We start from the raw sequence: 54370 nt of genomic DNA, 5'->3' as shown, positions 1-54370 counted from the left end.
AGGCTTCCTCGCGGGATGCCTCGTCCCGGGCGAAGGCAAGGGTCGCCTCCACCATGCGCTGCATTTCGTCCAGCGTCTCGATCATCTTCTCCCGGTTCTCGTCGTCATCGATGAACTCGGCCCGGATGCGCAGCGAGGTGATCGGCGTCCGCAGGTCGTGACTGATCGCGCCGAGCATTCGGGTCCTGTCCCTTACGAAACGGGTCAGCCTGTCCTGCATCTCGTTGAACGCGCGGATCGTTCCGGTGAGCTCGGACGGGCCGCGCTCGGGCAGCGGGTCTATGCTTTCGCCGCGACCCAGCCGCTCCGCTGCGGCGGAAAGCTCGCGTAACGGACGCGTTAGTCCGCGCACGCTCAGGGCGATGATGAGGATGATCGCGACGGCCATGATGCCGAGAGCGACGAAGACAGGAGTGAGCGTGTTGCGGGGCACGCGGAACCGGCTGGTGCCATTCAGCCAACGTCCGTCCGCAAGCTGTACCGAGGCCGTCAGGAACGTCGGCGCGTCACGCCAGTGGTGAGAGTGCTTGCGCTTGTCCTTCTTCTCGTCCTTGTCCGGGTCGTCGTCATCCTCATCCCGATCGTTCAGCTTGCGCTTGAACCGGTCGCGCACGGAATCGGGCAAGGGGCTGCGCAGGATGTCGATGCGCACCTCGCGGTTGTCGCCGATCTCCTCCTTAAGCATTTCGGCAAGCCGCTGGTCCGTTTCCCGCTCTCCGCCCCTGGCGAGGGCGGCCTCCGGCGTGATCCAGAACCGCAGGAACGGACTGGATACGGCGCCGATGATGTCGGCGTGCTGATCGCGCGGGGCGGCATCGACCCATCGCACCAGCGAACTCGTGCGCGACAGGATGACGTTGCGCGCGAGTTCCGTGAGCGCAACCTTGCGCTCGCCGGCGAAGAGCCAGAGTGTCAGGCCCTGGGAGACGATGAGCGCCAGCAGAAGCAGGGCGACGAGCTGACCTCCGAGGGAGCGTGGCCACAGGCGGAAATGCGTCATTCGATGCCTCCCTCGACGTCCGAGGTGAAGGTGTAGCCGCCGCCCCAGACGGTCTTGATGAGCTCCGGGTTTTTCGGGTCCGCCTCGATCTTGCGCCGCAGCCGGCTGACCTGGTTGTCGATCGAGCGGTCGAAGACACCCGGGCTGCGGCCCGACGTGAGATCCAGAAGCTGGTCGCGCGAAAGCACCATGCGCGGGCGCTTGAGAAAGGCGACGAGGAGCTGGTACTCGCCGGTGGACAGCGGAACGGCGACGCCATCGCTGCCGGTCAGCAGGCGCCGGGGCACGTCGAGGGTCCAGCCCGCGAAGGACAGGCAGTCGGTCTCGACGGGGTCCCGTTCCTTGGGGACCTGCGATGAGCGTCTCAGAACCGCGCGCACGCGAGCGAGAAGCTCGCGCGGGTTGAAGGGCTTGGTCACATAGTCGTCGGCGCCGATCTCGAGTCCGATGATGCGGTCGGTCTCCTCAGCCATGGCGGTGAGCAGGATGACGGGAATGGACTCGCTCTCCATCAGATGGCGGCACAGCGAAAGCCCGTCTTCGCCCGGCATCATGATGTCGAGCACGACAAGGTCGACGGCCGCGGCTTTGAGGAATTTGCGCGCCTGCGCGGCATTCTCCGCGACCGAGGCTCGCAGGCCGTTCTTGCGCAGGTAGCGTGCGAGCGACTCCCGGATGTCGCGGTGATCGTCGACCACAAGGATATGATGCCCGGTGTCATTCATGTCTCGGCTCGGTCCTTCTCCGGTTCGGCGCTGACCGTCTTCTGTGTATCCCCGCCAGGCGTGCGCGCGAAATCGGGTTTGTATCCATATGTATCAGGCCCCGATCCGGCGACAGCTTGCGACACAACAGGTGGTTCGCAGGCATAGTTTTGCGACAAGCCGTCCGTATCTCTTGGTCATCGCTTCAACAGCCGATGAGGAGTATCGCAATGAAGGGTTTCCGGAAAATCGCGCTCGTGGCCATGTCCGCAGCGCTGCTTGGCACGCTGGCCGGTCCGGCTTTCGCCGATCGTGACGGCAAGGGTCGCGGAGACGGTCACGGCTGGCGCCACGAGCAGATGCAGGGCAAGGGAAAGTGGTCCGGCAAGCGTCATCATGGCCGCCACGGCCATCATGGCGGGCGCATGGCGATGGTCTTCATGGAGATCTTCGACACCAACGGTGACGGCAAGCTCACCCAGGACGAGATCGACACCCGCCGCGACGAACTGTTCGTCGCCGCCGACACCGATGGCGACGGCCGCGTCACCCTCGAGGAGTTCAAGGTCGCCTATGCCGCGACTGTCGTGACGCCGAAGGTTCGCGCCTTCCAGCGCCTCGATCGCGACGGCGACGGCAAGGTCACCGAGGATGAGTACAACCGCCGTGCCGAACGCATGCTGTCGCGCATGGAGCGTCGCGACCGGGATGACGACGATGATCGCGGTCCCCGCCGTGGCGGGATGCGACCCGGCATGGAAGACTTCGATGCGGACGGCAACGGACGTCTGAGTGCCGACGAGATCCGTGCCGCGCGTGCCGACCGGTTCGCCAAGGCGGATGCGGATCGCGACAAGGCGCTGACGCTCGAGGAGTTCTCGACGATCTGGACCGCCCGCATGGACCGCCACATGGTGCGCATGTTCCAGCGTCTCGACCGGGACGGCGATCTGGGGATCACCGCGGAGGAGGTCGCGCGTCCGACCGCCAATCTGGTGACCCGCATGGACCGCAACGGTGACGGCGCCCTGTCCTTCGAGGACCGCAAGGGCCGTGGCAAGGGCAAGTGGGGCCACGGATGGCACGGCAAGTCCGGTGATCGTGGCGAGCGCGGCGGTCGCGACAAGGACTGATCCGTACACGAGGAACAGCCCGGGCTTTCTGCCCGGGTTCCGACCGGCCTGGTCCGGTCCCGCGAATGCCCTCTCGACGACACGGTTTTTGCCGTGTTCCGAGGGGGCGTTTGCGTTCCGGAACGCCTTGCGGCCCCTACGTCCGCCAATGCGATCCGGCTTGCGGGAAAAAATCGGCGTTCATGCGGATTTTCCCTTGATTGTGACGGCCTGTTGCCGCATATCTCCCCTTGCCCAAATTCGCACGTGCCCGTGGTCATCCAACCGCAAGGTGGCAGTCGCTCGCTAGGGCCCGGATCACTCCGGAAAGAGCGGCAAAACGGATGGCTTAAAGCAACGACGTAAGAGGGCTTTTTTGGTCTCTGCCGGGTTTCCAAGTCCCGGGGTCACTGAAGAGGCACTTGTTACATCCTTGCCGGCTGTGCGGTTCGGTACGTCCGATCCAATCCAAGGCATTACCAAATCGCGGAACGGCAGGTCCCGCGCCATTCAGGCGCCGTCCCGGCCCGACCGCTCGCAGATGAAGCCATGCTCGTTCCGTCTCCAAAGCGGACTGGGAGCGTTGCCGCATCCGCGACCCTGTGACCGCCGTTCGGAACGGGTGACTGCCATGACGGATCGTATCCGCAACTTCCTTCGCCAGCGACGAGACGACGAGCCCTGCGTGGTCGTCGATCTCGACATCGTGCGTGACAACTACACTGCCTTCGAGCGTGCCCTGCCGGACACGCGTGTGTTCTACGCGGTCAAGGCCAACCCGGCCCCGGAGATCCTTGAGCTGCTCGCGCGGCTCGGATCCTCCTTCGACTGCGCCTCCGTCGCCGAGATCGAGATGGCGCTCGCCGCCGGTGCCGGTCCCGAGCGCATTTCCTTCGGCAACACCATCAAGAAGGAGCGCGACGTCGCCGCCGCCTTCGAGCTGGGCGTTCGCCTCTTTGCCGTGGATTGCGAGGCCGAGGTCGACAAGGTCGCCCGTGCCGCTCCCGGCTCCCAGGTGTTCTGCCGCATCCTGTGCGACGGCGCCGGTGCCGACTGGCCGCTTTCGCGCAAGTTCGGTTGCGCGCCGGAGATGGCGCCGAACGTTCTCGAGCATGCCCATCGCTCGGGCCTGATCGCGCATGGCGTGTCCTTTCACGTCGGGTCGCAGCAGGCCAACGTCGAGGCGTGGGACACCGCGCTTGCCTCGGCCGCCGGTATTTTCCGCGAGATGGCGGAGCGCGGCATCACGCTGTCGATGGTCAACCTGGGTGGCGGCTTCCCTGCACGCTACCTCAAGGACATGCCGGGCGTTCCGCGCTACGGCGAGGCGATCCTGCGCGGCCTTTCGAACCATTTCGGCAACCGCATTCCGCAGACGATCATCGAGCCGGGCCGTGGCATGGTCGGCGATGCCGGCATGATCGAGGCCGAGGTGGTCCTGATTTCCAGGAAGTCCGAGGCCGAGGACGAGATGCGCTGGGTCTACCTGGACATCGGCAAGTTCAACGGCCTGGCCGAGACCATGGACGAGGCGATCCGGTATCCGATCCGCACGGACAAGGACCATGACCGCAAGACCCCTTGCGTGCTCGCCGGCCCGACCTGCGACAGCGTGGACGTGCTCTACGAGAAGGAGCCGTATGAGCTTCCGGTGAGCCTGTCCATCGGCGACAAGGTGCTGATCGAGGCGTGCGGTGCCTATACGACCACCTATTCCTCCATCGCGTTCAACGGCTTCAAGCCGCTGCGGTCCTACGTCATCTGAACGCGCTTCCCCGGTGACACAATCGGCGCCGACCGGTCGCATCCGCGACCGGTCGGCGTTACGCTACCCATGACTGCCCGCCAGCCGCGCGGGCCGGTCCGCATGACATGACGAGAGGATGCCCGAAATGAGCGAACAGACGACCAGGGCCGCGACGAAGAAAACCACCCGGCGCGCGCCGGCCGGCAAGGCCGCCAGGGCGAGCGCTCCGGCCAGTTCCGCTGCGCCGGTCGCGGAGGCGGGAAGCCATCCGGTTCACGGGACGATTTCGGGCCCGATCGTCATGATCGGTTTCGGCTCCATCGGCCGTGGCACGCTGCCGCTCATCGAGCGTCACTTCAACTTCGACGCCAAGCGGCTCACGGTCATCGACCCGGTCGACACCGATCGCGGCATGGTCGACGAGCGTGGCTATCGCTTCGAGCAGGTGGCGCTCACCCCGGACAACTATCGTGAGGTTCTTACGCCGCTTCTGACCGAGGGCGAGGGGCAGGGCTTCTGTGTCAACCTGTCCGTCGACACGTCCTCGCTCGACCTGATGAAGCTGTGCCGTGAACTTGGCGTGCTCTACATCGACACCGTCGTCGAGCCGTGGCTCGGGTTCTACTTCGACGAGAATGCCGACAACGCGTCGCGCACCAACTACGCCCTGCGCGAGACCGTGCGCCGGGAGAAGAAGAAGAACCCGGGCGGCACCACCGCCGTGTCGTGCTGTGGGGCCAACCCGGGCATGGTCTCCTGGTTCGTGAAGCAGGCGCTTGTCGATATCGCCCGCGATACTGGCACCAGGTTCGAGGAGCCGACCACCCGCAAGGGCTGGGCGAAGCTGATGAAGAAGGTGGGCGTGAAGGGCGTGCATATCGCCGAGCGCGACACCCAGCGGGCCAGGAAGCCCAAGCCGATGGGGGCCTTCTGGAACACCTGGTCGGTCGAGGGGTTCCTCTCGGAGGGCTTCCAGCCGTCTGAACTCGGCTGGGGCACGCACGAAAAGTGGATGCCGAAGAACGCCCGCAAGCAAAAGAAGGGCTGCAAGGCGGCGATCTATCTGGAGCAGCCGGGGGCCAACACCCGTGTGCGGACCTGGTGCCCGACGCCGGGCGCCCAGTACGGCTTCCTGGTGACCCACAACGAGTCGATTTCCATCGCCGACTATTTCACGGTGAAGGAGGACGGCAAGGTCAAGTATCGCCCGACCTGCCACTATGCCTATCATCCGGCCAATGACGCGGTGCTCTCGCTGCATGAGCTGTTCGGAGCGGCGGGCAAGACGCAGGAAGTGCTGCACGTGCTGACCGAGGACGAGATCATCGACGGCATCGATGAACTCGGCGTGCTCCTCTATGGCCACGAGAAGAATGCCTACTGGTACGGCTCCCAGCTTTCCATCGAGGAGACGCGGGAGATCGCTCCCTATCAGAACGCGACAGGCCTTCAGGTCACCTCTGCGGTTCTCGCCGGCATGGTGTGGGCGCTGGAAAACCCGACCGAGGGCATCGTGGAGGCGGACGAGATGGACTACCGCCGCTGCCTTGAGGTGCAGCGTCCCTATCTGGGACCGGTCAAGGGCTACTACACCGACTGGACGCCGCTCGAGGGCCGTCCGGGCCTCTTCCCCGAGGATATCGACGAGAGCGATCCCTGGCAGTTCCGCAACATCCTGGTGCGCTGAGACTGCTTTTCCCGTCTGACCGGCCGGCTCCGAAGCCATGTTGGCTCCGGAGCCGGGAGGTCGGTGCTGACGCGGATTCGAGGGGTCGAAGCCGCGCATGATCGGGAGCCGACCCTGGGCCGCCGGCGAGCCTGGGGGAGTGGCTCTGGAAATGTCTGCCCGCGACCGTTGTTGCACGGTATTCCGGCGCGTCGTGTCGTTGTGTGACCCCTGTCACGTGTCCGGGTTTTCCCCTGAATCGTCCTCGGGCTTTGTACGGATGTCGTAGCCCGAAGCATTTCCCCATCCTCGACAAGCGCCCGCGCACGTGTCTACAAAGCGCGGCAGTGCCAGTCCCGAATGGGCCCGACAGGCGAGGATCCGAGCCAGCATGAAGCCGACCAACCCCGTATTCACCGGTCTCCAGACAACGATCTTCGAGACCATGTCCCGTCTTGCGATCGCCCACGGGGCGATCAACCTCGGGCAAGGGTTCCCCGACGTGGACGGTCCCGAGGACGTACGGCGTGTGGCTGCGGAGGCCCTGATGAGCGGGCCGAACCAGTATCCGCCCATGCTCGGCCTGCCCGAATTGCGTCAGGCCGTGGCCGAGAGCAACCGGCGCTTCTACGGGCTCGATGTCGACTGGCAGAGCGAGGTCATGGTCACCTCCGGCGCGACCGAGGCGATTGCGGACGTGTTGCTCGCCCTGCTCGAACCGGGCGACGAGGTGATTCTCATCGAGCCGCTCTACGATTGCTACCTGCCGCTGGTGAAGCGGGCGGGCGGCATCCCGGTGCGCCTGCGTGTCACGCCGCCCCAGTGGCGGCTCGACCTCGATGCGCTTGCCGGGGCGTTCACCGAGAACACCAAGGCGATCCTGCTCAACAACCCCATGAACCCCGCCGGCAAGGTCTTCTCCGAGCAGGAGCTCGCCGCGATCGCGCGTCTTTGCAACGAGCACGGCGTCTATGCGATCTGCGACGAGGTCTACGAGCACCTTCTGTTCGACGGGCGGCAGCATCGTCCGCTGATGGCCTTCGAGGGAATGCGCGAGCGCGCGGTGCGCATCGGTTCCGCCGGCAAGACCTTTTCGCTCACCGGCTGGAAGGTCGGCTATGTGACCGCCGCGCCGAACCTGCTCGAGCCCATCGCCAAGGCGCACCAGTTCGTGACCTTCACCACGCCGCCGAACCTGCAGCGTGCCGTTGCCTACGGGCTTGGCAAGCAGGATGACTATTTCGAGGACCTGAGCCGGTCCATGCAGGCGAAGCGGGATCGCATGCTTGGCGGTTTGCGTGATCTCGGATTCGGTGTCCTGCCTTGCGAGGGAACCTATTTCGCCACCTGCGACGTGACGACGCTGGGCCTTGAGGGCGGAGACGTCGAGATCTGCAAGCGCATGGTGGAAGAGGCCGGCGTCGCCGCCGTTCCCGTATCCGCTTTCTACGTGGCCGACGCGCCGACGAACTTCGTCCGTTTCTGCTTCTGCAAGAAGGACGAGGTCATCGACGGTGCGCTCGAGCGGCTGGATGGCTGGGTCCGCAAGCAGACTGGCGCGGGCGCATCGGCGCCGCTTGGCGTTGCTTCCGTCGGTGGGGACTGATCATGGAAAACCCGGTTCTGGTCGAGGTCTTTCGCGGCGATGCCGTCGAGAGCCGTCATCGGGGCACCGTCGCGGTGTTCGATTCCGCCGGCACGAAGATCGCGGCGCTCGGAGATGTGTCGCGCCCGGTGTTTCCCCGCTCGGCGGTGAAGGCGCTACAGGCCCTGCCGCTGGTTGAGTCGGGGGCTGCGGATGCGCTCGATCTCGAGCCCGCGGAGCTCGCGCTTGCCTGTTCCTCGCATAATGGCGAGAGCGTTCACGTCAATTCGGCCCGCATCATGCTGATGAAGGCGGGGCTGGACGAAGAGGCGCTCGAGTGCGGCAGCCACTGGCCCAAGCGCATGCAGGATGTCGCGGAACTCCATCGCGCCGATGCCTGTCCCTGCGCGCTTCACAACAATTGCTCGGGCAAGCACGCGGGGTTCCTGGGTCTTGCGCGGACCCTTGGCGTGCCGACCAGTGGCTATGTCGAGCCAGACCATCCGGTGCAGCGCGAGGTGAAGGCCGCGATGGAGTCCATGCTCGGCATCTCGCTCGATGACATGGCCCGTGGCACGGACGGCTGTTCCATTCCCACCTATGCCATGCCGCTCGACCGGGTCGCGCGCGGCTTCGCCTGCTTCGGAACCGGCGAGGGGCTGGAACCCTTGCGCGCCGATGCGACGGCGCGTCTCTACGACGCCTGCGTCCAGAACCCGCTCATGGTGGCGGGCACCGGGCGTTTCTGCACCGATGTCATGAGCGCGCTCGACGGGCGCGTTTTCGTCAAGACCGGTGCGGAGGGCGTGTTCATTGCCTCCATTCCGGAAAAGGGCGTGGGCGTGGCGCTCAAGTGCGAGGATGGGGCGACGCGGGCCGCGGAAGCGATGATGGCGGCGGTGATCGAGGCCCTGATTTCGCTGAACGACACTGAACGCGAGGCACTTGAGCCCTGGCTTTCCAACGAGTTGGTCAATTGGAACGGTCGCCATGTCGGTGCCGTGCGGCCGGTCGCGGATGCCTTTCGCAGCCTGCGTGGCGCTGCCGGCTGACCACCGGCGCGGCAACGCACTAGCCTGCCAGGTTTCCCGAAAACGTCAGATGGGCGGGGAGGTTGGCACCCGCGCGGATCAGGTCGCCGGTCGCCGGATCCTTCCAGCGGTAGCCGACGATGGCTCCGTCGCTGGCACCGGAGATCATGTTGTTGGCGAGGAGCGCGGGGCCTGCGTCTTCCACGACGGTGACGGCCACGCCGGTCGGGCAATCGCGGATGATATTGCCCGTTGCACTGACATCGCGCAGATACCGGCCCCAGCCCATGTGGAGCCCTATACGGGCCGCGCCCTCGATCACGTTGCCGGTCACGGCCGTGTCCGCTTCGACGGCGATGCCTATGCCGAAGCCCTGGACCTCGGCCGGGTAGGGCCCCTCATTGGCAATGTTTCGGATGATGTTTCCCGAACACGTCGCCAGACGTCCGCCATCTAGGAAATTGGCGATCGAGATTCCGATTGCGCCACCGTCCACGAGATTGTCGGCAATCACCGCGCCCTGGAAGGCGAATTCCGAGTAGATCGCCGTTTCGCCCGAGCGCAGGCACGAGTTGCCGGACACCAGAAGTCCGGAGCCGGAGTTGGAGCGGATGGCGGAGAAGGCGCAGTCGGTGATCCGGTTGCCGCGCACGATCACCCCGGATGCGCGGAACACGTTGATGCCGTTTCCGTTCTGCCCGGTGCCTCCGTCTATTGCGCGGATCCGCTCGATCCGGTTGCCGGAAACGATCGTGCCGTCTTCGCCCGCGTTCCAGCGGTAGACGAGAATGCCGGCGTTGCCGCAGTCCAGCACCGTGTTGTCGAGAATTGCCAGGCCGCGCGCCTCGATGGAGCGGAGCCCGGCCTGGCGCGCGCCACTCAGTGTGTTGCCCGTGACGCGGCCCTGGCAGCGGTCGAGCGCCAGGCCGGATTTGCTGCTGCCCTGAACGGTGCACCCCGTGATGTCCAGATCGCTTACATCGGCGAAATGCAGCAGGCCCGGCGTGTACTCGCCGAGCGCGCGGTTGCCGCCGTCGAAGCGGATGCCTTCCATGCCGACGGAACTGGCGTTTTCGGCGAAGAGGAGATGCCCGCCGCCCTGGTAGTCGAAGCGGGTCTGGCCGGCGAGGCCGACGAGGCGTGAGCCCGGCCGCAGGCGCAGATTGGAGACGGCATAGCGTCCGCCGGGCAGGAAGAGGGCGCGCCCGCGTTCCGCAGCCGCGTCGATCGCCGCCTGCATCTGGGCGCTCTGGTCGTCGGGGGCGCCGGGGCGAACGCCAAGCTGGTCGGCATCGATGGAACCGCGCAGGTCGGCGACGCGTTGTGCCAGCGCGGGACGCGCGCAAAGCAGGAACGCGGAGACGCCACCAAGAAACGCGCGTCGATCAAATCGCGCGGGCGCGGGAGCTTTTCTGGTCTTCGATCCGGTTCGGGTCATGCGCGTGTCCTTTGGGAAAGGACGCGCAACCGTCATGCCAGCCTGAATGTTCCGTTTTGAAACGGGGGTCGCTCAGGGCGCGGTCCAGATGATGCGCTGAAGCGCGGCCTTGCGCAGTTCGGCCGCCGGCGGCAACCGGTCGAACGGGCCGGCATACTGCGAGATGGCGTAGACCAGTGTCACGTTGTCGGTGCCGCGCGCGGAGCAGATCGCCATGCCGCGCCACAGGTTGCGGCCGTCGCGGCAGTCGCTGCGCGGCGTGCCGATCTCGGCGAAGGTCATGCCGATACGCTCTCCGTTCGGACCCTTGAGGTGATGGGTGACCCCGTGCACCTCGCGGATCTTTCCGTCGTTGCGCTTGAAGATCTGAAGCACCTGGAAGCCGTCGGAATTGAAGGCGCCAATGGCCCATTCCGTCCGGTCCTCGGTCGCGGACTGAAAGCCCTCGGCGCGAAAGCCCGGCAGTGCCGCCTCGATCGCCTTCTGCGAGTAGCGGGTCTCCGCTGTCAGCCCGCCCGCACCTGCGTCCGTGATCTGGAGCAGGGTCACGTCGGACGTGCGGTCGACGAAAACCGGGCCGTCGGCGTCAACCGTCGGAGAACAGGCACCCGTCAGGAGCGCCGTCAGAAGGAAGGAGACGGAAAAGGCTTTGCCGAGCATGGAAGAAGAGGGCATGGCGGGACCTGGGTCTTGCACCGCGCGGCGCGGGCGCGCCGGACAGGCAGCAGCCTCGCAAGCCGGTCGGCGCCGGGCTGATGCGTATTCCGGGGTGGGATAGCATCCGCCAAAGCGGCATGAAACCCCCTCCCTGCGGGCTGGGGAAAGAAGAGCGGGAAAATTGTCGATATACAATCCATGGTACTCATTTGTTATACCTGCACCTCAGGAATCGGTTCGACGCGTGCTGCAAGAGTCGCGGTGTTCGCCGCAAGATCGGGGAGGGCGGGGCCGAACACGGAGGCGACGAGAAAAGCCTGCGGGAATTCGCGAGGCCGGTTCCGCTGGTAAAGGGTGGTGTTGATTGTTGTTTTTTGAGGTTTCCGCTACGTGCACCGGAGGGCGCGCGGTCCAGGATGGCGGAAAACGCTTTTGCAAGGGATGTAACATGTAGATTGTACGTATTTTACGTTGTATCTTCTACAGAGGGAATCCGCGCACATCTGACGTGGGCCTGGATGTTATTGTCGGTGTCGACCGGGGTGAATGCTCAACCGACGGCCATCCGGGCAGGCTGCGGAAACCTGAAGGGAAGTCGTCCGGTCGGGATCGGGATCCGCCGGGCGGGACGATGGCAGCACGAAGCGTTCGCGCGCGGGGGACCATGCGGAGGTCGCGTGACGCAAGCAAGGCACGACGCTGGCGATGGGGCCCGGCATGTCGTGCGGGGGTGGGCAGATCCGGGATTGCGGACTGCCAGGAACAAGAAGGCGGTAACGAATGGCCGAGCCGATGGAACTTCAGTCAAAGGCGCTCGCGATTGCGGAGGCCCAGTCGGGAAAACATGTGCTCGATATCGTCGAGGCGCAGCTTCGCCGCATGGGCGCGACGCACATTCTGGTGACGGGCTTGCCGATGCCGAATCGTCCGATTACCGGGCTGGTGCATCGCTTCCGCTGGGCGGATGACCGCGCGGGCGGTATCGAGCGTTCCGACCTTGATGCCGACGATGGCGCCCTCATGCTCGGTCTGATGCGCAATCGTCCGTTCATCTGGGACGTGACGACGGGGGAGACGGAACATTCGGACCTGCTGGCCTCGCTCGGGCCCGACACGCGCGTCGTGGTGGTTCCGGTGACCGAAGCGCATCCCTTCCAGGCCCTGGTGCTTGGTGGTGGCACCCATCTCGAGGGTGGCAAGATCGAACTCGCCAACCTGGAACTCATCTGCAATGCGGCGTTCCGCAGGCTGATCGAGCTCGGCACGATCAACACGCAGCGGCCGGGCGATCTTTCCGCGCGTGAGCGCCGTGTTCTGGAGCTCACGGCGCTCGGCAAGACGGCAAGCGATATCGCGGCCCTGCTCGATATCTCCCAGCGCACGGTGCACGCCCACCTGCAGAACGCGAGTGCCAAGCTCAACGCCTCCAACAAGACCCATACGGTCGTCGAGGCGCTGCGCTACGGCCAGATCGCGCTCTAGGTCGGGGAGCTCCTTATCAACGAGGGCCGGGCGCTTTCGTCCGGCCCTCGTGTTGTTTCGGGGAAGGCGACGGGCTGAAAGTCATCGCCCGGTTTTGAAGGTTTTCCGTTTCCTGCCGCACGCGCCTCGCATGTTTCCCGGTCGCTCGAACCGGGGGGAGGGCACCTGTTGTCGCGGCTTCCGACATTTCCTGACATAGCGCGCCGTTGACGTGGCCGGGATGACCGGGAGGCGTGCCGGAACCCGTTCCGTGAACCGTGCAGACCAGTCCTTCGCGAGATGCCGGAGGCGGGTCGGTTTCATTTCTCGACGCGCTCGTCTAGGCTTTGCCTCTCTCCATTGCCCTCGATCGTTCTTCACGATCTCTCCGGGAGCCTTCTCTGATATGACGTCCTCGTCGGTCCCGCCCATCCGCCTCGCCGCGGGCGGTCTCCTGTGTCTTGCTGCTGCAATGGGCATCGGCCGTTTCGTGCTGACACCCATTCTTCCCGACATGAGCGAACAGATCCCACTGTCGGCGTCGCTGGCGGGCCTTATCGCCTCGGCAAACTTCCTCGGTTATCTGGTTGGTGCGCTCGCTGCGACGGCGCTTCCGCGTGCGCTTGTTCCGCAAGGATTCGCGATTTCGCTGGTCGCGAGCGTGCTCACCAGCGGGGGAATGGCGATTTCCGACGACATTCTGTGGCTTGCCGGAATCCGCGCGCTCGGCGGGCTGGCAAGTGCGGGTGTGCTCGTCTTCTCCTCGTCCCTGGTTCTGGAACGCCTCGCCGCGCGTGGGCGGCCGGATCTGGCCGACCTGCATTTCGGTGGTGTCGGCCTTGGCATTGCCGGATCCGCCGCGCTCGTTGGTGTTCTCGTGGCACAGGGAGCCGACTGGCGTGTGTTGTGGGAGGGGGCGGGGGCCCTGTCGGCGCTCTTTTGCCTTGCTGCCTGGATTTGCCTTGCTCCGGTCGCCCGGCGCGGAGCGCCGGAGGAAGCGCCCGCGCCGCGCGTGTCGCGAGACGGCCCCGACCGGGTGGTGTCTTCCGCGCTCGTGCGTCTCGCCCTTGCCTACGGCCTGTTCGGGGTCGGTTATGTGGTGACCGCCACCTTCTTGACGAGCATCCTGCGGGCGTCGGAGACGCTCGCTCCCTATGAGGCACCCGCCTGGGCGGCGGTGGGCCTCTCCGCTGCCGTCTCGGTCTGGGTCTGGCGAAGGATCAGCCTGCATCTCGGGGGCGGGCGGGCGTTCGCGCTGGCCTGCCTGATAGAGGCGCTCGGGGTGGCTGCCAGCGTTCTGGTGCCAGGCGTTCCCGGACTTGTGCTCGCCGCCGTTCTGCTCGGCGGCACCTTCATGGGGATAACGTCTCTCGGCCTGCTCGAGGCGCGCCGGATTTCCTCCGGCGATCCCCGCAAGGTGCTTGGGGCCATGACGGCCTGCTTCAGTCTGGGGCAGATGATCGGCCCGAGCTTTGCCGGGGTGATTGCCGATGCCACGGGCAGCTTCTTCTGGCCGTCGATCGCGGCGGCGGCCGTTCTTCTTCTGGCCGCGGCCCTCGTTGGCCCGTTTGCCGATCCCGCCTGAGGGACGCATCAAATGAAAAGGCCGGCGCAGGAGGCCGGCCTTTCCGATTCCGATCTGACTTTCCAGCGCTCAGCCGTGCGAATAGTCCCAGTAGAGGTCCTTTGCACGAGCGGCGATCGGTCCGGGCTGCAGATCGCGATCCTCGATGCGGTTGACCGGGACGACCTTGAAGTAGTTGCCGGAGGAGAAGATCTCGTCCGCGTCGAGGAAGTCGCCGTAGCCAAGCGTGCGCTCGTGCACCTCGATGCCCGCGTCACGCATGAGCTTGATGACACGGCGGCGGGTGATGCCGTTCAGGAACGTGCCGTTCCATGCCGGCGTGTGGACGGCTCCGTCCTTGACCATGAACACGTTGGCCGTGGTCAGTTCCGCGACATTGCCCAGCATGTCCAGGACGATGGCGTTGTCGAAGCCGCGCGAGCGCGCCTCGACCAGCGCCCGGGCGTTGTTGGGGTACAGGCAGCCCGCCTTGGCGTTGACCGGCATCGTCTCGAGCGTCGGACGGCGGAAGGGCGACAGCGTCAGCGAGATCGCGGTGTCCTTGGGAGCCATGCCGGCCTCGAAGAGGCAGAGCGCGAAACGCGTGCCGTCCGGATCAGGCGCGATGGTGCCGATTCCCTCGATCTCGCCCCAGTACATCGGCTTGATGTAGACGGCGGCGTCGGAGGGAAACTTCTTGAGGCCTTCGGCGACGAGTTCCATCATCTGGCCCGGCTGCATGGTCGGCTTCAGCCCGAGCGCGAGGGCGGAATCATTCACGCGCTGGCAATGCAGGTCCAGGTCCGGCGTCACGCCCTCGAAGGCGCGCGCGCCGTCGAACACGGTCGAACTGAGCCAGGACGCATGGCTGCGCGTCCCCATGATCGGTGCATTGCCTTCCACCCAGGCGCCATCGATCCAGTTCCAGGTTAAAGACAATTCAGCCATGAGAAGCTCCCGATCACGTTCCAAATGTGGAGGGGATCGAACGCCCTTCGCCCGTTGAGGTCAAGCCTTTGGCGAGCGCGTGTCGAAAAACGACCGGATTGTTTTTCAACCCGACCGCAAACGTCGTTCGTCGCGCCGCATGCGGGCGGAAGCGGGAATATTTTCCCCGTTGAAACCGGTCGGGATTGGAAATGGTCCGCTTAGCTCTCGCTGCGGGGAAAGCGGTGCCCCGGCTCGAAGTTGTCGGGTGTTCCTGATGCGTTCATGTTTACGAGGCGCTGGTTTACGAGACGTTGGAACCGGTGCACGCGGGCAGAGGTGGGCGTGGCTTTCGCGAGGGCTGGCAGATGTTGCTTCCGACACTGACAGGCAGGGGAAAGGACCGTACACCTGACAAGAAGCCCGGCTTGCCCCATTGACACGCCAAACGCCGCGGGACCAATCTGAACGCTCTGTCAGGACAGATACTTGCCTCGAATTCCGTTCAAGGACGCGTGATGTCTACCCCCGCCCAACGCCCGATTTCCGCTTTTGTCTTCGATGCCTATGGGACGTTGTTCGACGTTCATGCGGCCGTGCGCCGTCATGCCGGCGACCTTGGTCCGGAAGCGCAGCGCCTGTCGGCGATATGGCGGGAGAAACAGCTCGAATATTCCTGGACGCGGGCTCTCATGGGTCGCTACCTGGACTTCTGGGTGCTGACCGAACAGGCCCTTGATACGGCCATGTCGATCGTCGGCGTCTCGGATGCGGCGCTGCGCGGGCGCCTGCTGGAAGCCTACTGGAAGCTCGACTGCTATCAGGAGGTTCCCTCGGTCCTGAAGAAGCTCAAGGACGGCGGTCACCGGTTGGCGATCCTGTCGAACGGTTCTCCGGCCATGCTGGAGGCGGCGGTCGCGGCGGCCGGCATCGGCGATCTTCTCGACGAGGTCTTCTCGGTCGACATGCTCAAGACCTACAAGACCAGCCAGGACGTCTACGAGATCGTCACCAATCACTTCCGCATCTATCCGGAAGCGGTGTCCTTCCAGTCGTCGAACCGCTGGGACATCGCCGGCGCGACTTCCTTCGGGTTCCGTTCGGTCTGGATCAACCGGACAGGGGCGGCGGACGAGTACGCGGACCTTCCACCGGTGGCGGTCCTGAATGACCTTCAGGGCTTGCTCAACCTGGCGTGATGGCCGCCGGCGCACGGCATTTCGCGATGCGCCGGCAACGGGTTCAGGTCTCGCCGCGCTCGATCCACTTCGGCGTCGCGGGCGGCAGGTAGCTCTCGAAGGCGGCCAGCATCTCTTCCGCCGTCTCGCGCACCAGCACCATGTCGCGCATTTCGGCACGAACGAAGCCCTCGTCGCGCTGCCGGTCGAGGAAGGTCAGCAGTCCGTCATAGAAGCCGGCCGCATTCAGGAAGCCGCAGGGCTTTTCGTGATAGCCGAGCTGTCCCCACGTCCAGACCTCGAACAGTTCCTCCAGCGTGCCGGCGCCGCCGGGAAGCGCGATGAAGCCGTCCGAAAGGTCCGCCATCATAGCCTTGCGCTCGTGCATGGAGCTCACGACGTGCAACGCGGTGAGCCCCGGATGGGCGAGCTCCTTCTCCTGCAGGGCGACCGGCAGCACGCCGATCACCTCGCCGCCTTCGGCAAGGGCGCCGTCGGCGACGGCCCCCATCAGCCCGACCCGCGCCCCGCCGTAGACGAGACGCAGGCCGGAACGGGCGATGGCCGCCCCCGTGGCGCGCGCGGCCGCCTCGTATTCCTTTCGGTTTCCGAAGCTGGATCCGCAAAAGACGCAGACAGATTTCATGGACTCAGTCCCTCGACAGTTCGTCGAGGATCCGCGCCCATGAGCGGATGCCCTTGTGATAGCTGGTCATCTCGTATTTTTCGTTGGGCGAGTGGACCTTGTCGTCATCCAGTCCGAAGCCGACCAGCATCGAGTCCATGCCCAGCATGGTCTTGAAGTCGCCGACGATCGGGATCGAGCCGCCACAGCCGATCAGTGCGGCCTCGCACTCCCACTCGTCCGAAAGCGCCTTGCGCCCCTTGGCGAGCTCGGGGCTGTCGAAGTCGAGCCGCAGGGCCGGACTTCCGCCATGCTTGGAGAAGCTCACCGAGCAGTCCGAGGGCAGGTGCTCGCGCACATAGGTGCGGAAGGCGAGGCGGACCTGGTCCGGGTCCTGATCGCCGACGAGACGGAAGGACACCTTGGCATGGGCCTGGGAGGGAATGACCGTCTTGAAGCCGGCGCCGTTGTAGCCGCCCCAGATGCCGTTGACCTCGCAGGTCGGACGCGTCCAGACCTGCTCGAGCGCGGTACGGTCGGTCTCGCCGGCGGGATCCTTGAGGCCGACGCCGCCAAGGAAGGTCTGATGGTCGAAGCCGAGCTTCTCCCACAGCGCGGTCACATCCGCCGGCATGTCGATCACGCCGTCATAGAAGTGGGGCAGCGTGACCCGGCCCTTGTCGTCATGCAGGCCGTCGAGGATCGTCGCAAGCACATGAATGGGATTGCGGGCCGCGCCACCGAACATGCCCGAATGCAGGTCGCGATTGGCCGCCGTGATGGTGATCTCCTCGCCGACGAGGCCACGCAGCATCGTCGTGATCGCCGGGGTGTTGCGGTCCCACATGCCCGTGTCGCAGACGAGCGCCAGATCGCAGGACAACTCGTCCTTGTTGGCCTCGAGGAAGGGATGAAGCGACGGGGAGCCGGATTCCTCCTCGCCCTCGAGCAGGATGGTGACCGGGACGGGCAGCCCTCCGGTTTCCCTGATCCAGGCGCGTGCCGCCTCGACGAAGGTCATGAGCTGGCCCTTGTCGTCGGCCGCACCGCGCGCGACGATGATCTTCGTCCCGTCCTCGCGGGTGACCACGGCCGGGTCGAAGGGATCGCGCTCCCACAGGTCGAGCGGGTCGACCGGCTGGACGTCGTAGTGGCCGTAGAAAAGCACGTGGGGGCCGCTCTTCGTGCCGTCCTTGTGGTGGCCGACGACCATGGGGTGCCCGGTGGTGTCACGTACCTCTGAAACGATTCCGAGCGCGGACAGCTCTGCCGCAAGCCAGTCGGCGGCGGCGCGGCAATCGCCCTTGAAAGCCGGATCGGTGGAGATGCTCTTGATCCTGAGAAGGTCGAAGAGGCGGTCGAGCGAGGCGTCGAAGTCGCTGTCGATTCGGGCGAGAACCCGGTCGAGATCGGACATGGAAAGGCTCCGGGGCTTGAAGGGGGCCTCGCGCACAGGCGGCGCGGGACGGAGAGGTTCCAACTTGGCCACAGATCCTCGGGCGAGGCAAGACGCACAAGGGGCCGCTTCCCTGTCCGGAAAGTGGCCCCCTGGCGTGAGCTCGGCCTGACGCCTCGTCAGAAGTTGCTGGCCTCCTGGCACTGGCTGGTCAGGTTCGCGCCGGTGATCACCGTTCCGTTGACGGCGAAGCTGTCTCCGGTGCCCTGGGTAAGGGTGGAGGCCATGTAGGGCGAGCGTCCGCAGGCGGGATCCGTGTTCGTGACCGTCACATTGCCGTTCATTCCGGAGAAGGTGCCCATCATCCAGAAGCCGGCGTTGGCGGCGCGGTCGATGGTGATATCGGCGAAGGTAAGGTTCTCCGAAGGCCTGAGCATCTGCATCAACTGGATGCCGATGACGTCCACGTTGGAGATCGAAATGTTGCGGAAGCTGGAGTCCCGCACCTCCTGGACCATCATGCCGCTGTTGCTGGCGCCGTCGATGACGAGGTTCTCGAAATCGTAGCCCTTGTTGGACTCCGCGCCCACCAGGATGGAGCCGTCGGAGCTGAAGCCGCTGATGTTGATGCCGCTGCGCATTCCGATGTTGGTAACGCCGCCGAGGTTGGTCAGGGATGAATTGCGGTAGGCGATGTCACCCGACGCGACGAATGCGAAGCCATCGGCACCGGTCATGTCGATGTTCACCCGGTCCAGCGACGACTCATGCACGTAGTGGAACACCGCGCCTTCCTTGGCGGTGTTCGAGATCGACATGTTGGTGACGGAAATGTTCTTCGACACATTGGCGAAGAGGCCGGTTCCGACCGTATTGATCGTGACGTCGTCGAGTGTCGCGCCGTCCACCCGGTTCATGCGGATGCCGACTCCCTTGACCAGCGCGGTCGGGTCGCCGTTGCTGAAGCCGTCGGCGCCGGAGAAGCTGATGTCCGACAGGCGAACCGTGGAAATCGAGTGGCCGCCGCCGTTCTCCAGGTTGATGCCGCCGGCCGCCTGGCCGGAGATCGCGAGGCTCGCGAGCGTGACGTTGTCGACGCCGTCCGCATTGATCGCGGTGCGTCCTCCGGTCAGCGTGAACCCGGTGACCGAGGTGTCGTTCGCCATCTCGAAGATATTGGCGCCGGCGTCGGTGCCGTTCAGGTGAGCGCCGCCCACGCGCACGCTGCGGCCCGTCAGCGGGTTGCGCGCGTCGAAGGCGCCGGCAACGCGCTGGTTGGCCGACAGGCTGATGGTGCCCGAGATGTCGACGGTGCCGTCGCCGCCATGCACGAAGATCTGCCGCGTGGCGCCTGCGTTCTCGATGTCGCTCTCCAGCGTCGCGCTTCCCGCATCGAGAATGGTGAGATCATCGAGCGACGCGCCGGTCGCCGCATCCACGGCAACGACCTCGCGGCCATAGGCGCCGCCTTGCGTGACGATGTCGACGTCGCGGACGACCGTCTCGGTCATGCGCTTCTCGAGCGGGGTGAGGTCCGGTGCCTCGTCCATGCCGAGCACGCGTTGCAGGGGGAGGCGCAGGCGGGCACCGAAGAAGCCCTGGTTGCCGCGCGGATCGTCATACTGGTATTCGGCATGGAGGCTGAGGCGGGTGCCTTCGACCAGAACGTCGTCGATGCGGTACTCCGCGCGCACGCGAGGTCCCCAGATGGTGTCGGCTTCGTCGTCGAAGAATGCGTAGCCACCCGCATGGACCCAGAACTGGTCCTTGCCGTCCGGCAGCAGGCTCAACCCCTTGAGCAGGGCACCGGCTTCGGCGTCGAAGCCCGTCATCGCGCGTTCCTGACCCTCGCGGACGGTGATCCGGTCGCTGCCGACGTTTGCCGCGTCGAAGGCGGACAGCGACTGGGTCGTCTTGCCGAAGGGAAGATAGGCATTGGCGCGCAGCGTCAGGGACTCCGTCATCAGCTCGCCGCCGATGGTCACCTGGGTGAAGTGGTTGTTGTACTCCGAGCGCCGGTAGTCGAAGAAACCGTATGCGCCGGCGATCCAGCGCCCGTCAATGATCTGGCGCACGCCAAGGCCGGCGTTGAGTTCCTGCGAGCCCTCGCGTCCGAACGTGCCGCGCAGGTCGGTATAGATGAGCCGGTCGAAGGTCTGGAAAAGCGGCACGAACAGGCTCGTCTCGCCCGTTGCGGTCTTGGTGCCCACCTTGCCGCCGATCTCGATATGCGGCGTCCATTTCGCCGGCTGTTCGGCGCGCGCCGGAGCGGTGGCCAGGGCCAGTGCGAGCGGAGAGCAAAGGGCGGTGGCCAGCAACAGTCGGCGTGAGCGCGGGCGAAGGGCCGAGGGCGTGGAGGCACGGCCGTTATCGAGGGAGGCGGTCGGCAGGGTCATGGTCACGTGTTTCTTGGTCCGCGTGCCGGACGGCCTGCGTCATGGTCGCAACAGACCATGCCGGCGCGCACGAGGCGGACGGGTGGGTAAGCTTGAGATGAGGTGGAAACCGGCCTGGCGCGAAAGGCTTGGAGGTCCCGGAGTGTGGTGCCGGCGATCCGTGCGCCCGGCGGGGGTCTGGATAATGTGGCAAAAAACAGGAGTCAATGACTCATATTTTTATTCAGGCGTTGAAATAAAAGAAAGAATTCTTTTCCGAAGGCATCCATGCGGTGAGCGGCTTGAAGCCGCTGCGTCAGGCGATACCTGTCATTTCGAACGGTTCATATCCGTTCATCAACCGTTTTTAACCTGATAAAAATTACGCGTCGGCGCGGGCGTCAGAATCCCCGCTTGAGAGAGCCGAGAATGCCGCGCACGAGCGCCCGGCCGAGCGCGGAGCCCACGGAGCGGGCAACGGACTTTGCCGCTGTCTCCACCACGCTGTCGGAGCGTGAACGGCGGGTGGTTCTCCGTCGGGGCGTGGGCGTGTCGTCCCGGCCGAAATCGGGCAGCGAGAAGCCGGAGCGCGTGCGTCGCGTGGTGCCGCGTCTGGCAACCTGCTGCTCCTCGCGCTGTTGCTGGCGTTCTTCCATGCGCGCGGCTTCCGCAGCGCGTTGCTGCAGAACCTCGAAGGCGGACACGCGATCGATCGTCTCGTCGTAGAGATGCGCCACCGGACTGTCGGCGATCACAGCCCGCCGCTCGTCATCGGTGATCGGGCCCAGGCGCGAGGAGGGCGGCCGGACCAGCGTGCGCTGGACGATCGAGGGAATGCCCTTCGCCTCCAGCGTGGAAACGAGCGCTTCGCCGACACCGAGTTCGGTGATCACCTGTGCCACGTCGAGGTCGGGATTGGGGCGGAAGGTCTCGGCCGCGGTCCTGACGGCCTTCTGTTCGCGCGGGGTGTAGGCGCGCAACGCGTGCTGGACGCGGTTTCCGAGCTGGGCGAGAACGCTGTCGGGCACGTCCATGGGGTTCTGCGTGACGAAATAGACGCCCACCCCCTTGGAGCGGATCAGGCGGACCACCTGTTCCACTTTCTCCAGCAGAGCCTTCGGCGCCTCGTCGAAGAGCAGATGCGCCTCGTCGAAGAAGAAGACGAGGCGGGGCTTTTCCGGATCGCCCACCTCGGGGAGTTCCTCGAAGAGTTCCGAAAGCATCCAAAGCAGGAAGGTGGCGTAGAGGCGCGGCGCGCCCATCAGCTTGTCGGCGGCGAGTACGGAGATCACGCCACGCCCGTCGCGCGACACGCGCATCATGTCGCGGATGTCGAGCGCGGGCTCGCCGAAGAAGGCTTCGCCGCCCTGTCGCTCGAGCACCAGGAGCTGGCGCTGGATCGCGCCGACCGAGGCCTTGGAGACATTGCCGTAGACGCGTGAAAGCTCCGAGGCGCGCTCGGCGACATGCGCCAGCAGCGACTGGAGGTCCTTCAGGTCGAGCAGCAGCAGGCCCTCGTCGTCCGCCAGTTCGAAGGCGACGTTGAGAACCCCTTCCTGGGTGGCGTTGAGATCCATGAGCCTGGCGAGAAGAAGCGGCCCCATCTCGGAAACGGTGGCGCGGATCGGATGACCCTTCTCGCCGAAGAGGTCCCAGAAGACGGTCGGAAAGGCCTCGTAGAGATAGTCCTCTTCGAAGCCGATCTGCCGGGCGCGCTTTTCCAGGAAGTCCTTTTCCTCGCCGGCTTCCGCGAGGCCGGCGAGGTCCCCCTTCACATCGGCGCAGAAGACGGGAACGCCGGCGTTGGAGAAGCCCTCGGCAAGGATCTGCAGCGATACGGTCTTGCCCGTTCCCGTGGCGCCGGTGATGAGCCCGTGCCGGTTGGCGAGCTTGAGCGAGAGATATTCCGCCTTGTCAGAGCCGCCGATGAAGATCCTGTCCGTGTCCAGCACCCGTATCCCTCCAGCCGGCACCGGGGCAGGGGCCCGGCGCATCCCGTTTCCCGCTTCGTTTAGCCTGACGCAGCGATCCTGTATAGCGGTTGAGCTTGATGCGGCTCTGGTGTGAGATGGGCTTCGCACAAGTCCTGATTCTGGAGGATCGCATGAACGAGATCATCAGCCGCATTGCCGCAGCGGCGGGCATCAGCGAGGAGACCGCGCTGGAAGCAGTGACGATCATCCTCAACTTCCTGAAGAAGGACGGTCCCCAGGAGGAGGTGGACAAGGTCATCGCGGCCATGCCGGGAGCGGAAAACCTGGTCAGCGCGGAGGAGCGCGGCGGTGGCATGCTCGGCAACATGCTCGGTGGCGCCATGGGGGCCATGGGCGCGCTCAACAAGCTGACCAGCGCCGGTCTCGACATGGGCGAAATCCAGACGGTGACGCGCGAACTCGTGAAGGTCGCGCGCGAACACGCCGGCGACGAGATCGTGGACAAGGTCATCGACGGCATTCCGGGGCTCGGCCAGATCGTCTGATCGGGCGGGCAGGCAGGGGCAGGGACCGGAGGTCGCGGGGCAAGAGCGGCGTTCCGGGCACGTTGTCTTGAGAAGGGGCCGGGTCGCTGGTGGCCGCGGCCGGGAGCACGGAGAGAAGCATGTCCTATTCCATTGACGAGATCGAAGGCATCGGGCCGACCTACGCCGGCAAGCTGAAGGCGGTCGGCATCGGCACGACCGAGGCCTATCTGGAGCGTGCGAAGGATCCCAAGGGCCGCAAGGCCCTGGCCGAGGAGACCGGCATCGACGACAAGCGCATTCTCAAGTGGGCCAACATGGCCGACCTGATGCGGATCAGCGGCGTGGGCGAGGAGTATTCCGAGCTTCTGGAGGCCGCCGGCGTCGACACGGTGAAGGAACTCAAGCACCGCAACGCGGCCAACCTTGCCGAGAAGATGAAGGAAGTGAACGAGGAGAAGAAGCTCGTTCGACAGGTGCCGGGCGAGAGCTCGGTCGAGAAATGGGTCGAGCAGGCCAAGACGCTTGCGCCGATGATGACCTACTGATCGTTTCCCGCCACGCACTCCGGTGCGTGGCGGGATGCCTGAACGTGGCCGGGCTCACGTCCGCGCGGGCCTTCAGAGGGGGCACGGCTGTCGGCGGTGTGGCCGGGGACTATGGGTTTTTCCGCAGGTCACTGGTTGCCGTTCACCCGGATGGCCCCTATTTTCCCTTTCGAGTCAGGCGCAGCCGGGGTGATTTCTCTCCGGTCGCCGCTCCGGACCGCCGGTGCCTTCGGCGCCGTGCGATCCGCATCGCATAACCCGCGCGGGCGACCGTCTTTGCGTGCCTCTCAGATTTGGTTCTCGTTTCGCGATCGCCCCGCAATCTGATCGCCCGATACACTCGGAGGACGTCACATGGCTTTTGAACTTCCGGATCTTCCCTACGCTTACGATGCGCTCGGGCCCTACATGTCCGCTGAAACGCTCGAGTACCATCACGACAAGCACCACCAGGCCTATGTGACCAACGGCAACAAGCTCCTTGAGGGCTCGGGTCTCGAGGGCAAGTCGCTCGAGGATGTCGTGCGCGAGAGCCACGGCAAGAACGCCGGCCTCTTCAACAATGCCGCCCAGCACTTCAACCACATCCACTTCTGGAAGTGGATGAAGCCGAACGGCGGCGGCACGTCGCTTCCCGGCGCACTCGCCTCGAAGATCGACAGCGATCTCGGCGGCTTCGCCAAGTTCCGCGAGGACTTCCTCGCCGCCGGCGCCGGCCAGTTCGGTTCCGGCTGGGCGTGGCTCGCCCTCAAGGACGGCAAGCTGGAGATCATGAAGACGCCGAACGGCGAGAACCCGCTGGTGCACGGCGCCGCGCCGCTGCTCGGCGTCGACGTGTGGGAGCATTCCTACTACATCGACTACCGCAACGCGCGCCCGAAGTACCTCGAGGCTTTCGTCGACAACCTGGTCAACTGGGAATACGTCGCCGAGCTGCTCGAGCAGGCGTCCTGAGCGGTTTCGCTCCGGCTTTGAAAACGCGAAAGGCGGGCCGTCTGGCCCGCCTTTTTCATGTCCGTGATCTCTCCTGCGCCGGTTTGGGCGCCTGCGGCGGGAGGGTTACCCGCCCTTTCGGCAGGAACTGGTGAAGACCTGCAGGAAGTACGTGCTCATGTAGTTCAGGAAGGCCTTGCACTCGGCCTCGGTCTGGAAACAGCCCTCGCGCGAGAACTGGCGCACCCGGCGAATGTCGACCTGCTTGCGACCGCCGATGAGCCCGTGCCAGACGTTCTGTGCCCCGTATTTCTGTTTCGCCGCCTTGCAGTCGTAACGGGTTCCATAGGTCTGCGGCACGTATTCGGGATCCTGCGTCGGGGCAAGGAGCAGGTCCTCGAGAAACCCTGCCTGGGCCGGCGCGCCCTGCGCCACGGCGAGGCTCGCCGCGAGTGTCAGGGTCGCGACGGTCTTGGAAAAACGGTTGCGCATGATGTCCTCTTTCGGGCTCGGGAGGGCGTTTCCTGAATTCTGAACGCCCCGCCACTCCGCAGTCTGTCCGTGACGGACTCTTGCCACAAATTGCGGCGGAAGGGTGAGACGGACACTCTCTCCGCCTTGCCTTGCGATTTCCTTATCCTTCGCACGAACAACCGCTTTGCGCATCGCATACGTGTCTTTGCGGCTTGTCTCTATGTTAATGGATTAGTACATACGGAAAAGCGAAATAAGTTGCAGGCCGCGATATCGTCGGGCCTGCGTGAGACGCCCTTCAAGGAGGCTGCCATGTCGATGATCACTCCCAATGTCGGCGGTTTCGACCGTGTCCTTCGCGTGGTCGTGGGGCTTGCCCTGATCGCCTTTGCGATCCTGGCGCCGGCCGGGATCACGTGGAGCTGGGTGGGCTGGATCGGCGTCGTGCCGCTTCTTACCGGGCTGCTGCGCTGGTGCCCTGCGTACACGCTGTTCGGGATCCGGACCTGCCGCGGCAACTGACGCGGCGGGCAGGCCCCGGAACGACCGCCGGACAAATGCACGCGCGCCCCACGCTGCATGGCCGGTGGACGCATGAGGCGGACGGGTTTCCCGTCCGCCTCTTCGTTTCCGCCTACTTGCGGAACGTGACCTCGACCTTGCCGACGACGATGCCGTATTTCATCACGTCCGCCGTGTTGCGCACCGTTCGGCTGTCGACCTTCCTCAGCGTGTCGAAGAAACGCAGCGCGACCGGGCCGTCCGCGGTCTCCACTGTTGCCGGGTAGTCGAAGCGCAGCACCGGGCCTCCCGACGTGATGTTGACCGGTGTCAGGACATCCGAGCGGGTTGCGATGTAGCGGTCGGCGGCGACCTTCTGGAAAAACCAGACCTTGGTGTCGCGCTCGCCATCGGCGAAGCGGAAGTCCTCGCGCAGGCGCAAGGTGAAGGTCTTCGGATTCCAGTGGCCGCGTGTCACGACCGTGAAGCGTCGCTCGATGCCCGCGATGTCACTCCTGAACACACCCTGGCCGGTCGTCGTGCCACCGAAGAACGTCTCCAGCACCAGGGGGCGTTCGGCCGAAAGGGCAGGTGTGGTCAGGAGAAGCGGTAGAAGCGCAAAGAGCGCGAACAGAAGGCGAAGTCGTCCGACATGGTCGCGTGCGGCCTCGCGGCAAAGGATGAGGGCGGGCATGGCGTTCTCTCCGTTGACCGTTCAGGGCGGTGCCGGATAAGGCCCGTTCCCCTTTCACGATCTACGGAGGCAACGCCCGGGCGGATCGCCTTCCCTGGCCCGGTGCCGGTCGTGGTCACGTTGCCAGCGTGCGCTCGAAGAATGCGACAAGCTTCTCGTGGTGCTCGTTCTCGGCTTCGCTGCGCGGAACGTGGTCCTCGTCTTCGTAAAAATGGACCTCGGGCGTCCGCTGGTGACGGTGCAGCCTTTCGGCAAGGCGGCGCGTCATGTCGACCGACCAAACGCGATCGCGCGTGCCGTGGCTGAGAAACAGCGGCCCCTCAGGAGGCGAGCTTTGCCGAAGCTGGTCAGCTTCGGCCCGTCACCTTCAGCGCGAAGGCATAGACGAGCGCGACTTCCTTGAGCCGGTCGAAGCGGCCCGACGCGCCGCCGTGGCCTGCTTCCATGTTGGTCTTGAGGTAGAGCGGCGCGTCGTTGGTGCGAAGCTCCCTGAGCCGTGCGACCCATTTCGCCGGCTCCCAGTAGGTGACACGCGGGTCCGTCAGGCCGCCGACCGCCAGAAGCGGCGGATAGGCCTGCGCGACAACGTTGTCATAGGGCGAATAGGCCGCGATCGTGTCGTAGTCGGTCTCGGAGGCGACGGGGTTGCCCCATTCCGGCCACTCGGGCGGCGTGAGCGGCAGCGTGTCGTCCAGCATTGTGTTGAGAACGTCGACGAAGGGAACCTCGGCGATGATGCCGCCGAAGGCCTCCGGGGCCATGTTCGCCACCGCGCCCATGAGCATCCCGCCGGCCGAACCGCCCTGGGCGACGATCCTGTCCGCCGAGGTGATGTTCTCCGAGGCCAGATGCCGGGCGGCGGCAATGAAGTCGGTGAAGGTGTTCACCTTCTTTTCCCGCCGGCCGTCCCGGTACCAGCGGAAGCCCTTGTCCTTGCCGCCGCGCACATGGGCGATGGCATAGACGAAGCCGCGATCCACCAGCGACAGGCAGGTGGTGGAAAAGCTCGCCGGAATGGTGATGCCGTAGGAGCCGTAGCCGTAGAGCAGGCAGGGCGCCGAGCCGTCGAGCGGCGTGTCCTTGCGATAGAGAAGCGTCACGGGAACGGTCTCGCCGTCCTCCGCGGGCGCGTGGATGCGCCGTGTCACATAGGCGTCCGTATCGTGGCCGGACGGCACCTCCTGTGTCTTGCGCAGGGTCCGCTCCCGCGTCTCCATGTCATAGTCGAACACCTGAGCCGGCGTCGTCATGGACGAGTAGGAAAAGCGGATCCGGTTGGTGTTGAACTCGTAGCCGTCCGACAGCCCAAGCGAATAGGCCTCTTCCGCGAAGGAGATCGGATGCTCGACGGCGTCGGCGATGCGGTGCACGACGATGCGGGGCAGGCCGTCCTCGCGCTCCAGCCGCACCATGTGCTTGGCATAGAGCGTATGCGAGAGGATCAGCCGGCCGGGCTTGTGCGGCACCAGGTCCCGCCAGGTCTCGCGGCCCGGACTGGCGAGCACCTCGTCGGCCTGCGCCGTCACGATGCGGAAATCCTCCGCGCCGCCCGCGTTCGTCAGGATGAAAAGCCGTCCCGCGCCGTCATCCTCGACCGAATATTCGACGCCGGTCTCGCGCGGTGCGACCAGGCGCGGTGCCGCCGTCGGATCGCCGGCCGGGATCAGCCAGGTCTCCGAGGTCTCATGGTCGTGGATGTCGATGGTGAGATAGGCGCCCGACTGGGTCTTGCCCACGCCCATGAAGAAGCCCGGATCGCTCTCCTCGTAGACGAGAACGTCGGACGTGGGGTCGCTGCCCACTTCGTGGCGGAACAGCTTCGACGGGCGGTGGTTGGCGTCGAGGCGCACATAGAACACATGCCGGCCGCAGGCCGACCAGACGCCGCCGCCGCCGGTGTCTGGAATGGTGTCGTCGAGGTCCTTGCCGGTGGCCAGGTCGCGGATGCGCAGCGTGTAGAACTCCGAGCCCGTGTCGTCGCAGGCCCAGGCGAGGCGGGAGTGGTCAGGCGCGTGCATCGCGCCGGCAAGCCGGAAATACGCCTTGCCCTCGGCCTCCCGGTCGCCGTCGATGAGAACCTCTTCCGCGCCGCCCTCGCGCGGCTCGCGAACGAGGCGCGGATGCTGGCCGCCGGTGACATAGGAGATGCCGTAGGCAAACGGTCCGTCCGGCGAGGGAACGGTGCTGTCGTCTTCCTTGATGCGCCCCTTCATCTCGGCGAAGAGCGCATCCTGCAACTCCGCCGTGTCGGCCATGGCGACCTCGAGATGGGCGTTCTCCGCCTCGAGGAATGCGCGGATTTCAGCGTCCAGCGTTTCCGGCTGGCGCATCACTTCCTGCCAGTTCGCGGCCCTCAGCCAGTCATAGGGATCGACACGGCGACGGCCATGGACCGTATGGGCGACCGGGTGCTTCGCGGCCTGCGGGACGCTGCGTTCCTCGGCGGTGGGGGAGGGGGCCTGTGCGGCGGCGGCGGATGGGGAGCGGGTGTCTTTCAGCATGGCCGGGAGGTAGGCTTTCGGGCCCGGCTTGGCAAGGGTCTCATGCGCGTGCGATGTCGGGATTGCGCGCGAGGATGCATGGGGCGCCGAATTGTGCTATGCACACGCCACGGCACGGGCCCGGAAGGGCCGGATCCCGCGATCCTGCCGCTCCGTTCCCGACGATCGCACCACGAGCGCGCCCGGTCCTTCCGCCGGGAGGCCCTGCCGCGACGCCGGGACGCGGACCCGGACATCTGGACGAGAACAGCAGCCAAAGGGCGACGAGGCGGTCATGAGCGAGCGCAACACGACGACGCTTTCCCCGGAAACCCGTACGAAGACAGAGCGGCCGCGCCTGCACAAGGTGCTGCTGCTCAACGACGACTTCACGCCGCGCGAGTTTGTCGTACAGGTGCTCGCCGTCGTCTTCCGCATGGGCGAGTCCGATGCGGTCCGCGTCATGATGACGGCACACCAGCAGGGTGTCTGCGTCGTTGCCGTCTTTCCCCGCGACGTCGCCGAGACCAAGGCGACGGAAGCCACCGAACTCGCCAAGGCCAACGGCTTCCCCCTGCGCTTCGAGACCGAACCGGAGGAGTGAGGGCCGCTTACTTTTCGATGGTGCGATCGGAGACGTAGCACTTGTCGGGAGTGCGAGCGACCTCGCGACACTTCTTGAGCGCGAGTTTGTCGGCAATGGCCTGGGATCTCTGTCCTACGCTCATGCCGCAACCCTTCATCCCGGTAATTGTAAATGCTCGACCTCTCGCGAAGGCGGAATATTTTACCTGCTGATGCTTCATGCGGAAGCGCTTGAGGTCGAACGTGCAGCTGTAATGGGCGCGCTGGGACGGGTCGATGCCCGGAAAGTCGGGGTCGTTCCAGGATTTGGCCAAGTCGTTCCAGGACTTGTTGCTGGATGCGGCCTGCGCGAGGCCTCCGTCGTACGCCGTAAATGGGACACCGGAGATGGCCAGAGCGGAAATGACGAGCACCTGGGCCATTCTTGACGTTCGCGTCATACCAGTTCCTTTCCAAGTCAATCAAACGAATGAAACAACAAGCCCGCCGTGAGCCGGAGCGGGACAGGAATACAAACACTGTGGCTCATCGGCAACGTCGAGAGCCGCCCAGTCTTCAGGCGCCCGGTCTTCAGGCGCTGATAAAAGATCCTGCCGCGACACCAAGGGTGCCTGGTCGGCGGCTTCTTGATCCGCAGACTCGAAGGCGGGCCGACCAGGCCCAGGATCACCTCGCAAGCAATCCCGACAGCGGCCCGCAACACCTTGTCTTCGCGAGTTGCCGCCGAGGCGGCCCTACTGCCCCGGACGCCCGCTCTTCTTCGGGCGGCCACGGCGGCGCTTTTCCTCCGCCGGATCCTCATAGGACCCGGCCCCGATCTTGCCACGCACCAGAGGCTTCACGTCGTCTTCCGGGGATGACCCGTCCTTGCCCGCAACGGGTTTCGACGGCAGCGGCCCCGACGACAGCGGAACCTCCGTCCGGCCCACGGTCATCTCGTCCAGGGAATTCTTGCGCACTTTTGACGTATTAGGCAAGTTCGCACTCGCGCCGTACTTCTTGTCGCCCTTGTAGCCGCCGGTCTTGCCGTCGACAGCGGACTGGCGCGACAGCGGGTCGTCGGCAAGCGCGAGCTCCGTTTCCTGCAGCCGCTTGACCTCGTCGCGCAGCCGGGCCGCCGTCTCGAACTCGAGATCGGCCGCCGCCTCGCGCATCTTCTTCTCCAGATCCTCGATGTGGGCCTTGAGGTTGTGGCCGACGAGATTGCCGTCCTCTGCAAAGCCCGCCTCGACCGTGACGTGGTCCTGCTCGTAGACGCTTTCCAGAATGTCGCCGATGGAGCGCCGCACGCTTTCCGGCGTGATGCCGTGCTCGTCGTTGTAGGCCTGCTGCTTCTCGCGGCGGCGGTTCGTCTCCGCGATGGCGCGCTCCATGGAGCCGGTCTTGCGGTCCGCATAGAGGATGACCTTGCCGTCCACGTTTCGCGCCGCGCGGCCGATGGTCTGGATCAGCGAGGTTTCCGAGCGCAGGAAGCCCTCCTTGTCCGCGTCGAGAATGGCCACCAGCGCGCACTCGGGAATGTCGAGGCCCTCGCGCAGCAGGTTGATGCCCACCAGCACATCGAAGGCACCGAGCCGCAGGTCCCGGATGATCTCGATCCGCTCCAGCGTGTCGATGTCCGAGTGCATGTAGCGCACGCGCACGCCGTTCTCGTGCAGGTACTCGGTGAGGTCCTCGGCCATGCGCTTGGTGAGCACGGTCACCAGCGTGCGGTAGCCCTTGGCCGCGACCTCGCGCACCTCGCCCAGAAGGTCGTCGACCTGCGCGGAGGCCGGACGAATGTCGATCTGCGGGTCGACGAGGCCGGTGGGACGAATGACCTGCTCGGCGAAAACGCCGCCGGCCTCCTCCATCTCCCAGTTGCCCGGTGTCGCGGAGACGCAGACGGTCTGTGGCCGCATGGCGTCCCACTCCTCGAAGCGCAGCGGGCGGTTGTCCATACAGGAGGGCAGGCGGAAGCCGTATTCCGCCAGCGTTGCCTTGCGGCGGAAGTCGCCCCGGTACATGCCGCCGATCTGCGGAATGGTGACGTGGCTCTCGTCGGCGAAGACGAGCGCGTTGTCCGGCAGGTACTCGAACAGGGTGGGGGGCGGCTCTCCCGGCGCGCGGCCGGTCAGGTAGCGCGAGTAGTTCTCGATGCCGGCGCAGGAGCCCGTCGCCTCGAGCATTTCCAGATCGAACAGCGTGCGCTGTTCCAGCCGTTGCGCTTCCAGCAGGCGGCCGTGGGCGGTGAGTTCCTCCAGCCGCTGCTTCATCTCGCTCTTGACGGACTTGATCGCCTGGGCAAGCGTCGGCTTGGGCGTCACATAGTGCGAGTTGGCGTAGACCTTCACGGACTTCATCTCGCCCTGCTTCTGTCCCGTGAGCGGGTCGAACTCCGTGATGGCCTCGATCTCGTCGCCGAACAGCGACACGCGCCAGGCCCGGTCCTCGTAGTGGGCGGGGAAGATCTCGACCGTGTCGCCGCGCACGCGGAAGGTTCCGCGCTGGAAGGCCGCGTCGTTGCGCTTGTACTGGAGCGCAACGAGATCGGCGAGAAGCTGGCGCTGGTCGATGCGCTCGCCCACCTCCAGCGCGAAGGTCATGGCGGTGTAGGTCTCGACCGAGCCGATACCGTAGATGCAGGACACCGAGGCGACGATGATGACGTCATCGCGCTCCAGCAGCGCGCGGGTCGCCGAATGGCGCATCCGGTCGATCTGCTCGTTTACCGAGCTTTCCTTCTCGATGTAGGTGTCCGTGCGCGGAACATAGGCTTCCGGCTGGTAGTAGTCGTAGTAGGAGACGAAATACTCGACCGCGTTGTCGGGAAAGAAGCTCTTGAACTCGCCATAGAGCTGGGCCGCCAGCGTCTTGTTGGGCGCCAGGATCAGCGCCGGACGCTGGGTGCGGGAGATCACCTGCGCCATCGTGTAGGTCTTGCCCGAGCCGGTGACGCCGAGCAGGACCTGCGTCTTGTCCTCGGCGGACAGACCCTCCACCAGATCCGCGATGGCGGTCGGCTGGTCGCCCCTCGGCTCGTACTCCGAAACGAGCTTGATCGGCACGCCGCCTTCGGACTTCTCCGGCCGGGCGGGGCGGTGCGGCGCCCAGGCCTCGCCGTTCTTGTGCAGCGGATTGCCGCTCTCGATCAGCGCCGACAGCGCCTCGACGGTCGCGGTGTGGCCGGTGGTGCCGTCCGACATCACCGGCTTGGCGGCCTTGCCCTTGCCCTTGTTGCGCTTTTTGGTCTCGGCAACCTGTTTCGCCAGAAGCTCCTCGGCGTCCTCCAGACTCATGTCGAGGCCGGCGACCGGGTTCAGCCCGCCCGAGGCCCGCTCGCGGGGATCGCTGGTCGCGCCCATGGAGGTGCCGCGCGCCGAACGGGCCGGCTTTTCGGTCCTGGCGGTGCCTTTGCCCTGTTCCTTCGCGGCCTTGCCCTTCGCCCGCGCGGGCTCGGCGCGAGGCGGCGCGTCCTCCTCGATCTGGCTTGCCCAGCCGGAGACAGGGCCGGTCAGCGGCGCGCCCTCGAACGCGGCCTGGGGTGCCTCGCCGAATCCGTCGCCATCAGGTGTGCCCGTGCCCGCCGGTGGCAGGTCGTCGCCGGACGCGGCCCCGCGGTCGGAAGGCGTGGAGGAACGGGAAGGGGAGGACGGTCGCTTTGCCATGGCGGCAATATGGTCCCAAAGCCGCCGTTCGGAAACCCCGCGTTCCGGCTTTGTCCTCCGCAACCTCGCGACATGCTGACACAACAGTGTCAGGAGACATCAGATCTTGTGACGGTAATGCAAATGCATTACCTTTAACCGGAGATAGCATGCGTGGCGAGGCCTCGCAGCCTCAAAAGGAGAATGGCGATGGCTGACCAGCTCGCGTTCGAGGCAACGCTGACCGACAAGTTCCAGAACACGGTCCCTTCCGCCGTTCGCCGGGCATTGGGCCTGAGCAAACGCGACAGGATCCGTTACCTGATCCGTGACGGTGAGGTGTTGCTGCAGAAGGCTGATAGCGACGATGGCGAGCAGGATCCTGTCATTGTGGGATTTCTCGACTTCCTCGAGGCCGACATGCTTCGCCATCCCGATCGGCTGACGCCGATGTCCGCGGCTGTCCTCGAGCAGGCGAGGAGGCTGGTCGAGGACGTCGAGGTCGACCTCGACGCGCCGCTGGAAGACGGCTGAGGCCAGATGAGTCGGGAAAACGCGGTGGAGGTGAACGGGTGGCTATTGCTGCAGCATCCTGCCTTCGCGGAGGCCTTCGATGCGTTGACGGTTCGGGTGCAGGAGTTGGCGGAGCGGGATCCCGAGGGATTTCGCGCGCGGGGGGAGACCAAGCTGCTCGCGGCGATCGTGAAACTGACGACCCGGGACATTCCGGCCAATCCAGCCGACGATCGATTTCGTCTTGGCAACACGATTGGCAAGGACCGGCGCCACTGGCGGCGTGCCAAATTCTTTCAGCAGTATAGACTTTTCTTCCGCTTCGACGGTGCTCGTAAGATCATCATCTATGCATGGGTCAACGACCGGACGACCTTGCGCGCCTATGGAAGCAAGACGGATGCCTATGCGGTCTTCCAGAAGCGCCTCGCCAAGAAACGACCTCCTGACGACTGGGATGAGTTGCTACGCGACGCCAGCACCTTTGCGGGTGATGTCGATCCCTCCTGAGCGCGGCTTTGAACCTTGCGCCCTTACTCGCCTCACCCTTCCCGCTTGTGCCCGTCCGAGTGGCCCAGGTCCCTGTCCGGCCAGACGAGGTCGCGCAGGCGTTGCTTCAGCACCTTGGCTTCGGGGAAGCCCCCGTCCGCCTTGCGGTCCCAGACCGGCGCGCCGTCGCAGGTGATGGTGAAAATGCCGCCCGTGCCCGGCACGAGCGTCACCGAACCGATCTCCTCGGAGAAGGTGGACAGAAGCTCCTGTGCCATCCAGGCCGCGCGCAGCATCCAGTTGCAGTGCCGGCAATAGGTGATGACCAGCGCCGGCTTGTGCTCGCGGGAGATTTCGTCGTTCATGTCTGCCGTCCGGTGAGGTGTCTCGGGACGGTCTTTTTGCGCCCTCATGTGGCGAAGCTGCAAGGGCGTACGAACCTCGCGGCCGCAGGGGGCGGGAAAAAGTTTCCAATGTCCGGCGAGAGGCTCGCGGCTTTGCGCGGCCATGGGAGGGATGAGGCGGTCAAGCAGGGCCGACACGGGAAGCGATCCCGCGCCGGCCCCGTTCCCCTGTCAGCCGGCGGCGGCCAGGGCCTCGCGCACGGCTGCTTCCAGTGTCTTCGTCGGGTGACCCGCAAGCGTCGAGAGCGCGGTGCTGTCGCTGTGGAGCGCGCCCTTGCCGGCTGCCGCGTCGGCATCCGCGACCACGGCGGCGAACCCCTCGGGAAGTCCGGCCTTCACCAGCAGCGCGGCGAACTCGGCCTCGCCCATGTTGGCGAAGGCGATCTCGCGGCCTGTCTGGCGGCCGATCTCGGCGGCGAGCTCCGCGCGGGTGAAGCCGGTGTCGCCGGCCAGTTCATGGGTTGTCGAGGTCGCCGGCGGGTCGCGCAGGACGGCTGCGGCCGCGTCGGCGTAGTCGCTGCGCGCGGCGGCGGAAATGCGTCCCTCGCCGGAGGTTCCGGCCACCGCGCCGTGGGCGAGTGCGGCGGCCACGTCGCCAAAGTAGTTCTCCAGGTACCAGCCGTTGCGCAGCAGGACGACCGTGCCGGGATAGCCGGCCAGCATGGCCTCGGTCTCCCGGTGCTCCTCGGCCAGGATCATCGGCGAGCTGTCGATGTTGAGAATGCTGGTGTAGGCGATCAGTCCGACGCCCGCAGCCCGGGCGGCCTCGATCACGGCCCTGTGCTGGGGCACGCGCTTGCCGACCTCGCTGGAGGAGACGAGAAGAAGCCGGTCCACGCCGGTCAGTGCCGGCGTCAGGGTCTCGGGCCGGTCGTAGTCGGCCTCGACCACCTCGACGCCATGCGCGGCGAGATCGGCGATCTTTTCCGGGCTGCGGGCGAGGGCGCGGATGGAGGAGGGGGCTTCCGTTTCGAGCAGGCGCTCGATGACAAGGCGGCCAAGTGCGCCGCTGGCGCCGGTTACTGCGATCATGGATCTGTCTCCTTGCTTCGGATCGGCCCCGCTCGCGTGAGGCCGGTTGACTGCCCATATGCGCCTCTTGCTTTCAAATTGTAAGTACGCACATAAAGGTTAGTATAAAGTCGGAAAGCTGCCGTAAGACCCTTGAGCGGGGCAGGCGCAAGAGGTTGAAATGTCTGCAGGGATGAAAGATGCCGCGACTGCTGGCGGGGCTGCCGGGGCAACCGGCACCGGGGAGGTGTCGCTGTCGGAACGCCTGCGCCGGGGCGAGCTTTTCGATGTCGGCTGTCCCTCGCGGGAGGTGCTCAAGCATCTGACCAGCCGCTGGGGCGTGCTCGTGCTTCTCGCGCTGCTCGACGGCACGCTGCGCTTTGCCGAGGTGAGGCGCAAGATCGGCGGCGTGAGCGAGAAGATGCTGTCCCAGACGCTCCAGCAACTCGAGGCGGACGGTTTCGTCGACCGGCGCGCCTATCCGGTGGTGCCACCGCATGTGGACTACACGCTGACGGACCTCGGCCGCGAAGCCGCGACCCGCGTGCGGGCGCTGGCGGACTGGATCGAGGTCAACATGTCGCGTATCTCCGAGGCGCAGGAGCAGGCCCGGGCGAGAGCCCGAACGCCGGGCGGGTAGCACGGCCGGCGCCGGTGGAAAGCGCAAGGGAGTGGAGACGGTGACCATGTCGGCGAACGCCGAAGCGGCCGAGGGGCTTGCCGTGCGGGATATGGCCGTCGGGCCGGAGGGCGCGCGTCGCTTCGTGCGCGCGTGGACGCCGCATCCGGAGGGGAGCCATGCCGGCCTGCCGCCTCTCGTCCTGTTTCACGAGTCGCTTGGCTGCGTTTCCCTATGGAAGCGGTTTCCCGAACGCCTTGCCCGGGAGACCGGGCGCCGTGTCATTGCCTACGACCGGCTCGGCTTCGGTCGTTCGGATCCCTTGGACCGGCGTCCGGGCTTCGATTTCATCGCGCGCGAAGGCGTCGGGAGCGTGCCGCTTTTGCAGGAGGCGTTGGGCTTTACGCGTTTCGTTGCCTGCGGTCACTCGGTCGGCGGCTGCATGGCGGTCGAGACGGCGGCCCGCTTGCGGGAGCATTGTGCCGGGCTGGTGACGCTCGCCGCCCAGTCCTTCGCGGAAGAGCGCACGCTTGCCGGCATTCGCCAGGCCGAACAGATGTTTCTGGAGGAGGCAAACCTTGCCCGTCTGGCCCGCCACCATGGTAACAAGGCCCGCTTCGTGGTCGAGTTCTGGACGCGGACCTGGCTCGATCCCGCCTTCGCCGGCTGGACACTGGACGAGGCGATTGCCAGCGCAGGCTGCCCCGTGCTTGCCGTGCATGGGGACGCGGACCAGTACGGATCGCCCGACCACGCCCGCCGGATCGCGGGGGATCGCGGTGACCTGCTTCTGATGAAGGGCGCTGGCCACATTCTCCACCGTGAGTGCGAGGCGGAGGTCGTGACCGCCATCGCGGCATTTCTGGCGCGAAACGGGATCTGAGAGGTCGCCGGATCGCGGTCAGCTCTCCAGCGCGTCGCGCAGCCGGTAGTACCAGATCGCCAGCGTTGCGTAGACCGGATGCAGGGCGTGAACGGGAAGCGGCCGAATGTCGGTGAAGCGGAAGGGGAGCGGTCGCGCGGCATCGAGAAGATGCGCGCCGATGGCGGTCCCCAGGGCGCTCGACAGCGCAACGCCGCGACCGTTGTATCCGGCCGCCATGACAAGGCCCGGCAGGGGCTGGTGAACGTGGGGCAGGTGGTCGGCCGTCATGGCCACGCGTCCCGTCCAGCGGTAGGCAATGGGCAGGTCGCGCGTCTCTGGAAAGGTTGCGTGCAGATCGCCCGTCACCCGGGCGAATGCCGTATCGGCCGGAGTGTCGGTGAACGTGCCGCGCCCGCCCATCATCAGGCGGTTTTCCGGGCCGATCCGGAAATAGTTTCCGACGCGGCGCGTGTCCGAGACCACGGACCGCCCGGGCAGGATGCGCGAAAGCAGCGCCTCTGGAAGCGGAGCCGTCGCGACCTGGAAGCTGCCGGCCGGAACGAGGCTGGCCCTGAGTTCGGGAAACAGCGGTCCGCTGTATCCGTTGGTGGCGACGATCACCTGGCCCGCCGTCACGCTCGCTCCATTGGCAAGGTCGATGCGCCAGTCCCGTCCCTGCCGGGCAAGCCGCGACGCGGCGGCGCCGACGCGAATGTCCGCCCCTGCCGTCCGGGCAGCCTCGGCGAGGCCCGTTGCGTAGTTCAGGGGGTGGAGCCTGCCGGCCCGCCCGTCGAACCAGCCGCCCTTGAAGATCGCCGATCCCGTCCGGGCGCGGACCTCTTCACGCGAAAGCAACGCCACGTCGGCGCCGCGCTTCCGCCACTGCTCCGCGCGCCGCTCGATCTGCGCCAGATGGGCCTTCTTCACGCTGCCCTGGATCCAGCCGTCCCGATGCGCGTCGCAATCGATGCCATGGGCTTCGATCAGCGCGAGAGTGGTTTCGGCCGTTTTCCCGGCAAAATCCGTCGTGGCTTCGCCGTAGACCCTGTCGATCCCGTCCGGGTCGATCTTGATGCCGGGGATGATCTGACCGCCGTTGCGGCCCGAGGCCCCGAAGCCTGGCGCATGGGTGTCGAGAACGATCACGGAGGCTCCCCCGCCAGCAAGCCGGAGTGCCGCCGAGAGGCCGGTGAAACCGGCGCCGACAATCGCGACGTCCGCGCGCATCTCGCCCTCGGGGGCGAGAAGATCGAGCGGCGGGCGGGCGGTCGCCGCCCAGAGCGAGGGAATGGTGTGGGACATGTGACTGGCCTCAGACGGGATGGGTGACCCTGCGCAGGAAATCCTGTGTCCGTTCGTGCTGCGGATTGCGCAGCATCTCAGCCGCCGGCCCCTGTTCGACGATCCGTCCGCCGTCGAGGAACAGCACATGGTCGGCCACTTCGCGCGCGAACTGGATCTCGTGGGTGACGACGAGCATGGTCATGTGCTCCTCGGCGAGCGAGCGCATCACCTGCAGCACCTCGCCGACCATCTCCGGGTCGAGAGCGGACGTGGGCTCGTCGAACAGGATGGCCTCGGGGCGCATGGCGAGGGCGCGGGCGATTGCCACGCGCTGCTGCTGTCCGCCGGAGAGGGCGGCGGGATAGGCGTCCGTCTTTTCGGACAGTCCCACCCGCTGCAGCAGGGACTCGGCGCGCTCGCGCACCTCGCGCGGGTTTTCCCGCAGCACGTGGACGGGCCCCTCCATGACGTTTTCAAGCGCGGTCCGGTGCGGAAAGAGATTGAACCGCTGGAACACCATGGACACCCGTGTGCGGATGGCATGGATGCCCGCGCTGCCTGCATCGACCGTCTCGCCGTTGATGGCGATGCGGCCCTGCTGGTAGGTCTCCAGACCGTTGACGCAGCGAAGCAGCGTGGACTTGCCGGAGCCTGACGGCCCGATCAGGCAGACCACCTTTCCCTTGCCGATCTCGGCGTCGATGCCCTTCAGCACCTCGTGGGTGCCATAGGACTTGTGAACATTGTCGAAGGTGATCATCGGGCTTTCCCCATCGCCACTTCAACGCGGCGCATGACGAAGTTCAGCGGCAGCGTCAGGCACAGGTAGAGCAGCGCGACCAGCGTGAAGACCGTCAGGTTGTTGAAGGTGGAGGACGCCAGCATCTTGCCCTGCATCGTCAGTTCGGCGACCGAGATGACGGAGACCTGCGAGGAATCCTTCAGCAGCATGATGATGTTGTTGGCGTAGGGCGGAACAACGATCCGGAACGCCTGCGGCAGCACCACCCTGCGCATCATCAGGCCCTGGCGCATTCCGATGGACTTCGCCGCTTCGATCTGGCCCCGGTCGACCGCCTCGATGCCGGCGCGGAACGTCTCGCCGATGTAGCAGGAATAGGTCAGCGCCAGTCCGATCACGCCCGCCTGGAAGGCGGTGAGATCGAGGCCGATCTCCGGCATCACGAAGTAGATGTAGAACAGGATGACCAGGATCGGGATGCCGCGGATGAACTCCACGAGCAGGCGGACCGGGGTGGCGAGGGCGGCGATGCCGGACGTGCGGCAGAGCGCCCAGACCAGCCCGAGTGCCGTCGCCAGGGCCAGCGACAGCACGGTGACGGCGATGGTCAGCCAGACGCCGGACAGAAGGAAGGGAAGGTATTCGGCGGACTGGGAGAGGAACGTGCTCATCTGCGGGGTGCCTGTGACGGTGAACGGCTGCGGGGCGAACCGGCGGCCGGCTCACCCCGCGTCGGATTGCTGCGACCGTCTCAGAGGCCGTATTTGGCGAAGATCTTCGCCAGTTCGCCGCTCTCCTTCATCTTGGCGAGCGCCGCATTGACCGTCTCGAGAAGCTCGGGATTGTCCTTTGCCACCGCGAGCGCCACGGTGCCCTGGCTCATGGGCTCGTAGCCCTCGACGAGGCGGACGCCGAAGCCCGGGTTCTGGGAGATCTGGTAGGCGACGATGGGCTTGTCGCCGAAGCCGGCCTTGATGCGGCCGAGCTTCACGTCGCGCATGATGTCGGCGAGGGAATCATACTGTTTCACCTCGCTGAAAATCCCCAGCGCGTTCAGCTTGTCGGCAAACACCGTGCCGACCTGGGCGCCGACGGCCTCGCCTTTCAGCATGTCCACCGTATAGGCGGCGTCGTCGTCCGCCGCCACGAACATCGCGTCGCCATAGGTGTAGACGCCGGTCGAGAAGTCGACCACTTCCTTGCGCTTGTCCGAGGCGAACATGCCGGCGGAGATCAGGTCGATCTTGCCCGTGGTCAGGGCCGGGATCAGGGCGGAAAAGGCGGTCAGCTCGAACTTGGCGGTCATGCCGGTGTCCGAGGCGATGGCTTCAGCGATGTCGACCATGGCGCCGGTCGGCTTCTGGGTCGCGGTGTCCACGAAGGTGAACGGCACGCCGGTGGTGGTGACACCGACGGTGAGGTCTTCGGCAAGTGCGGGCGTGGCCAGGCCGATGGATACGACCAGTGTGGCGGCGAGCTTCTTCATCATGCGTGTTCCCCTTTGGTTGTCTGGTTGCACCACTGCCGGTCCGTGCGGGCGAACGAAGGCGGGGATGCGTGGATATCTCGTTCGGCTATCCTGATTTTCACCATAATGAAAAGTTGGAGAGTTTCAATCCCGGTTTCGTCACAGGGTTCATGATGGTGAAGAAGTGGGGGGCTTCTGAGGAGATTGATTGGTTTTGGTTTGCCGATCCGATTGATCTCGCTTACCCTTCCCGGCGTCTCGCTCTCCGGATCGGCGGTCCAGTCCGGGCGGGCGGTTTTTCATTTTGGTGAATTTGGGGCGTATGAAGGTATGACGATTTCCGGATCGCAGGCTCCTGGTGTTGCGGAGACCGGCGACGAGCCGACGGAAGACGATCGCACGCTTGGGCTGGCGGTGCGCCGGGCGCGTCAGGCGCGTGGCCTGTCGCTGCAGCGGGTCGCGGAAGCGGCCAATGTGTCTGTCGGTCTGCTGAGCCAGATCGAGCGCGGCATCTCCTCGCCGTCGATCCGCGTCTTGCGCGCGGTGTGCAACGTGCTGGAGATCTCCGTTCACGCGCTCTTTGGCGATGCGGAGGCGGCCCTTGAGCAGGAAAGCCGCCGTATCGTGCGGATCAACCAGCGCCGGCGTGCCGATTTCGGCGACAAGGGCATGGTGAAGGAGTTTCTGACGGCACGCGACGAGGGTGCGCTGCAGGTGATGGAGATCGCGCTGGAGACGGATGGCGGCTCGGGCGAGGATCCCTACAATCACGAGGGCGAGGAATGCGGCGTCGTCCTCGAGGGGCGGCTCGAGCTCTATGTCGACGGGGCCGTCTACAGGCTCGCGGAGGGCGACAGCTTCTATTTCGAAAGCACGCTGCCGCACAAGTTCCGCAACATCGCCAATGGCCCGACCCGCATTCTCTGGATCACCACGCCGCCCGTCTGGTGATCCCTGGCGCATATCCAGACTTGTGGGCGCTGCCCGTCCTGATATCCTCGCGGTTGTATTTCACGCAAGCAATTGACCGGGGCCGATGGCGCTCATCCGCAGCTACACGCAGATTGAAGAGATGCGCCGCGCCGGTGAACTTACGCCGGCCGAGGAACGGCTTCTTGCTGAATGCCAGAGCGGGGAACTGGTCGTGTTTGGCGACGGCACTCGGCCGAAACGTGCCACGCCCGAGTGGGCGATCCGAGCGGATCTGCTGCGCTACCTGATCCTCGGCGGTTGCGAGCAATTCCGGACGCATGAGCATGGCATCCGGGTCCATGGTGCCTGGATCGACGGTTTGCTCGACCTGAGCGAGACGACTGCGCGCGGTGCGACGACGCTCAGGGATTGCGTGTTTCCGGACGGGATCAACGTCGCGCGGGCCAGGCTGGAGAGTCTCGATCTGACCGGGGGGCGACTGAAAAGCCTTGCGGCAGCCGGCTGTAATATCGCGGGAGATCTCACGCTCGACGAGATCGAGACCAGGGGGACGGTAAACCTGGCCGGAGCCCGGATCGCCGGCCACTTGTCTTGTATGGCCGTGAAACTGAACGGTTGCGGAGGCATGGCGCTCGACGCCGGGCGCCTGCGGGTCGGCAAGAGCTTTGTCTGGCGGCAGGTGGCCTACGCAAAGGGCTGCGTCAACCTTGCCTTCGCGCGTGTCGGAACGCTGGTCGATGACTGGAGCGGCCTGAAGGCGATGAAGAAGGTCCGCCTTGTGGGGCTGACCTATGATCGGATCGACGGTAGCGCGCACAGCGAGCGTGTACGCTGGCTTCGAACGGGCTCCTGTCACAATGGAAAATTCCATTTTCAGCCCTATGATCAACTTATAGGGGCTTTTGACCGGAGCGGCGATCACGAGGCGGAGACCGCTGTCCGCATCTGGCGGAAGGCGCAAAAGCGGCGCGAAGCACGTGAGCGACTACTGAGAGAGGCGGACTCGCCCCTGCAGCGCATTGCCATCAGGGTCCGAAATCTTCCCTATCGCATCTGGAGTGGTCTTGTCGGCACGGCAGTGGGCTTTGGTCTGCGACCTTGGTCTGCGATTTGGATATTGCTGTTTTATGCCCTGGTGCAGGCGCCGCAGATCCGTGCCGACTGGAGTTCGGGGCGCTTCGTTCCGGCGTCCGAAGCTGTCCTGTTGTCGGACGAGTGGCGGAGGATCGTGAACGCCTCAAGCCCGCCTGTGACCAATCCGTCCGCGACCTGGATGCGTCATACGGAAGCGGGGCGCAGTTATCAGATGTTCAACAGCGAACTCTATGCGTTTGATATGCTGCTGCCCTTTGTGGACTTGGGGCAGGAATCCGCCTGGGTCCAATTGCCGGCGAGGGGGTGGAGGGATCGCTTCAGCGACGTGCTGCAGAAAGTTCAGCTCTTTCTCACCTGGGTCGTCGCGGCGATCTTTGTCGGTGCACTCACCGGCATTATCCGCCACGACGACTGAAGGCGGGGGTGATGCGGGCAGGCGCGGGACGCCTGTCTTCCCTCACTCCTGCGTGAAGGTCATCGCCAGCCCGTTCATGCAATAGCGCAGGCCGGTCGGCGGCGGGCCGTCCGGGAAGACGTGGCCGAGGTGTCCGTCGCAGGCCGCGCAGCGGATCTCCGTGCGCACCATGCCGTGCGAGTGGTCGGTGATCTCGGTCACCGCGTCGGGGCTCACGGCCTCGAAGAAACTCGGCCAGCCGCAGCCCGCATCGAATTTCGTGTCCGAGCGGAAGAGTGGCGCGCCGCATCCGGCACAGGAATAGAGGCCGGTCTCGAAGGTGTTCCAGTAGGGGCCGGTGAAGGGGCGCTCCGTGCCGGCGCGGCGCAGCACGTGAAACTGCTCCGGCGTCAGCTCGGCCTGCCACTCGGCCTCGCTCTTGGTGACGCGGGGGCGTGAGGCTGTTTCGGTCATGCTGTGATCCTCGTCTGAACGCTCCGCGCGCGGACATGGCGGGCGGCAATCTCGGGGTGTTCAACAAATCCCGCGCCGGTGTTCCCAAGATCCGGGCCCGCGGACGGACTGGTGCCGACAGCTACAAATAGGAGCGGGGCTTGCCCGTGACAATGGGGCAATGTCTCGCGTCGAAAAGCTTGCGAAGACATGCGTAAATCGCTTGCCCGGGGGGATGTGGCGGTTATATGTGAGGCGAATTTCTTAACCGTTACGCCATTACAAGGTCGATTCGTGGCCTTTCGGGTCATCAGTTTCGACAAGCAGTTTCGAGGAGGCCCATGCCGCTCCCAGGTTCCGAGGCGACGTTCATCGCCGTCCTGGCCCCGTTCGCCGCCGCCGCCCTAGCGCCGGTCCTGACACGGGCGATGGGCCACAATGCCGCATGGCCGCTGGCGCTTGTTCCGGCCGCGGTCTTCCTCTTCTTCGCCGGGCTCGCGCCCGAAGTCGCCGAAGGCGCACGGTTCACGCCGTCGATGTCCTGGATCCCGTCCTACGGGGTCAACCTGTCCTTCCTCATCGACGGTCTCTCGACGCTTTTCGCGCTGCTGATCTCCGGCATCGGCACCTTCATCATTCTCTACGCGGGCGGATACCTGAAGGGGCATCCGCATCAGGGGCGGTTCTTCTCGTTCCTGTTCCTGTTCATGGGCGCGATGCTGGGGCTGGTGCTCGGCAACGACCTGATGACGCTGTTCGTCTTCTGGGAGCTGACGTCGATCACGTCCTTCCTGCTGATCGGCTTCGATCACCTTCGCACCGCCTCGCGCCGCGCCGCGCTGCAGGCGCTGGTGGTGACCGGCGGTGGCGGCCTGTCACTTCTCGCGGGCTTCCTGCTCATCATGTCGCTCACCGGCGAGACCTCGATGGCCGGTGTGCTCGCCTCCGGCGACATGCTGCGTGAGAGCCCCTTCTACGCGCTGGTCCTGGTCCTGGTGCTGGGTGGCGCCTTCACCAAGTCGGCGCAGTTCCCCTTCCACTTCTGGCTTCCCAACGCCATGGAGGCGCCGACGCCCGTGTCGGCCTTCCTGCATTCGGCGACCATGGTGAAGGCGGGCGTCTACCTGCTGATGCGCATGCATCCGGTGCTGGGCGACACGGCGCTGTGGACCACGATCCTGCCGCTCTTCGGCGGCGTGACGCTGCTCGTCGGCACGCTTCTGGCCGTGCGCCAGACCGACCTCAAGCTGATGCTGGCCTACACGACGGTCGCCTCGCTCGGCCTGCTGGTCATGCTGACCGGCACGAGCTGGGAGCGGGCCATCGAGGGCGCGGCGCTCTACCTGCTCGCCCACTCGCTCTTCAAGGGCGCGCTGTTCATGGTCGCCGGCACCATCGATCATGAAGCCGGCACCCGCGACGTGACGAAGCTCGGTGGCCTGCGCGGCGCCATGCCGGTGACCTTCACGGCCGCCTGTCTCGCGGCGCTGTCCATGTGCGGCCTGCCGCCCTTCATCGGCTTCATCGCCAAGGAGTACATGTACGCCGGCACCTGGTACGCGATGGAAGGGGCCGGCACGGCCGGCCTTCTGGTCACGGCAACCGCCGTGCTCGGCAACGCGCTCATGCTGGTGATCGCCGCCGCCGTCGCCATCAAGCCCTTCATGGGGCCGAAGGTCGAGACGCCCAAGCATGCCCATGAGGGGCCGCTGCTCCTGTTCGCCGGTCCCGTCGCGCTGTCGCTCACCGGTCTTGCGGCGGCGCTGCTCGCCCATGCGACGGGCGAGATGTTCATCGCGCCGGTGGTGACCTCCATCCTTGGCGAGCGTTCGGATGTCGTGCTGCATCTCATCCCGACCTACATCGGCGCGCCGCTGATCCTGTCGCTGGTGACCATCGCGCTCGGCGTGGTCCTGTACCTGTCGCTCGACCGGCTGCGTGGCGCCATGGCCGGCGTGCTCGCGGCCATCGGCTGGGGCCCGGACCGGGGCTTCGACCAGGTGATCGCGGGCATCGTGACGCTCTCGACCCGCCTGACGCGCGCTGTGCAGGGAGGCAGGCTCGACGTCTACATGACGATGACGTTCCTGTTCGCAGCGCTCGCGATCCTCGTGCCGCTGGTCTCGACCGGCAACTGGCCCTCGGCGATCTCCTGGCCGTCCTTCCGCTTCTACGAGTGGGGTGTCCTGCTGATCGCCGCCTCGGGCCTCTATGCGGTGCTGGTCGCCCGCACGCGCCTGACGGCCATCGTCTCGCTCGGCATCCAGGGTTTCGCGGTGGCGCTGATCTTCATGCTCTTCGGCGCGCCGGACCTGTCCTTCACCCAGTTCATGGTGGAAACCCTGTCGGTGGTGATCCTGGCCCTCGTCATGACCCGCCTGAACCTGCAGCCGCGCGATCATCGTCCGATGGTGCCGCGGCTGATCCACGGGACCATCGCGGCGGCGGTCGGCTTCGGCTTCGCCGCGCTGCTGATCCGCATCACGCAGCTGCCGTTCGATCGCTCGCTGTCGGACTTCTTCGAGGCCTACAGCCGCACCATCGCCCATGGCCGGAACATCGTGAACGTGATCCTGGTCGACTTCCGCGGCTTCGACACCTTCGGCGAGATCTCGGTGGTCATGCTGACGGGGCTTTGCGTCCTGGCCCTGATCCGCGTGCGGCCGAAGGCCGACCGCGCGGCCGCCTTCGACCGGGCCGCCGGCGACGAGGCGCATGAAAAGCGCGAGGAGGCCCGCGTATGAGAACGCTCATCTTCCGCACCATCGCTCCCTATCTGGCGGCGCTGATGGTCCTGTTCTCGATCTTCGTGCTTCTGCGCGGTCACAACGAGCCGGGCGGCGGCTTCATCGGCGGCCTGATCGCGGCCTCCGCCTTCGCCATCTACGGTATCGCCTGCGGGGTGGCCGCCGTGCGCCGGGCGATCGCCTTCCACCCGATGAGCATTTCCGCCGCCGGCGTGTTCCTTGCCGGCCTGTCTGGCATGCCGTCGTTCTTCACCGGCCAGGCCTGGATGACCAGCCAGTGGTGGTACCTGCATCTGGCGAATGTGGAAGTGCCGCTGTCGACGCCGCTGTTCTTCGACATCGGGGTCTATCTTGTCGTCGTGGGCTCGATCTCCTCGATCGCGCTCGCGCTCGAGGAAAGGGAGAGCGACTGATGGAAGCCGCCCTGTCGATCCTGATCGGCCTGTTCTTCACCGTCGCGGTCTACCTGCTGATGTCGCGCCAGCTCGTGCGCATCCTGCTGGGCATCGCCATTCTGGGCAATGCGGTGAACCTGCTGATCTTCACCTCCGGACGTCTGCTGCGCGAGGTGCCGCCGATCATTCCCGAGGCGCTGATGACGCCGGGCGAGACGATCGCCAACCCGCTGCCCCAGGCGCTGATCCTGACGGCGATCGTGATTTCCTTCTCCTTCTTCGCCTTCCTGCTGGTGCTGTCGTTCCGCGCCTATCAGGAACTGGGGACCGATGACGCGAGCGAGATGCGCGTTGCCGAGCCGACGGGCGAAACCGCGCCGCCGCAAGGGTATTGAGAATGGCCGCTTCCGAGATTTCCGTGGACATTTCCCAGGCGATGAGCACCCAGCCGGTGGCGGCCGCCGACTGGCTGATCGTCGCGCCGCTGGTCATTACAGCCATGGGCGGCGCGCTCTGCCTGATGCTGCGCAAGCACACCAGGCTGCAGCCGGTCGTCGGCATTGCGGTGCTGCTGCTTCTGGTCGCCGCTTGCGGCGCGCTGCTCGCGCGGGTGATCGACCACGGCGTGCTGACCATGGTCGCGGGCAACTGGCTGCCGCCCTTCGGCATCGCCTTCACCGTCGATCCGCTCGGCGCGACGCTGGCGTTTTCGTCCTCCATCGTGGCGCTTGCGGCGGGCGTTTATGCCATGACCGACATCGACACCTCGGGACGGCGTTACGGCTTCTATCCGTTCCTGCTGCTGATGATGACGGGCGTGTGCGGGGCGTTCCTGACCGGCGACCTGTTCAACCTCTATGTCTGGTTCGAGGTCCTGCTGATCTCGTCCTTCGGCCTGCTGGTGCTCGGCAACGAGCGCAGCCAGCTCGACGGCGCGGTCAAATACGCGCTGCTCAACATCATCGCCACGACGCTGTTCCTGATCGCCACCGGCCTGCTTTACGGCATCCTGGGCACGCTCAACATGGCCGACATCGCCATCAAGGTGCGCTCGGCCGGCATGTCCGGACCGTTGCTCACCGTCGCGGTGCTGTTCTTCCTGGCCTTCGCCATGAAGGCGGCCGCCTTCCCGGTGAACTTCTGGCTGCCGGCCTCCTACCACACGCCGCGCATTGTCGTGGCGGCGGTCTTCGCCGGTCTTCTGACCAAGGTCGGCGTCTATGCGCTGCTGCGTATCTTCGGCCTGATGATGCCCGAGGGGCGCGAGATCCTGGGCGACCTGATCGCCCTCGTCGCCATCGCGACCATGCTGACGGGCGTGTGCGGGGCGATTGCCCAGACCGACGTGCGCCGTCTGCTCGGCTACCTGGTGATCTCGGGCATCGGCTCCATGCTCGCGGGCCTTGCCATCGGCACCACGCCGGCGCTTGGCGGCGCGGTCTTCTACGCCGTCCATTCGATCATCGTCATGACGGCGCTCTACATGGCCGCCGGCATGATGAACGGTCTCGGCGGCTCCTACTCGCTGCGTGAGCTCGGCGGTCTCTACCGCATCAGCCCGGCCTTCGCGGCCGTGTTCCTGATGCTCGGCTTCGCGGTGGCGGGCCTGCCGCCGTTCTCCGGCTTCTGGCCCAAGGTGATCCTCGTCGATGCGGCGCTGCAGACCGGCCACGGCTGGATCGCGGGCGCGATCCTCGTCACCGGCTTCCTGACCACCATCGCGGTCGGCCGGGTGTGGATCTACGCCTTCTGGCGCGGCGGCGCGGAAGGCGTGGCCGACGGGTCGCTCACCACCTTCTCGGTTCCGGCCCCCGGCGCGACCGGCGCCAACGTCTGGATCCCGCTTCTAGTGCTTCTGGCAATCGTCGTCCTGCTCGGCGTCCAACCCGAGCCGATGATGCAACTCGCCGGAAAGGGAGCCGCCAGCCTGAGCGATCCCCTTGGCTATCTTCGCTCCGTCTTCGGGGAGGCTGCCCAATGATCGGCCTTTTTCTCATCAACATCCTGATGTCGCTTGCCTGGGGCGCGGTCACGGGCAGCTTCGAGGTCGCCAACCTGATTTTCGGCTTCGCGCTCGGCGCTCTGGCGCTGGGCCTCATCCGCGAACAGGTCGGTACCGGCCGCTACGTCAGCCGTGCCTGGCAGGTGGCGAGCCTTGCGGCGCTCTTTCTCTATGAGTTGGTGCTGTCGGCGCTGCGCGTCGCGGCCATCGTCCTGCGTCCCAAGATCGAGCTTTCGCCGGGCATCATCGCCTGTCCGCTGACCGTGGATCGCGATTTCGAGATCACCATGCTGGCGAACCTCATCACGCTCACCCCCGGCACCCTGTCGGTGGATGTGTCCGAGGATCGCAAGACACTCTACGTCCACTGCATCGATGTGCCGGATCCGCAGGCAACGATCGACGACATCAAGAACGGGTTCGAACGCAAGATCCTGGAGGCCTTCCGATGACCGATCTCGCCGTCTTCTCGGCGCGCTTCCTCGATGTCTGCGTGTCGATCAGTCTCGCGCTGCTGACGATTGCCTTCGTGCTGATCGTCATTCGCACGGTGCGTGGTCCCACGCTCCCGGACCGGGTGGTCGCCCTCGACATGCTGGTTGCCGTCGGTATCGGCTTCATCGCCGCCATCGGCGTTCAGACCGACTACTTTCTCTATGTCGACATCGCCATCGCACTCGGGCTGGTCGGCTTTCTTGCGACGGTCGCCTTCGCCCGCTTCGTGCTGAACCGCGGCCTTGCGAAGGACGCGACCATCGTGGACGAGATCCGCGCGAGCCAGACCCGGGAGGAGGCCGGACGATGACCACACCGCTCTTCGAGATTGCCGTTGGCATCGTCCTGGTGATCGGCTCGCTGTTTTCCCTCATTGCCGCCATCGGCCTCCTGCGTCTCAAGGACGTCTACATGCGCATGCATGCGGGCTCGAAGGCGGGCACGCTCGGCTCCGGTCTGATGCTCATCGCGCTCGCGGTCCACGCGCATCAGATCGATGTCATCACGCGGGCGATCGCCGGTGTCGTGTTCTTCCTGCTGACCGCTCCCGTCGCGGCGCATCTGCTCGCCAAGGCCGCGCTCGAGGTCGGCTACCGGCCCTGCGCGGATACCAAGATCGACGAGATGCCGCGCGACAAGGCGTGATCTTTCCGGTGGTGCGGTTGTGGTCGTGCCACCGGTCATTCACGTTTTGTGCCATGAATTAATCGTATTCTGCTTCCCCGGTATCCTGCGAAGACTGTTGTGCGGAACGAATTCCGCAATCGTGAAACAGCTTAAACAGCCAGATACCTCAAAAATTTCCCTTGTGATCTAGGATATCCCGATATATACGACGGGCGTGGCTTTTGTCCGGCAGAATCAAGGTCGGAAACGCTCTCCACCCAGTATCCGGAAGTAGGCGGAGCGTTTTTCTTTGGTTCCTGACGGTGATTTTCGTACCCGTTTCGGCTCCAATGGTGGGAAACAAATGACTGAGACAGTCGCTGACGACAATCTTATCGATCTGACCGCCGATATCGTTTCGGCCTATGTGTCCAACAACACTGTTGCCTCGAGCGACCTTTCCGGCCTCATCAGTGAGGTTTACGGCGCCCTGCAGCGCACGAGCGGCGCGGCGGCCGAGCCGGAGCCGGAGCCCCTTCGCCCGGCCGTTTCGATCAAGAAGTCGGTGACGCCGGACTACATCATCTGTCTCGAGGACGGAAAGAAGTTCAAGTCGCTGAAGCGTCACCTGCGCACCCACTACGACATGTCTCCGGAAGAGTACCGCGAGAAGTGGGGCCTGCAGAGCGACTACCCGATGGTCGCGCCGAACTACGCGGCGGCCCGTTCGGAGCTTGCGAAGAAGATGGGTCTTGGCCAGCAGCGCAAGCGCGGCAAGTAAGATCCTGCCCGTCCCTGGACGGGCGGTCGATTTGAGACCAGATGCAAGGGCCGCCGCGAGGGATCGCGGCGGCCTTTCGCGTTTGAGGACCGCAACCGTGCGGAGCGCTCATTCCCCGGCGCCCAGCACCCGGTCCAGCAGGGTTTCCGCCTGATGAAGGGCGATGAGCCGGTTGGTGTCATAGAGCCAGGACCCATCCCGTCCGAAGCGGATTTCCCGGGATCGCGCCGCCCGGATCCGTGTCCTGTCCCCGCAAAGGGTTGGCGGGGATGTCTCGTTCGCCTCGGCAAGGCGCAGTCTTCGGCGCAGCCGCAGATAGAGCGTCCTGGCCTCTTGCCGCGACAGAGACGCCGGTAGGCGGGAAAACCGCGAAACCGGGCGTTCGATGTTCTTGCACATAGCCGGTGGCGTCCCCTGCAGGGCGCGGGCGGGATGCCTCGCGCACCCGTCCAGTATTCGGCGTGCCGGCCGGGGCGGGGACAAGCGGGCCGGGCGTATGGCGCCGATGCGTCTCGCCCGGGACTTATCCCCGTGGTTGCAAAAATCCCGTAAAAGAATAGGAAAATAAACCTAAGATTGCTTCAGGGGTGTTGTTGCGGAGGTAAGGGAATGATCGGTCAGTCTGTCGTCATGCCGGTGAATGCGAGCGGGGAGGGACACGGGCGAAGAGGGGGCACCAGGCAGGGGAGGGCGGATGCGATCGTGAATGCCTGCGTCATGTCCGCCTTTGACGTGTCTACGGAGGAGATCGCGCTTGAAAGCCGTGGGCCGGCGCCTGTGGCGCTGGCGCGTCAGGTTGCCATGTATCTCCACCATGTCGAGCTGCGCCAGTCGTTGACCGAGGTGGCGTCGCGCTTCGGGCGTGACCGCACGACGGTCGCACATGCCTGCCGGACGGTGGAGGACAGGCGTGACGATCCGGCTTTCGACGGTTTCATCGGGGCGCTGGAGGCCGCCATCCGCAGCGCCCGGGCCTTGCTTCCGGGCGCAAGGAGCGGGGCATGAGGGCGCGGGAGAGTGTTGGGCCGGCGGGGGATGCGGTCTCGCCGCGTGCCATCGAGCGGGTGCTGGCGCGTCTTGCGGGGGCACGGGACTGGCGCATCGCGGAGACCGGCGACCCGTCGGGTGGCACGCTCACGCTCAGGTCCGAAACCCGGTCGGGCGGGCTCGTGCTTGACGCGTCGCTGGTGGACACGGCCGTCCACCTTGGTCTCGTGGACCGGCGCGGGGAGACGGTCACGCTCGCGCGCGCCGGTATCGCCCGGCTGCGCCGGGCTCGCGCCGGCGGCGATGAGGATGCCTTTCGTCGCCAGCATCAGCTCCGGGGCAGCAGGCGGATCCCGGAGGAGGGTGGCAGGATCCGTGTCGTCGAGGTGGATGACAGCGAAAGTCCGCTTGCCTGGTTGCGGCGGCGACGCGGACGCGGCGGGGCGCCGATGATCGACGAGGCCCAGTTCGCGGCCGGTGAACGCCTGCGCGCCGATCATGCGCGCGCGGGCATCGGACCCGCGCTTGCCAGCCCCGCGTGGAGCGTTCTGGAAAGCGGCGTTGGGGGCGGGCAGGGGCATGGAGGCGCCGGCGGCATGGCGGATCTGCACGATGCGACCGTCGACGCGCGCGCCAGGGTCGAGCGTGCACGCAGCGCCGTCGGGCCGGAACTCTTTCCCGTTCTGGTCGACGTGTGCTGCGATCTGAAGGGACTTGAGGAGGTGGAGCGCGGGCACCGCTGGCCGGCGCGCTCGGCCAAGCTCATCCTGTCGCTGGCGCTGACCCGCCTTGCGCGCCACTACGGCTATGCCGAACGACCCGGGTGAGGGGTTCGTCTCAGGCGGCTGCCTGCACCGCGCGGGCGTCGCCGCGAATGCGCTCCACCATCGACTTGAGGCCGTTGGCTCGCTGCGGTGAGAGGTGCTCCTTCAAGCCGATCCGCGCGAAGATCTCGTCGATATCCGTCTCGACGATCTCCTCGGCCGGACGGCCCGAGTAGGTGGCGAGCACGATGGCGACCAGCCCCTTGACGATATGGGCATCGCTGTCGCCCTGGTAGACGAGCACCGGCTTGCCGTCCGCTCCATCTTCCAGGCTGCGGGTCAGCCAGACCTGAGAAGCGCAGCCGCGCACCTTGTTTTCGTCGGTGCGTTCGGCCTCGGGAAACTCCGGCAGCATCCGGCCAAGCTCGATCACGTAGCGGTAGCGGTCGTCCCAGTCCTCCAGGAAGTCGAAATTGTCCAGGATCTCGGAAAGGGGAGGGATCATCTCGGGCCGTTTCGTCGCGTGAATGGAAGCCCCCTTATACAGATCCGGACCGGGGGCTGGCAAACCGCGTTGCCCTTGCGGGGCACGAAAAGAAAGACCCCGCGGCACGCAAGGGCAGTAGCGGCCGCGGGGGCGGGAGGTCCCGCTGAGTGTGGCGCTTTGAACGTTGGTGCGAGGCGCCGGAAAGCTGTCTGTGTTCGCCCGGATCAGGCCGGACGGTCGCCGCCGCGCGGCTTGGGGCGCGGCAGGACGGCCACGTCGCCCTCGCGCGGGGGGAGCGGAACCGGGGCGGCATTGGCCGGAGCAGCATCCGCCACCCGGGGCGCGCGAGCTTCGCCCTCGTGCTGGGGCAGGGTCCAGCCGGGAATCAGGTCCTCGGCCTTGAGCGTGTCGGTGCCGCCGGTCACGAGGCCCGAATCGGAATTGGCGGCGGCCTCCTCCTCGTCCAGGTACTCATAGATCAGCCGCGCGCTGACCTTGGCCTTGGCGCCGATGCGCGCGATGGCCTGGCCGCCGGTCTCGCAGGTGTCGGGATTGCGGTCGCAAAAGCCGCCGATGTCACTGATCGTGGACTGCGCCGCGAAGAAGGCGCGGACCGGATTGAGGCCCGGCGCGTCGGCGCTCTCGGGGCCGGTGTCGATCGGAAGGAGCAGGAGAACCAGCCCGATCCAGAACGCGGATTTGAGAAGAAACGACATGTTTTCTGCCCTTTTGAACCTGTCATCCGTGGCCGGTCGCCCTGATCTGGCAAGGTCGCCGGACATCGTTATGAGGGCACCCTAGCACCCGTGTTCGAATGTGCGGTTGCGTCTCGCGTTCGAGTTTTCGACAAGTTCGAGGCAAATTTTTCGAAGAATTGATTCAAATTTTAGCGATCCCGCCGCGCATTTGCCTTCGCCGCTGTGAACGTCTGGAAATCGCGTGGAAAATCAGTTGTCCCCGCCCGTGGTCCGGCAGGGCGCGGCGACGCGTTTCACGCTTCCTTAAGCCGTTCTTGGGACCATCGCGGCCATGAAATTTCGTATCGGGCGCGAGCGCGCCGGCAGGATCGACATGAAACCGGATCACCCGCGAGAAGGAACGGCGCTCAGGGGATTTCTCGAGAGCCTGGTGCACCCGCAGGTGGCCGGCGACGCGGGCGCGCGCCGCCTCCACCGCAGGTTCATTCTGCGCCATCTGGCGCTCGGCGGGCTCGCGCTTGCGCTCCTGCCGCTGACGCTTGCCTTCAACGGGGCGACGACACCGGCGGTGACGCTGGCCTTCGCATGGCTGACCGCGCATCTGCCGGTCGCCATGTATGTGTCGCGCACGGGCGCGCTCGAACGCGCCCAGACGGTTTCCGCCACGCTCTTCGCTCTCTTCATCGCGGGCCTTGCGGTGATGACCGGCGGGCTTGCCTCGCCGGCGCTTCCGTTTCTGGCGCTGGTGCCGCTGGAGGCGGTGCTGTCGCGCTCGCGTCGTGCGCTCATCGCTCTGCTGGGTATCTCCGTGGCGCTGGTCGCGGGCCTCGCCGGCCTTACCCTGACCGGCAGCCTTCCGGCGGACGCCGGCTTCGCGGACACGGGCCTGACGCTGCACGCCATCGCGCTGGTCGCGGCCCTCGTCTATGCGACGCTTCTGGCCGCGCGGGTGCTCGAGGCGTTTTCCGAGGATCAGGGCCGCGTCGAGGCGGCCGAGGCGCGGACCTCCCTGGTCGCCCGTCTCGGCGGCGAGGCGGTCGCGGTGTTGCGCGCGGGCGGCCGTGTCGAATCGCTGTCGCCCGAGGCCCTTCCGGGGCTGGAGGGCGTCGGCGCCGCCGACCTCGTCGGTGACGGGCTCTTCGAGCGCCTGCACGTGGGCGACCGGCCCGCCTACCTCAAGGCCGTGTCCGACGCTCTGGCCGGCGCGCGCTGCGAGCGTCTCGATCTTCGACTGCGTACCGGCGGCACGCGCCCCGGAGAGGCTGGCCGCGCCGCCTATGCCTGGGCGTGTCTCGCGGTCGCGCCGCATCCGGCCCGCTCCGACATGCTGGTCGCGACCCTTGCCGGCATCGATGCGCGCAAGGCGCAGGAAA

At 65.8% G+C, this 54370-nt stretch carries 56 protein-coding genes (2 of these 56 cut by a window edge); 31 read left to right on the top strand and 25 right to left on the bottom strand.

Going from position 1 to position 54370, the window contains the following annotated elements; genetic code table 11:
* Both ACYX4S_RS12040 and ACYX4S_RS12035 read right to left on the bottom strand, forming a co-directional pair.
* Positions 1-1000, bottom strand: the 5' portion of a protein-coding gene (locus tag ACYX4S_RS12040; RefSeq protein WP_476360342.1) for an ATP-binding protein. It extends 437 nt beyond the left edge of the window; 1000 of the gene's 1437 nt are visible here — the first part of the coding sequence; the start codon lies at positions 998-1000; its stop codon lies off the left edge, out of view.
* A complete protein-coding gene (locus tag ACYX4S_RS12035; protein WP_293724398.1) occupies positions 997-1725 on the bottom strand; it encodes a response regulator in 729 nt (242 codons plus the stop codon). Before ACYX4S_RS12035 ends, ACYX4S_RS12040 begins: the two co-directional genes overlap by 4 nt.
* Before the next feature lie 209 nt (positions 1726-1934).
* Here ACYX4S_RS12035 and ACYX4S_RS12030 point away from each other — a divergent pair, with 209 nt between their 5' ends.
* From ACYX4S_RS12030 to ACYX4S_RS12010, 5 genes are all read left to right on the top strand, one after another.
* Complete coding sequence (locus tag ACYX4S_RS12030) at positions 1935-2837, top strand: EF-hand domain-containing protein (protein ID WP_476360341.1); 903 nt, start codon at positions 1935-1937, stop codon at positions 2835-2837.
* 610 nt (positions 2838-3447) lie between these two features.
* Entirely contained in the window at positions 3448-4581 is a 1134-nt protein-coding gene (locus tag ACYX4S_RS12025; protein WP_476360340.1) for a type III PLP-dependent enzyme, read from the top strand.
* A gap of 283 nt (positions 4582-4864) precedes the next feature.
* Positions 4865-6250, top strand: a complete 1386-nt coding sequence (locus tag ACYX4S_RS12020; RefSeq protein WP_476362862.1) for a homospermidine synthase — start codon at positions 4865-4867, stop codon at positions 6248-6250.
* A 370-nt stretch (positions 6251-6620) separates the two neighbouring features.
* Complete coding sequence (locus ACYX4S_RS12015) at positions 6621-7835, top strand: aminotransferase (protein ID WP_476360339.1); 1215 nt, start codon at positions 6621-6623, stop codon at positions 7833-7835.
* Positions 7836-7837: 2 nt separating this feature from the next.
* The gene (locus ACYX4S_RS12010; RefSeq protein ID WP_476360338.1) at positions 7838-8866 is read left to right on the top strand and encodes an asparaginase; all 1029 of its coding nucleotides are present in this window, start codon (positions 7838-7840) and stop codon (positions 8864-8866) included.
* A 19-nt stretch (positions 8867-8885) separates the two neighbouring features.
* Here the strand turns inward: ACYX4S_RS12010 and ACYX4S_RS12005 are convergent, their stop codons facing one another.
* Positions 8886-10283 (bottom strand): TIGR03808 family TAT-translocated repetitive protein, encoded by a 1398-nt coding sequence (locus ACYX4S_RS12005; protein ID WP_476360337.1) that lies wholly within the window; start codon positions 10281-10283, stop codon positions 8886-8888.
* A 72-nt stretch (positions 10284-10355) separates the two neighbouring features.
* Positions 10356-10958 (bottom strand): DUF1131 family protein, encoded by a 603-nt coding sequence (locus ACYX4S_RS12000; RefSeq protein WP_476360336.1) that lies wholly within the window; start codon positions 10956-10958, stop codon positions 10356-10358.
* A 762-nt stretch (positions 10959-11720) separates the two neighbouring features.
* On the opposite strand from ACYX4S_RS12000, the gene ACYX4S_RS11995 reads away from it, so the two are divergent.
* Entirely contained in the window at positions 11721-12422 is a 702-nt protein-coding gene (locus tag ACYX4S_RS11995; protein WP_293724385.1) for a helix-turn-helix transcriptional regulator, read from the top strand.
* A gap of 385 nt (positions 12423-12807) precedes the next feature.
* The gene (locus tag ACYX4S_RS11990) at positions 12808-13986 is read left to right on the top strand and encodes a YbfB/YjiJ family MFS transporter (protein WP_476360335.1); all 1179 of its coding nucleotides are present in this window, start codon (positions 12808-12810) and stop codon (positions 13984-13986) included.
* A 69-nt stretch (positions 13987-14055) separates the two neighbouring features.
* Here ACYX4S_RS11990 and ACYX4S_RS11985 read toward each other — a convergent pair whose 3' ends face one another.
* Positions 14056-14913: a branched-chain amino acid aminotransferase gene (locus ACYX4S_RS11985; RefSeq protein WP_293724381.1), complete on the bottom strand. Its 858-nt coding sequence runs from the start codon at positions 14911-14913 to the stop codon at positions 14056-14058.
* 497 nt (positions 14914-15410) lie between these two features.
* Between ACYX4S_RS11985 and ACYX4S_RS11980 the strand changes: the two genes are divergently transcribed.
* The gene (locus ACYX4S_RS11980; RefSeq protein WP_476360334.1) at positions 15411-16091 is read left to right on the top strand and encodes a haloacid dehalogenase type II; all 681 of its coding nucleotides are present in this window, start codon (positions 15411-15413) and stop codon (positions 16089-16091) included.
* 43 nt (positions 16092-16134) lie between these two features.
* Here the strand turns inward: ACYX4S_RS11980 and ACYX4S_RS11975 are convergent, their stop codons facing one another.
* The 4 genes from ACYX4S_RS11975 to ACYX4S_RS11960 form a co-directional block, all read right to left on the bottom strand.
* Positions 16135-16716 carry an LOG family protein gene (locus tag ACYX4S_RS11975; RefSeq protein WP_476360333.1) on the bottom strand — a complete coding sequence of 194 codons (582 nt, stop codon included), beginning with the start codon at positions 16714-16716 and terminating at the stop codon, positions 16135-16137.
* A gap of 4 nt (positions 16717-16720) precedes the next feature.
* The gene (locus ACYX4S_RS11970; protein WP_476360332.1) at positions 16721-18112 is read right to left on the bottom strand and encodes a dipeptidase; all 1392 of its coding nucleotides are present in this window, start codon (positions 18110-18112) and stop codon (positions 16721-16723) included.
* A 158-nt stretch (positions 18113-18270) separates the two neighbouring features.
* Positions 18271-20487, bottom strand: a complete 2217-nt coding sequence (locus ACYX4S_RS11965) for an inverse autotransporter beta domain-containing protein (RefSeq protein ID WP_476360331.1) — start codon at positions 20485-20487, stop codon at positions 18271-18273.
* A gap of 380 nt (positions 20488-20867) precedes the next feature.
* Positions 20868-22418 (bottom strand): helicase HerA-like domain-containing protein, encoded by a 1551-nt coding sequence (locus ACYX4S_RS11960; protein ID WP_422068269.1) that lies wholly within the window; start codon positions 22416-22418, stop codon positions 20868-20870.
* Positions 22419-22570: 152 nt separating this feature from the next.
* On the opposite strand from ACYX4S_RS11960, the gene ACYX4S_RS11955 reads away from it, so the two are divergent.
* The 3 genes from ACYX4S_RS11955 (at position 22571) to ACYX4S_RS11945 (ending at position 24426) form a co-directional block, all read left to right on the top strand.
* A complete protein-coding gene (locus ACYX4S_RS11955; RefSeq protein WP_293724369.1) occupies positions 22571-22945 on the top strand; it encodes a DUF2267 domain-containing protein in 375 nt (124 codons plus the stop codon).
* Positions 22946-23064: 119 nt separating this feature from the next.
* Positions 23065-23472, top strand: a complete 408-nt coding sequence (locus tag ACYX4S_RS11950) for a DUF4332 domain-containing protein (protein WP_476360330.1) — start codon at positions 23065-23067, stop codon at positions 23470-23472.
* A gap of 354 nt (positions 23473-23826) precedes the next feature.
* A complete protein-coding gene (locus tag ACYX4S_RS11945) occupies positions 23827-24426 on the top strand; it encodes a superoxide dismutase (RefSeq protein ID WP_293724366.1) in 600 nt (199 codons plus the stop codon).
* 105 nt (positions 24427-24531) lie between these two features.
* Here ACYX4S_RS11945 and ACYX4S_RS11940 read toward each other — a convergent pair whose 3' ends face one another.
* Positions 24532-24897 (bottom strand): hypothetical protein, encoded by a 366-nt coding sequence (locus ACYX4S_RS11940; protein WP_476360329.1) that lies wholly within the window; start codon positions 24895-24897, stop codon positions 24532-24534.
* Between the two features lie 294 nt (positions 24898-25191).
* Between ACYX4S_RS11940 and ACYX4S_RS11935 the strand changes: the two genes are divergently transcribed.
* Positions 25192-25401 carry a YgaP family membrane protein gene (locus tag ACYX4S_RS11935; RefSeq protein WP_476360328.1) on the top strand — a complete coding sequence of 70 codons (210 nt, stop codon included), beginning with the start codon at positions 25192-25194 and terminating at the stop codon, positions 25399-25401.
* Between the two features lie 112 nt (positions 25402-25513).
* Here ACYX4S_RS11935 and ACYX4S_RS11930 read toward each other — a convergent pair whose 3' ends face one another.
* The 3 genes from ACYX4S_RS11930 to ACYX4S_RS11920 form a co-directional block, all read right to left on the bottom strand.
* On the bottom strand, positions 25514-26074 hold the full coding sequence (locus tag ACYX4S_RS11930) for a DUF3833 family protein (protein WP_476360327.1): 561 nt from the start codon (positions 26072-26074) through the stop codon (positions 25514-25516).
* Between the two features lie 115 nt (positions 26075-26189).
* Positions 26190-26387: an alpha/beta hydrolase family protein gene (locus ACYX4S_RS11925; protein ID WP_476362861.1), complete on the bottom strand. Its 198-nt coding sequence runs from the start codon at positions 26385-26387 to the stop codon at positions 26190-26192.
* Positions 26388-26421: 34 nt separating this feature from the next.
* The gene (locus tag ACYX4S_RS11920; protein ID WP_476360326.1) at positions 26422-28575 is read right to left on the bottom strand and encodes a S9 family peptidase; all 2154 of its coding nucleotides are present in this window, start codon (positions 28573-28575) and stop codon (positions 26422-26424) included.
* Positions 28576-28849: 274 nt separating this feature from the next.
* On the opposite strand from ACYX4S_RS11920, the gene clpS reads away from it, so the two are divergent.
* Positions 28850-29158, top strand: a complete 309-nt coding sequence (gene clpS / locus ACYX4S_RS11915) for an ATP-dependent Clp protease adapter ClpS (RefSeq protein WP_293724356.1) — start codon at positions 28850-28852, stop codon at positions 29156-29158.
* 7 nt (positions 29159-29165) lie between these two features.
* On the opposite strand, the gene ACYX4S_RS11910 is transcribed toward clpS, so the two are convergent.
* Both ACYX4S_RS11910 and uvrB read right to left on the bottom strand, forming a co-directional pair.
* Complete coding sequence (locus ACYX4S_RS11910) at positions 29166-29561, bottom strand: hypothetical protein (RefSeq protein WP_476360325.1); 396 nt, start codon at positions 29559-29561, stop codon at positions 29166-29168.
* A 312-nt stretch (positions 29562-29873) separates the two neighbouring features.
* Complete coding sequence (uvrB, locus tag ACYX4S_RS11905) at positions 29874-32786, bottom strand: excinuclease ABC subunit UvrB (RefSeq protein ID WP_476360324.1); 2913 nt, start codon at positions 32784-32786, stop codon at positions 29874-29876.
* Between the two features lie 189 nt (positions 32787-32975).
* Between uvrB and ACYX4S_RS11900 the strand changes: the two genes are divergently transcribed.
* Complete coding sequence (locus ACYX4S_RS11900; RefSeq protein ID WP_476360323.1) at positions 32976-33299, top strand: type II toxin-antitoxin system PrlF family antitoxin; 324 nt, start codon at positions 32976-32978, stop codon at positions 33297-33299.
* Between the two features lie 6 nt (positions 33300-33305).
* The gene (locus ACYX4S_RS11895; RefSeq protein WP_476360322.1) at positions 33306-33788 is read left to right on the top strand and encodes a type II toxin-antitoxin system YhaV family toxin; all 483 of its coding nucleotides are present in this window, start codon (positions 33306-33308) and stop codon (positions 33786-33788) included.
* Positions 33789-33820: 32 nt separating this feature from the next.
* On the opposite strand, the gene ACYX4S_RS11890 is transcribed toward ACYX4S_RS11895, so the two are convergent.
* Both ACYX4S_RS11890 and ACYX4S_RS11885 read right to left on the bottom strand, forming a co-directional pair.
* The gene (locus ACYX4S_RS11890; RefSeq protein WP_422068274.1) at positions 33821-34132 is read right to left on the bottom strand and encodes an Rdx family protein; all 312 of its coding nucleotides are present in this window, start codon (positions 34130-34132) and stop codon (positions 33821-33823) included.
* Positions 34133-34342: 210 nt separating this feature from the next.
* Positions 34343-35203 (bottom strand): SDR family oxidoreductase, encoded by an 861-nt coding sequence (locus tag ACYX4S_RS11885; protein ID WP_476360321.1) that lies wholly within the window; start codon positions 35201-35203, stop codon positions 34343-34345.
* A 172-nt stretch (positions 35204-35375) separates the two neighbouring features.
* Between ACYX4S_RS11885 and ACYX4S_RS11880 the strand changes: the two genes are divergently transcribed.
* Together ACYX4S_RS11880 and ACYX4S_RS11875 are read left to right on the top strand one after the other, a co-directional pair.
* Positions 35376-35822: a winged helix-turn-helix transcriptional regulator gene (locus tag ACYX4S_RS11880; RefSeq protein WP_476362860.1), complete on the top strand. Its 447-nt coding sequence runs from the start codon at positions 35376-35378 to the stop codon at positions 35820-35822.
* Positions 35823-35868: 46 nt separating this feature from the next.
* Entirely contained in the window at positions 35869-36684 is an 816-nt protein-coding gene (locus ACYX4S_RS11875) for an alpha/beta fold hydrolase (protein ID WP_476360320.1), read from the top strand.
* Positions 36685-36702: 18 nt separating this feature from the next.
* Here the strand turns inward: ACYX4S_RS11875 and ACYX4S_RS11870 are convergent, their stop codons facing one another.
* The 4 genes from ACYX4S_RS11870 to ACYX4S_RS11855 all read right to left on the bottom strand — a co-directional run bounded on the left by ACYX4S_RS11870 (position 36703) and on the right by ACYX4S_RS11855 (position 40181).
* Positions 36703-37968 carry an NAD(P)/FAD-dependent oxidoreductase gene (locus ACYX4S_RS11870; RefSeq protein WP_476360319.1) on the bottom strand — a complete coding sequence of 422 codons (1266 nt, stop codon included), beginning with the start codon at positions 37966-37968 and terminating at the stop codon, positions 36703-36705.
* Positions 37969-37978: 10 nt separating this feature from the next.
* Entirely contained in the window at positions 37979-38710 is a 732-nt protein-coding gene (locus ACYX4S_RS11865; RefSeq protein WP_293724338.1) for an amino acid ABC transporter ATP-binding protein, read from the bottom strand.
* Positions 38707-39363: an amino acid ABC transporter permease gene (locus ACYX4S_RS11860; protein WP_293724336.1), complete on the bottom strand. Its 657-nt coding sequence runs from the start codon at positions 39361-39363 to the stop codon at positions 38707-38709. The genes ACYX4S_RS11865 and ACYX4S_RS11860 overlap by 4 nt, the downstream gene beginning before the upstream one ends.
* Before the next feature lie 80 nt (positions 39364-39443).
* Entirely contained in the window at positions 39444-40181 is a 738-nt protein-coding gene (locus ACYX4S_RS11855) for a substrate-binding periplasmic protein (protein ID WP_476360318.1), read from the bottom strand.
* A gap of 68 nt (positions 40182-40249) precedes the next feature.
* Between ACYX4S_RS11855 and ACYX4S_RS11850 the strand changes: the two genes are divergently transcribed.
* From ACYX4S_RS11850 to ACYX4S_RS11840, 3 genes are all read left to right on the top strand, one after another.
* Positions 40250-40471 carry a hypothetical protein gene (locus ACYX4S_RS11850; RefSeq protein WP_476360317.1) on the top strand — a complete coding sequence of 74 codons (222 nt, stop codon included), beginning with the start codon at positions 40250-40252 and terminating at the stop codon, positions 40469-40471.
* A gap of 19 nt (positions 40472-40490) precedes the next feature.
* Positions 40491-41111: a helix-turn-helix domain-containing protein gene (locus tag ACYX4S_RS11845; protein ID WP_293724334.1), complete on the top strand. Its 621-nt coding sequence runs from the start codon at positions 40491-40493 to the stop codon at positions 41109-41111.
* Between the two features lie 85 nt (positions 41112-41196).
* Positions 41197-42603: a hypothetical protein gene (locus ACYX4S_RS11840; protein WP_476360316.1), complete on the top strand. Its 1407-nt coding sequence runs from the start codon at positions 41197-41199 to the stop codon at positions 42601-42603.
* A 42-nt stretch (positions 42604-42645) separates the two neighbouring features.
* Here the strand turns inward: ACYX4S_RS11840 and msrB are convergent, their stop codons facing one another.
* Positions 42646-43056 (bottom strand): peptide-methionine (R)-S-oxide reductase MsrB, encoded by a 411-nt coding sequence (msrB, locus tag ACYX4S_RS11835; protein WP_476360315.1) that lies wholly within the window; start codon positions 43054-43056, stop codon positions 42646-42648.
* A gap of 320 nt (positions 43057-43376) precedes the next feature.
* Here msrB and ACYX4S_RS11830 point away from each other — a divergent pair, with 320 nt between their 5' ends.
* The 8 genes from ACYX4S_RS11830 to ACYX4S_RS11795 all read left to right on the top strand — a co-directional run bounded on the left by ACYX4S_RS11830 (position 43377) and on the right by ACYX4S_RS11795 (position 50061).
* Positions 43377-45779, top strand: a complete 2403-nt coding sequence (locus tag ACYX4S_RS11830; protein WP_476360314.1) for a putative monovalent cation/H+ antiporter subunit A — start codon at positions 43377-43379, stop codon at positions 45777-45779.
* Entirely contained in the window at positions 45776-46195 is a 420-nt protein-coding gene (locus ACYX4S_RS11825; RefSeq protein WP_422068283.1) for a Na+/H+ antiporter subunit B, read from the top strand. Before ACYX4S_RS11830 ends, ACYX4S_RS11825 begins: the two co-directional genes overlap by 4 nt.
* On the top strand, positions 46195-46572 hold the full coding sequence (locus ACYX4S_RS11820) for a Na+/H+ antiporter subunit C (protein ID WP_293724324.1): 378 nt from the start codon (positions 46195-46197) through the stop codon (positions 46570-46572). The genes ACYX4S_RS11825 and ACYX4S_RS11820 overlap by 1 nt, the downstream gene beginning before the upstream one ends.
* Positions 46573-46574: 2 nt before the next feature.
* Positions 46575-48158 carry a Na+/H+ antiporter subunit D gene (locus ACYX4S_RS11815; RefSeq protein ID WP_476360313.1) on the top strand — a complete coding sequence of 528 codons (1584 nt, stop codon included), beginning with the start codon at positions 46575-46577 and terminating at the stop codon, positions 48156-48158.
* Positions 48155-48631 (top strand): Na+/H+ antiporter subunit E, encoded by a 477-nt coding sequence (locus tag ACYX4S_RS11810; protein ID WP_293724320.1) that lies wholly within the window; start codon positions 48155-48157, stop codon positions 48629-48631. The genes ACYX4S_RS11815 and ACYX4S_RS11810 overlap by 4 nt, the downstream gene beginning before the upstream one ends.
* Positions 48628-48984: a cation:proton antiporter gene (locus ACYX4S_RS11805; RefSeq protein ID WP_293724318.1), complete on the top strand. Its 357-nt coding sequence runs from the start codon at positions 48628-48630 to the stop codon at positions 48982-48984. The genes ACYX4S_RS11810 and ACYX4S_RS11805 overlap by 4 nt, the downstream gene beginning before the upstream one ends.
* The gene (gene mnhG, locus ACYX4S_RS11800) at positions 48981-49319 is read left to right on the top strand and encodes a monovalent cation/H(+) antiporter subunit G (RefSeq protein WP_293724316.1); all 339 of its coding nucleotides are present in this window, start codon (positions 48981-48983) and stop codon (positions 49317-49319) included. Before ACYX4S_RS11805 ends, mnhG begins: the two co-directional genes overlap by 4 nt.
* Positions 49320-49644: 325 nt before the next feature.
* Complete coding sequence (locus ACYX4S_RS11795; RefSeq protein WP_293724314.1) at positions 49645-50061, top strand: Ros/MucR family transcriptional regulator; 417 nt, start codon at positions 49645-49647, stop codon at positions 50059-50061.
* A 108-nt stretch (positions 50062-50169) separates the two neighbouring features.
* Here ACYX4S_RS11795 and ACYX4S_RS11790 read toward each other — a convergent pair whose 3' ends face one another.
* Positions 50170-50460: a hypothetical protein gene (locus tag ACYX4S_RS11790; RefSeq protein WP_476360312.1), complete on the bottom strand. Its 291-nt coding sequence runs from the start codon at positions 50458-50460 to the stop codon at positions 50170-50172.
* Positions 50461-50670: 210 nt separating this feature from the next.
* Here ACYX4S_RS11790 and ACYX4S_RS11785 point away from each other — a divergent pair, with 210 nt between their 5' ends.
* Together ACYX4S_RS11785 and ACYX4S_RS11780 are read left to right on the top strand one after the other, a co-directional pair.
* The gene (locus ACYX4S_RS11785) at positions 50671-51066 is read left to right on the top strand and encodes a helix-turn-helix domain-containing protein (RefSeq protein ID WP_476360311.1); all 396 of its coding nucleotides are present in this window, start codon (positions 50671-50673) and stop codon (positions 51064-51066) included.
* Entirely contained in the window at positions 51063-51875 is an 813-nt protein-coding gene (locus ACYX4S_RS11780) for a DUF6456 domain-containing protein (RefSeq protein ID WP_476360310.1), read from the top strand. Before ACYX4S_RS11785 ends, ACYX4S_RS11780 begins: the two co-directional genes overlap by 4 nt.
* Positions 51876-51885: 10 nt before the next feature.
* Here ACYX4S_RS11780 and ACYX4S_RS11775 read toward each other — a convergent pair whose 3' ends face one another.
* Both ACYX4S_RS11775 and ACYX4S_RS11770 read right to left on the bottom strand, forming a co-directional pair.
* Positions 51886-52317: a SufE family protein gene (locus ACYX4S_RS11775; RefSeq protein WP_293724306.1), complete on the bottom strand. Its 432-nt coding sequence runs from the start codon at positions 52315-52317 to the stop codon at positions 51886-51888.
* 206 nt (positions 52318-52523) lie between these two features.
* Positions 52524-53015, bottom strand: coding sequence for a DUF5330 domain-containing protein (locus ACYX4S_RS11770; protein ID WP_476360309.1), 492 nt, complete (start codon positions 53013-53015; stop codon positions 52524-52526).
* 313 nt (positions 53016-53328) lie between these two features.
* Between ACYX4S_RS11770 and ACYX4S_RS11765 the strand changes: the two genes are divergently transcribed.
* A protein-coding gene (locus ACYX4S_RS11765) for a sensor histidine kinase (protein WP_476360308.1) crosses the window boundary here: on the top strand, positions 53329-54370 show its 5' portion. 914 nt of this gene lie beyond the right edge of the window; 1042 of the gene's 1956 nt are visible here — the first part of the coding sequence; the start codon lies at positions 53329-53331; its stop codon lies beyond the right edge, outside the window.

The organism is Stappia sp. ABD4_338 (assembly GCF_056312175.1).
Note: the sequence above shows the minus strand (reverse complement) of the source record. Positions and strands in the feature narration are given on the sequence as shown.

Coding starts and splice junctions, on each gene's coding strand:
- ACYX4S_RS12025 (WP_476360340.1), top strand. CDS start 3,448: ATGACGGATCGTATCCGCAACTTCCTTCGCCAGCGACGAGACGACGAG.
- ACYX4S_RS12010 (WP_476360338.1), top strand. CDS start 7,838: ATGGAAAACCCGGTTCTGGTCGAGGTCTTTCGCGGCGATGCCGTCGAG.
- ACYX4S_RS11930 (WP_476360327.1), bottom strand. CDS start 26,074: ATGCCCGCCCTCATCCTTTGCCGCGAGGCCGCACGCGACCATGTCGGA.
- ACYX4S_RS11965 (WP_476360331.1), bottom strand. CDS start 20,487: ATGACCCTGCCGACCGCCTCCCTCGATAACGGCCGTGCCTCCACGCCC.
- ACYX4S_RS11970 (WP_476360332.1), bottom strand. CDS start 18,112: ATGTCCGATCTCGACCGGGTTCTCGCCCGAATCGACAGCGACTTCGAC.
- ACYX4S_RS11840 (WP_476360316.1), top strand. CDS start 41,197: ATGGCGCTCATCCGCAGCTACACGCAGATTGAAGAGATGCGCCGCGCC.
- ACYX4S_RS11810 (WP_293724320.1), top strand. CDS start 48,155: ATGATCGGCCTTTTTCTCATCAACATCCTGATGTCGCTTGCCTGGGGC.
- ACYX4S_RS11885 (WP_476360321.1), bottom strand. CDS start 35,203: ATGATCGCAGTAACCGGCGCCAGCGGCGCACTTGGCCGCCTTGTCATC.
- ACYX4S_RS12030 (WP_476360341.1), top strand. CDS start 1,935: ATGAAGGGTTTCCGGAAAATCGCGCTCGTGGCCATGTCCGCAGCGCTG.
- ACYX4S_RS11805 (WP_293724318.1), top strand. CDS start 48,628: ATGACCGATCTCGCCGTCTTCTCGGCGCGCTTCCTCGATGTCTGCGTG.
- ACYX4S_RS11860 (WP_293724336.1), bottom strand. CDS start 39,363: ATGAGCACGTTCCTCTCCCAGTCCGCCGAATACCTTCCCTTCCTTCTG.
- ACYX4S_RS11935 (WP_476360328.1), top strand. CDS start 25,192: ATGTCGATGATCACTCCCAATGTCGGCGGTTTCGACCGTGTCCTTCGC.
- ACYX4S_RS11895 (WP_476360322.1), top strand. CDS start 33,306: ATGAGTCGGGAAAACGCGGTGGAGGTGAACGGGTGGCTATTGCTGCAG.
- uvrB (WP_476360324.1), bottom strand. CDS start 32,786: ATGGCAAAGCGACCGTCCTCCCCTTCCCGTTCCTCCACGCCTTCCGAC.
- clpS (WP_293724356.1), top strand. CDS start 28,850: ATGAGCGAGCGCAACACGACGACGCTTTCCCCGGAAACCCGTACGAAG.
- ACYX4S_RS11920 (WP_476360326.1), bottom strand. CDS start 28,575: ATGCTGAAAGACACCCGCTCCCCATCCGCCGCCGCCGCACAGGCCCCC.
- ACYX4S_RS11790 (WP_476360312.1), bottom strand. CDS start 50,460: ATGTGCAAGAACATCGAACGCCCGGTTTCGCGGTTTTCCCGCCTACCG.
- ACYX4S_RS11995 (WP_293724385.1), top strand. CDS start 11,721: ATGGCCGAGCCGATGGAACTTCAGTCAAAGGCGCTCGCGATTGCGGAG.
- ACYX4S_RS11785 (WP_476360311.1), top strand. CDS start 50,671: ATGATCGGTCAGTCTGTCGTCATGCCGGTGAATGCGAGCGGGGAGGGA.
- ACYX4S_RS11985 (WP_293724381.1), bottom strand. CDS start 14,913: ATGGCTGAATTGTCTTTAACCTGGAACTGGATCGATGGCGCCTGGGTG.
- mnhG (WP_293724316.1), top strand. CDS start 48,981: ATGACCACACCGCTCTTCGAGATTGCCGTTGGCATCGTCCTGGTGATC.
- ACYX4S_RS11900 (WP_476360323.1), top strand. CDS start 32,976: ATGGCTGACCAGCTCGCGTTCGAGGCAACGCTGACCGACAAGTTCCAG.
- ACYX4S_RS12005 (WP_476360337.1), bottom strand. CDS start 10,283: ATGACCCGAACCGGATCGAAGACCAGAAAAGCTCCCGCGCCCGCGCGA.
- ACYX4S_RS11865 (WP_293724338.1), bottom strand. CDS start 38,710: ATGATCACCTTCGACAATGTTCACAAGTCCTATGGCACCCACGAGGTG.
- msrB (WP_476360315.1), bottom strand. CDS start 43,056: ATGACCGAAACAGCCTCACGCCCCCGCGTCACCAAGAGCGAGGCCGAG.
- ACYX4S_RS11945 (WP_293724366.1), top strand. CDS start 23,827: ATGGCTTTTGAACTTCCGGATCTTCCCTACGCTTACGATGCGCTCGGG.
- ACYX4S_RS12015 (WP_476360339.1), top strand. CDS start 6,621: ATGAAGCCGACCAACCCCGTATTCACCGGTCTCCAGACAACGATCTTC.
- ACYX4S_RS11825 (WP_422068283.1), top strand. CDS start 45,776: ATGAGAACGCTCATCTTCCGCACCATCGCTCCCTATCTGGCGGCGCTG.
- ACYX4S_RS11975 (WP_476360333.1), bottom strand. CDS start 16,716: ATGAAATCTGTCTGCGTCTTTTGCGGATCCAGCTTCGGAAACCGAAAG.
- ACYX4S_RS11855 (WP_476360318.1), bottom strand. CDS start 40,181: ATGATGAAGAAGCTCGCCGCCACACTGGTCGTATCCATCGGCCTGGCC.
- ACYX4S_RS11990 (WP_476360335.1), top strand. CDS start 12,808: ATGACGTCCTCGTCGGTCCCGCCCATCCGCCTCGCCGCGGGCGGTCTC.
- ACYX4S_RS11880 (WP_476362860.1), top strand. CDS start 35,376: ATGAAAGATGCCGCGACTGCTGGCGGGGCTGCCGGGGCAACCGGCACC.
- ACYX4S_RS11820 (WP_293724324.1), top strand. CDS start 46,195: ATGGAAGCCGCCCTGTCGATCCTGATCGGCCTGTTCTTCACCGTCGCG.
- ACYX4S_RS11795 (WP_293724314.1), top strand. CDS start 49,645: ATGACTGAGACAGTCGCTGACGACAATCTTATCGATCTGACCGCCGAT.
- ACYX4S_RS11875 (WP_476360320.1), top strand. CDS start 35,869: ATGTCGGCGAACGCCGAAGCGGCCGAGGGGCTTGCCGTGCGGGATATG.
- ACYX4S_RS11910 (WP_476360325.1), bottom strand. CDS start 29,561: ATGGCCCAGGTGCTCGTCATTTCCGCTCTGGCCATCTCCGGTGTCCCA.
- ACYX4S_RS11815 (WP_476360313.1), top strand. CDS start 46,575: ATGGCCGCTTCCGAGATTTCCGTGGACATTTCCCAGGCGATGAGCACC.
- ACYX4S_RS12020 (WP_476362862.1), top strand. CDS start 4,865: ATGATCGGTTTCGGCTCCATCGGCCGTGGCACGCTGCCGCTCATCGAG.
- ACYX4S_RS11830 (WP_476360314.1), top strand. CDS start 43,377: ATGCCGCTCCCAGGTTCCGAGGCGACGTTCATCGCCGTCCTGGCCCCG.
- ACYX4S_RS11770 (WP_476360309.1), bottom strand. CDS start 53,015: ATGTCGTTTCTTCTCAAATCCGCGTTCTGGATCGGGCTGGTTCTCCTG.
- ACYX4S_RS11845 (WP_293724334.1), top strand. CDS start 40,491: ATGACGATTTCCGGATCGCAGGCTCCTGGTGTTGCGGAGACCGGCGAC.
- ACYX4S_RS11775 (WP_293724306.1), bottom strand. CDS start 52,317: ATGATCCCTCCCCTTTCCGAGATCCTGGACAATTTCGACTTCCTGGAG.
- ACYX4S_RS11955 (WP_293724369.1), top strand. CDS start 22,571: ATGAACGAGATCATCAGCCGCATTGCCGCAGCGGCGGGCATCAGCGAG.
- ACYX4S_RS11780 (WP_476360310.1), top strand. CDS start 51,063: ATGAGGGCGCGGGAGAGTGTTGGGCCGGCGGGGGATGCGGTCTCGCCG.
- ACYX4S_RS11890 (WP_422068274.1), bottom strand. CDS start 34,132: ATGAACGACGAAATCTCCCGCGAGCACAAGCCGGCGCTGGTCATCACC.
- ACYX4S_RS12000 (WP_476360336.1), bottom strand. CDS start 10,958: ATGCCCTCTTCTTCCATGCTCGGCAAAGCCTTTTCCGTCTCCTTCCTT.
- ACYX4S_RS12035 (WP_293724398.1), bottom strand. CDS start 1,725: ATGAATGACACCGGGCATCATATCCTTGTGGTCGACGATCACCGCGAC.
- ACYX4S_RS11980 (WP_476360334.1), top strand. CDS start 15,411: ATGTCTACCCCCGCCCAACGCCCGATTTCCGCTTTTGTCTTCGATGCC.
- ACYX4S_RS11940 (WP_476360329.1), bottom strand. CDS start 24,897: ATGCGCAACCGTTTTTCCAAGACCGTCGCGACCCTGACACTCGCGGCG.
- ACYX4S_RS11870 (WP_476360319.1), bottom strand. CDS start 37,968: ATGTCCCACACCATTCCCTCGCTCTGGGCGGCGACCGCCCGCCCGCCG.
- ACYX4S_RS11950 (WP_476360330.1), top strand. CDS start 23,065: ATGTCCTATTCCATTGACGAGATCGAAGGCATCGGGCCGACCTACGCC.